Origin of the sequence: Bradyrhizobium quebecense, from assembly GCF_013373795.3 — a bacterium.
Classification (GTDB): Bacteria; Pseudomonadota; Alphaproteobacteria; order Rhizobiales; family Xanthobacteraceae; genus Bradyrhizobium; species Bradyrhizobium quebecense.
On sequence record NZ_CP088024.1, the window covers coordinates 57,672 to 115,141 of the forward strand.

The following is a 57,470-nucleotide window of genomic DNA, read 5'->3' on the forward strand; positions in this document are numbered from 1 at the left end:
ACGTTCGGTTCGACCGGAGCCGTCGTGGCCTCCGCCAGGGCTTGTTCTGGCGGCAATCGGCCCATGAACCTGGCATAGGCGAGCCAACAGGCGTCGATCGCGGCGAAGACATCCTCATAATCTTGGCGGACGATATCCGCATCGACGGGCGTGAGCTGATCGGCCTTGCCGTGGTGCGCCTTGTTGATCGCGTCCCGGAATGGCGCACCGGCCTTCAGGGCAGGCAGCTCGATCAGCTTGCGGAACGACTCTTCGTTGAACGGCCGCTCTCCTCTGTTTCGCGCGTTGGCGATCTTGAAGAGGAGATCATTCAGCGTCGGGTCTTTCAGGACCGCAGGATCGGACGCCAGCAGATCCCAAAGCTTAATCTCGATGCGTACGCGGACGGGATGAACGAATGCCCGCGCGAGCATGACATCATTCGGATCGGTCTTTTGCCAGTATTCGCCGCGCAGCCTCGCTTCATCGGCGACGGGCGCCAGACTGACGGTGCATTTCGACGTAGAGATCGCCGAAAACTCCCACACTTCGGTGCGCCGGCCGGGCGTGGTGGTATTGTGCGCTGAGACGAACGCCTCGATGGTGGGTATGAAGCCAAAGTCGTTGCTGACGATCAGCGGGCTCATGTCCGCCGCGATCAGATGCGGAATCGTCGCTGCCAGATTGGCGACGTTGCCCGGATCGAGCAGATCCTGCGGATCATCCATCAGGATCGTCGAAATCCCACCGGACCTCGTCCAGACCTGCTGCCATAGCGCAAGGACAAACGCCGACAGGTAAGCCCGCAAAGCCGAAGCGTTCATGACATGATGCGCCTCGACCAGATGCTTGCCTTGTGCCGCCAGGAACGTAAAGCCGTCGCTCTTGGCCGGGTCCAACCCCGCGTAGGCAGGTGCTTGCAGGAACTGCGCCTTGTACATGCGCTGCGACCAGGCCGTTGCCTGGGAGTCGAGATCTAGGATCAGACCGGCGACCTGATCGTGAACAAGGGATGGAAACCGCGTGAACGGCTCAACTGCCTTCGCCGCACGATCAAGCTTTTCGATCCGCTCACACGCGGCCTTCCACTTCTCACAGGTCAGCTTGAACTGGCCCAATTGGCGACGCACACCGGCGAATGCCGTCGCCGCCTCGAGGTAGGTGTTAAGGACGCTCAGTTGCCCGGCGACCGCGCGCTCATTGGCGGGGGCATGGGTTTCCGCCGCGAAACGCAACACGCTCGCCACGGCGGACCTCGCGAATTCCGTGTTCGCGGCCCGATACCTGGCGAGACGAATCGCACGCCGCACCTTCTGGATCGCGCCTCGCAGGCCTTCGGCGTCGGGAATCTGTTGGGGGATGGCCGTGCTCGGCAACGGCGCGCGGACGGGTGCGCTCGCCCAGGCCGTGCGGCACAGTTCGGCGACGCCGGGTGCCATCTTACGAAGGACCGGCGGAAAATCCGGTTGCTCGAAGACCTCCTTGGACAACGCTGCCTTATAGACCGTCGCAAGGTCATCCGGCACATCGTCAGATACAAAGGGCTGCAAACTCGCCGGCAACTGTCCGCGCAGCCCACGCATGGCGTCGCGCTCCCATTCGGCGCCGGTCTTCAACAGTGCTGAATCCGCTTTGCGGGCCTCCTCTAGCGCGTCGGCCACGGCCTGATCCAGCAGCGCGTCCCGGGGGATCGCCCCGGGTTGCGTGAGATCGCGATCGCAAACTGGACATGTCGAGAAAGGCTGCCCCGGATGAGCAGCCTCATGCCATCTAGCAACCAGGCCATAGAGGCGCAGCCGATCCGAACGACTGGCATCCGACAGGCGATCGACCAGGCTCTTGGCCTCGGCCTCGATGCCTTCGAGGACCTTTTCGGCACATTCCAAGTCCGTCTCATGCAGCTCGCCGAGGTTCGCGGCGAGTTGCATGGAGGGCAATCCCCTCAAGGCAGCGCCGCTGAAACAGTTTTGAGCCGCCGTCAGCGCGTCTCTGAACCGTTTAATCTCGATATCCGACGTCAGGGGCGGCAGGGCCCCCAGAATCAACGTCGCTTCCTCGGCCGCCTGGTCTTCGACCGCCTTGAGGCGCTTCTCGGCGTCCGTGAGGCCAGCCACCCATCCCTCGCGATCTCCGTCGGCGGGAACGACGACGCAATCGAGGTTCGGCAGATCCTTCCCGTCCTTCAGAAGGTCGTCGAGGGTTTGCTTCTGGGCGCCCGCCGTCGTTTCGCAAGCTTCCTTCTCTTGCTTGGCCAGCTTCGGATACTTCTCGGTCAGCCGATCGTGCAGACGCCCACTCCGCACGCCAAAATGCGCCAACGGCCGCAGGCCGGTCAGTGTCGACACGGCTTGGGACAGCGTGGTCTTGTCATCGAAGCGGGTCGCGGCGGCGATGCCGGGCATCAGGATGCCGACCTGAAGCGCCAGCTCGGATAGCCCCAATTTTTCTAGACCAATCACGCCGGTCTTGAATCCGTTTTTACCCTCCCGCTGGAGGTGGCGCTCAACCACGATCTCCCTCCCGTCGATCAACGAGCGAAACGAGAGCCGAACCCATGTGTCGACCTTCGGCACGCCATCGACCGCTGCCAGCTCCTGCTCGGTGGGAATTGGCACAATCACTGGGATGTCAAATCCGCTCTTTTCCGCCTCAGCGCCGGCGACTTGCACCGAAATGCACTCATGCAACGGTGCCGGCAGCCCCTGCGAACGGTATCCATACCCCGTCAGGCACCAGCAAACGGCGCTCACCAGGGAGGTCTTGCCCGCCCCGTTGAACCCCCGAAACAGTGTGGCCGGTGCCGCGAGCTCAAGCTCGAACGGCTTGGGGTCTGAACCTCCCTCGGCGCAATGACGATGCAGCCCCCGGAAGCGATGCGCCTCGATCTTGGTAAGTTGCCATTTCTGAAAATCCGTCGGCGCCTTGGCCGGTGCGGACAAGGCTTTAGGTACATTGTCAAGCGCGGCGAGGACGCGATCCACCTCCCCATCCTGAATGGCAGTGTCTTTATCCGGATTCCAGTACGCGCGACGGTCTTGATTGTAGAACGCGAGAACAGCGCGGCTATCACTCAACGGCAGGGAAAATGTCTCTCCGCCAGCAACGTGCAGAACCTCTCCCGCGATGAGGTGAGATACGACTTCATCGAGGGTCATGTCTGCAATATTATGTTCCATCTCCACTCCTAAAGTTATTTTTTGATCACAACTGGCGCCACTTTCATATCAGCGGCGGAAGGCGAGGACCCAGATCTTTTGTGCGGCACGACGCACGTTTACTGCAGACTTCCGCCAAGATGTGCAGCTCTCGTCCGTAGAAACACCGCAGCCAGACGGGATTACTGCGAAGCCGGCGAAGCGTTGATGGTGTCCTGTAGTTTCTGGATGCGAACAATGATCTCGTCGAACGATAGCGGTTTCTCATCGAACATCATCGGCGCCATATCGCGATAATCAGCGCGCAGATCCTTAAGCCGCGTCTCCAACGGCACAAGCTGCAACGTGCCTGGGCGCGCGGTGTCGTAGCTCGCCCAGGCGGAGCGGAAAAACACCGCCTTGTGGTTGGCGACCTGCTCGAGCAGCGCGAAGTCGGCGGCGGCCGCCCTTCCGCCTTCAGTGTCGAGCAGCATCGCGATGTCGTAATAGTGTCGGGAGAAATATTGCGGCGTCGGGGCGTCCTTCGGACGGTGCGCCTCGGCGTGCAGCGCCGTGGCCTTTTCCCGGAAGGTGCGCCGCACCGACAGCACAGTCACGGTGCAATCCGCTTCCTCGAAGAAGTCGGGAAACTCATCCGCTGCATACGGGCGGATGTTCTTCTCTTCGGTCGGCCATGGATCGCCGCGCGCGTCGAATTCCAGCTTCACCCTCGGCGTGATGTAGGCCATGCCTTCATACGCCTCCTTGGGCAGCGCGGTCGGGTAGTGGAAGTTCACGCTCTGCGGATCGCTCGGATCGATCTCCAAGGACCATTCGCCGTTTGTCGGCTCTGATGCCTCGCAGACAGTAAAGGCATGTGCCGGAGCCCGGCCGGCGTTCGCTAAGGGTCGCCCACCTCGGCCCAACAAAGACGATCCTGCTCGGCCTTGAGCGCATCGAGGGTCACGGGGACAGGGCTGAGGTCAACGTTGTACATTGGCAGCGGCCAATGCCGGTACAGCGTGTCGACATGGTCTTGCGTCGCCGATTCCTGCAGCAGGCCCTCGGCAATCAGACGCTCGAGGAGTTCGCGCGTCAGTCGCTCGGCATCCCACAGCGTCTCGCGCTCCTTGAATTCCACCCCCCCAGACTTGGGAGCTCGCTTGCAGCCCTGCGAGCGTGAACATGCCGCATGCAGCCATCGCCTCGATCACCGCCACGACCGCGGGCATCCTCCGTCCAAAGGGGTTTTGATGGCCGGCGGGTGCATTCCCAGCTGCATGTACACATCGGGCCCGGTAGCGGAAGCTTCTCCCTCGAGCGTCAAACGAGGGGCCGGATTGGCCATCAGCCGGCCAGCGGTTCGTCGCGCTCGAAAGGCTCATCATCACCTTCGACGGCGGTCGCGTCGGCGCCCAAGTCGACGGGAAAGCCGTCCGCCAACAGTATGTCCTTGCTGAGCAGCCCGGCGTCCTCGAGCAGCTCGATGTCAGGCAGATCGCGCAAGGATTCGAAGCTGAAGTGCGACAGGAAGGTTTTCGTGGTCACGTTGGTATACGGCGCGCCAGGGGTTGGGCTTCGCGGGCCGGCCGCGATGAAGCCGAGCGAGCGAAGGTGACCAATCACATCCCGACTGATCTCCTTGCCGAACACCCGGCCGAGCTCGCCTCGGGTGATCGGCTGGAAATAGGCGATGCACATCAGGACAAGCGCCTCGGACTGCGACAGCGGTTTTGGCGCGGTGGCGCCGAGCCCGATGGCGGCGCGGATCGCATCGGCGAATTCCTTTTTGGTCCGATGCTGCCAGCCGCCGGCCACAGTGACGAGCTCGTAGGGCCGGCCGCGCAGCTCCTCTCGGATGTCGTCGATGATCAGATCGAGGCTGCAGTCGCGACCGACGACGCGCGCGAGTGTCTCGCGCGTCACCGGCTCGGGTGAGGCGAAGATGACGGCCTCGACCCGGCCCATCCATTCGCGCCAGCGCAGCTCCGGCGGCAGGTCGGTCAGTTCAGTGTCCAGCTCCTCCTTCGCTCGCGCGCGCCGCCCCATGTCAAAGCCCGTAGAGGCGGAAGGCGGATCGGCCGGTCAGCTCGCGCACCGCGCCGAGCGACACCAGCCGCTCGAACAGCCGCCGCGTGCTGCGATCGCTCACCGTCTTGCCGGCGCCGGCAGGCTGGGCGTCTTCCATCAGCAGGATTCCCACCATCCTGTCGGCGTCGCGGCCGCGCAGTTTCGGTGCGGCCGCCAGCAGCCGATTGGCCCGCCGCACGAGGTCGGCGTAGAGGTCCGATGCGACGGCGGCGGCGCGTGCATAGGCCTCGGCGCAGGCCGTCGGCCATGCTTGGTCGCCGGCGCCCGCCCCGACGGCGGCGCGCAGATCGGCGCGCCGGATCTGGCCAGCGATCAGTGGCACAGCCATCGGCCATTTCATGCGATGGGCAAGCACGATGTCGGCAAGCCACAAGGCCAGCGGCTCGCTATGCGGGATCAAGCGCATGCTCGCTGCTGCAATTTCCGCGGCGGCTGCGACGGCGCTCCCCTGCCGAGCCGCGAGTTTTGTCGCCACGGTGACGACGCCTTCGAGCGCGTCGTCGCAGCGCAGCTCGAACCGAATGGACAGCGTGATCAGCCAGTCGTCCGGCACCAACGCGGCGCGCTCGCCGAGGTGGCGCCAGGCCTTGAGGATGCGACCGCCGGGTCCGGGGTCATCGGTCTCGCGGCGCAGATACCAATGGTCGCGTAGCGCCGCCTCGTCCTCGGTGCGCCCGCCGTGCCGGGCGAGCACGGCGGCGTTGGCCAGCGCAAGACGATCGCGCCAAAGGAAGCTGAGCGGGTGCTCGCTGCGGGCGATCGGGTCGATCGCGACGAGCGCCGCGCCGGAAAAAACGCTGCATCGTCAACGGATTGCCCGGAGGCCGCCTGCCGAACCCAGGTTGGAAAGGGCGGGAAGGTCGGTGGGGCTTCAGGGAGGGTTCGCGCGCGTGAGGGCATGACTGAGTCTTAACCGAGCGCGGCGCTTTCTACCATCAAAAACGGTGGAAACCGCCGGGCCTGTCAGTGGATAACAACGACCGATAATGTTGCCTTATCGGTCGTTTTGCTCTTTATAGAGGGCATGCCCGTTTTCAGCGCCCAGAACCCGGAACATCGCGCTCCGCAGAGCGCCGCACCGCCTGAGAGCCCGCGGGCGGAAGCCGATCTGTCGACCGCGGAGGTGTCGGCCGAGCCGCGCGGCGGCCTCCCCTCCCCGCTCCCGGCTGCGGAATCCGGCGTGCCGGCGCATCTCGAACGGCTCGCCGACCGGGCCCGCGACTATGTCGAGGCGGCGAGCTCGGCCAACACCCGCCGGGCCTATGCCGCCGACTGGACGCACTTTTCCGGCTGGTGCCGGCGCCAGGGCCTCGAGGTCTTTCCGCCCGCCCCGCAGACGGTCGGGCTCTACATCACCGCCTGCGCCTCCGGCGCCGCGACCGCCGACCGCAAGCCGAATTCGGTGTCCACGATCGAGCGCCGCCTCTCGGCCCTGACCTGGACCTACGCGCAGCGCGGCACGCCGCTCGACCGCAAGGACCGTCACATCGCCACCGTCCTGGCCGGCATTCGCAACATCCACGCCGCCCCGCCCCGACAGAAGGAAGCCGTTTTGCCGGAGGACGTCATCGCCATGCTGGAGACGCTCAATCGGGGCACGCTCCGCGGCCTGCGGGACCGCGCCATGCTGCTGCTGGGCTTCGCCGGCGGCCTGCGGCGCTCGGAAATCGTCGGCCTCGACCTCCACCGCGACGACACCGAGGACGGCCGTGGCTGGGTCGAAATCCTCGACCAAGGCCTGATTGTCACCCTGCGCGGCAAGACCGGCTGGCGCGAGATCGAGATCGGCCGCGGCTCGTCGGACTCGACCTGCCCAGTCGTCGCGCTACAGATCTGGCTGAAACTGGCCCGGATCGGCCACGGCCCGCTGTTTCGGCGGGTGCGCGGGCAAGGCAAGGACGTCGGGCCCGATCGCCTGACCGACCAGCAGGTCGCCCGACTGGTCAAACGCGCGGCGCTCGCCGCCGGGGTGCGCGCCGACCTGCCCGAAGGCGAACGAGAGACGAAGTTCGCTGGACATTCGCTGCGCGCCGGCCTCGCCTCCTCGGCCGAGGTCGACGAGCGCTATGTCCAGAAGCAGCTCGGCCACGCCTCCGCCGAGATGACACGCAAATACCAACGCCGGCGCGACCGCTTTCGGGTCAACCTCACCAAGGCCGCCGGCCTCTGACGCTGGAACGGCCCCTCCCCCCTGAGCCAGGAGCGTTGTGAGTTGTGGCGACGAGACGCCTCAGCCGTCCGGCGTGATCAGGTTTAATGACGGAAGATAGGTGCGGTAGCGGCCGACGTCGCGGGTCAGCAGCGGCAGACCGGCAACGGCGGCATGGGCGCCAATGAAGAAGTCGGGGAGCACGCCGGTGCGCGATCCGCCCGCTTTGCGATATTGCGCAAACACCTTGCCGGCCAGAAACAACCCATCGCGGGGGATCGGTGCGATGTCGAGACCGGCTTCGTCAATGAAGGCATCCAGATCCTCGATCCGGGCGTACCGGACCGCAAGCTCGGCATAGACGATATCGTTGATCAGCAGCGGTCCCTTGAGGCTCGCGGCCTCAAGCTGAGCCACCGACCAATCCGCCCAATTCGGATCATCGGTGACCAGGTCGAGCAGAACGTTGGTGTCGACGAGCGTCACCCTTCGCCACGCGTCAGCGCCATGATCGCGTCGGTATCAAGCCCTTTGCCGGCATGGCCACGCAGTCTGGCAAAGCGGCTCGCCGGCTGTTTTTTGTCGGCGCGCGCCAGCACCACGCTGCCATCGGCAGCGCGCCGGAAATCGACCTTGCTGCCCGGGACGATGCCGAGAAGGTCGCGGACCGACTTCGGGATGGTCACCTGTCCCTTGGCTGTGACTGTCGTGGTCATGGGCATACCGAGTGTAATACCAACTTTTATAAGAGTATTACCGCTAGCGGGGATCTTCAAGCGCGCGCCGATCGAAATTGTCGCGACCGCGCCGATGCTGGTCATCGGCTCATAGATGCCGGGCGGACCCACTCTTCTGTCCGAATTGGGACACCCGCAAAATCGAATTGGAACATTCAATAAAAACGCCGCCTGCTCGAAATATCTTGCAGGCGGCGCTTATCCAGCCCCGGGAGGATGATGCAAAATCCCGGCTCTCATTGGTGTGCACAACCTATGCCAAGGTTTTATGTCTCGGGGTGGGACGCTTGCGAGTTGGGGGTGGAATCCAAGGAAACCGCCCACTGAGGCGGCTGGTCTCTGACGCCGCGCCCTCGCCGCTTACGAATTCAAGCTCTGACGCCGCGCCAACTCCGGCGAAGCGCGCATGTTGCTCATCACCTCGCCCATCGCCATTCGGAGCTCATCCTGGGCGGCGTTCAATCCAACGTGGCCGGTATAGGCCGCCAGTGCCGCAAATTTCAGTGCGGCCAACATGGCCGCTTCGCTGCCCAGCTCCCGCGAGACGTGCTTGGCCGGATGCGTTTCCAGCACGGAAAGAGCCAACTGGGTGATAGCTTGCCCGAGCAAGTCGATCAGTCCGTCAAACGCGGCAAGCTCAAGATCATCTTCCGAGCGGCTCGGCCGCGGCACTGGCGGGGCGTTTCGAACGGCCAGCGTCACCTCGCCAACGACCTCGTCCACCAAACCAACGATCTCGCCGGCGCGCGCGTCGAGCTCGTCCCATGGGATGCAGCGCGTCCCGAGACCTTCCTGGGCGCGATGCTCCGCCGGCGTCCGTGCCGCGATGCGGGCGTTGATCGTGAGACCTGACCGATCATCGCCAAAGATCGTCATGATCCGCACCCGGGCCGGGCGATCGCTGAGGCCGCGTAACTTCTCGGCCCGTTCGAGCGCCGCCGCGATCGCGCCGCCGACTGAGGCTGCATCTCCGGTCAAATCGCCCTCTCCCATCTTTTGTTAACCCTAAGATTTGGTAGCCGAGTCGCCCGCAACGACGGAATCATTTCCAGCCTCGTTTCCGGTCATTTCGGCCGCCTGGCCAGCGAGGCGCGTAATTCGGCGCTAGCCTGGAAGGTGCCGGTTTGTCTGGGCTTCCCCAGATCGAAGCCAGCAGGACCGTCCGCGGTCGGTGGGGTTGGCTTCGGCCCGCCGAGCTTGGCGCGCAGCAAGGCCATGATCATCGGCCAGACGGAGAATTTCCCGTCTTTCGCACGGTCGGTCAGGCTTCGCAGATACCCGCCGGCGCTGCTGATCTGGTCGGCTTTCTGGTGGATCGCAGCGAGCGTGATCGCGGCCTGCTGCTCACCCAGCACCTCCCGTGCCTCGCGCCAGGCGCTGGGGCTGATCCCGAGCATCGGCCGGGCAACCTCCGCGGCGGCCAGCAAATCCTTCCAGTGCCGGATTTCGCCGCCTTTGATCAGCCAGCGCATGTTGGGGCAGGCATCCAGCACGATCCCCAAGGGTAGCTCACGCTTCGGCAACCTCCGCAGGTTAGGGGGAGCTGCGGCGTTGCCGCCCGCTCCCCCTTCCTTTGCTAGGCCTCTTTCAGATTCAGATGGAAGGTCTGGGTTTGAATTCTGTATGTGGCAACCAGAATGGGACTCATTGGCATCCGGATTCTGTGTTTTTGCGAAAGTTTCCAACAGCTCACGGATCTCGCTCCAGAGCGTTTCCATCTCGCCGCCCAGGCTTTCCAGGAGCTGCCGTGGCGCGGTTCGGGGGATCCGTCCGGCGATCTCCTGGTAGGCCTGCTGAAACCGCCTCCAATGTCCCGGCACGCCCTCGTTGATCCCGGCTTCGATCATCTTGACGATGTCCCGCCGCAAGATCGTGAGACGCTCCTTGGCAACGCGGAACGCCTTCTTCTCGGCCTGCACGGCAGCCGCGAGCGATTTGTACTCCTCGGCGCGAGCCACGATCGGGGCCAGGTCGAAGCCGTAGGCCTGCTCGATCTCGCCGCCCTGCCCCTTGCGCGCAAAGCGCTTGCCGTTCGGGCTGTCCCTGCGAATGATCAGGCCACAGTCGACCAGAACGGCGAGATGCCGGCGCAGCGTCGTCGGCGGCATCCCATTAGCGCGCGCCATCAACTGCTCGTTGGATGGCCAGACGATCAGCTCGCTGGTGGCCTCGAGGGCGATCTCGGGGTGGAATGACAACAGCGCATGCAGGATCGTCAGCGCCCGGTCGGTCGCGCCAAGAGCCTGGCGCGACTCCTTGATGTGCTGAAAGACGTGCCATTTGTGAACGATGGCCGCCTCTGGCTTTGCCTTCGCGGCCAGTTGGCTTGAAATCATGCCAAGCGTCATCGGCCGCCGCCCAAAGGGCGTCGTTGATAAGGGTGTCTGCATTCTCATTCACCTATCGCTAGGCAAAAGAAGTCCGCCCTCCAAAACGAGCGCATCGCTGCGTTCGTTGGACTTGACACTGATTCGAGGAAGTGGGATTCTCTCAGTCGCCAGACTTACAAGAGAAGGTCTTCCGGAATCCGTTTTGGGAGGCCTTTTTCTTTTGCGGGTTAGCCTCCAGTCTCCTGTGAAATCGCCTCTCTCCGGAAAGCCTCGTAGAGCCGATCGAGGTTCTCCGACAGATACTCGCCGAACGCGCGGGCGTCAGACGTCTTCGCCTTGAGCGCCAGCGTGAACTTCTTTCCCTCGGCTGAAATCTCGGCCGAGAGCGCGCTATCCTGGGGTGTCCAGTTTCGCTTGCTTGTCTGAGTTTGCTTGCGCGATGGCTTCGACTTGAGCTTGCGGACCAGAAACTCGAACCGCGCATCGCTCGAGAGCGCCGAAAAGGCGTCCTCCCGAATGGTTTCGAGAGCGCGCTCCTGGTTTGTCGGACTATCGAGCAGCAGCTTCAACTCATACCAGCGATCGCGGCCGACGCTCTTGGCTTGGCCGATGGCATCCAAGACGGGGGAGGGCAGCCCCGCGACCGACAGCATCTTTGAGAGCGTCGTCCGGTCAATCGAGAGCGCGCTCAGAATGGTGGCGTTGTCGTCGTCGTAGTGAAGGCGCACAACGTCGGCGGCGAAAAGGGCACGATCGATGAACGGAACGTCGGCACGAGCAGCGTTCTCCTGACCGAGCGCAAGCACGTGGTCTCGATCCTGGATGTCCTTAACGACGGCACGTACCTTTCGGCCGAGCGCCTGAGCGACTTTCCAACGGCGATGCCCGAAGACCACCATGTAGCGGCCCGCGGACTTCGGGTTGGGCCTGACCAGAATAGGGGAATCCTGGCCACGCTCGCGGATTCGTTCCAGCAGCTGGTTGAACTCGGCCTCATCGTCGGCACGACGATCGCGGACGAACGAAGCGTCGATAAACTCGGGCTCAAGCTCAACGACGGTTTCGCCCTCCACAAGCTTGTCGGCCCGAGCCGCAAGCTCATCGAGCGACTTGAGGAGTGAGCGCGACGCGCCCTTGGCCGCATAGTCGGACACCGGGCGGGACGGCCGCTTGTCGTCATCAATAACCTGCTTGTCGTCACTAATAATATTGGCGAAGGGGTTTTTACGAGCCATGACCAGGCCTCTCGTTTCGCCTTAGGGTCTTGAAGTCGCAGACATTTTCGGCGGTTTTGACTGCAGTCAACATCACAGGCGCCCCCATGCCCGGTGGATGAGCCCCTGAATCTCGAAATTCACCGCGTCCAGCGCTTCGATGGCGCGATCGTAGGTATCCCGATTGAAGCTGCCGCGCTCGACCTCATACAGCGTTTGCTTCGTCAGCCCCGCGTCCGAGATCGCGGTCGACTTCAGCATGGGATTCTTGAGAATCTCCTCGGCGAGCATCGACTGCATGAACCCGAGCATTTGGGTTTGCGGAACATCCATGGGCTCGTATCGAGTGATCAGATAGCGGAGCCAGTCGATTTTGACCGCCGCGCCTTTCTCCCGGATCGCCCTTACGAAGTTTCCCAGCATCAGCAGGAACTGGCTCATGGACATGAGGTCGAGCATCTGCGGATGCACGGTAATCAGAACAGACGTGGCAGCGGTCAGCGCCGTCAGCGTCAGGAAGCCGAGCTGGGGCGGGCAATCGATCACAGCGACGTCGAATCGATCCTCCACCTCCTCGAGCGCGCGGCCCAGACGTTCATAGAAACGCTTGCCTTCGTTCGAGCTTTGCATCGAAAGGGGGGTGTCGTATTCGTATTCCTGAAGCTCCAGGTTTGCCGGGATGATCTTGAGCAGGGGGAAATTCGTCGGCAGGATGACCTCGGCGACGGACCGACGCTTTTCGTCGTACCGGATGGCGTCATAGAGCGATGGATTTCGATCCAGCTCTGGCTGAAAGCCGTGAAGTGCCGACAGTGACGCCTGAGGATCGAGGTCGATCGCGAGCACACGATGCCCAGTCAGCGCCAAGTGCTGGCTGAGATGCGCGGCCGTCGTGGTCTTCCCTGATCCGCCCTTGAAATTGACGACAGCGATAACCTGGAGCTTCTCGCCCGGCTTGCGGGACGGCACGTATTTTTTAGCGTCGGACCGCCCGTTCTTGTCCAGGTAGTGCCGCAACTCCATCATCTGCTCGGCGGTATAGAAGCGCCGTCCCGCTGTGATAGTGGGCTCGGGGCCTTTCTTTTCGAGATGCAGCCGTTTGAGGTTGTTAGGGGTGACGCCGAGATAGTGCGCAACCTCCGACATCGGGAACAAGCGGAGCGTCTTCTTCGCGTCAGGTGGAAATTTCTCCAGCCGAAGCTGATCGAGCTTGCGCGAGATTTCGTCGCCTTGCGCGAGGATTTTCTCGTCAAACTCGAATTTTGGGAGCAGTCCCATACCAATCCGTCCTGCCTAGAAAATAGCGCCATAACGGCGAAACGTGCCGATCAGGCGCCAGTATGGGGGATTCGGCCCGTGTGGCAAGTAGTTTAAGGTTAACAACATCTTAACGGCTACCCTCAGCCGCGCCGAACCAGACGGTGATTCGTCAAGATTCGCTCAATCTTATCGCGGGCTTAGCTCGCGCGCCCAAAACGACGCGATCATGTTTCGTTCCCCCGCTAATCTTACAGGTCTAGGCATGCCCTTTGCCGCCGGATTAGAGACCAGAGTCGACGCCCGCGACGCGACTCGCTCGACTCAGAGCTCGCCGGCCCCCCGTTAATTCAATAGAGCGTACGAGCCGCCGCACCATGCTGACTTGCCTCCGTTCACACGAACGCGACGGAGGATTCGGCGAATGCGGGCAATTGCGATCGAGGCAAACGAACCTGGCGGATTAGGGTCTCTGCTCGATGAGATGCATCAGTTGCGCGCCCGGGTGTTTGCCGGCCGGCTCGGCTGGCCGGTGAGGATCGAGTATGGCCGCGAGCGCGACGAATACGACGCGCTCGACCCGACCTACGTTCTAGCCCAGACGGACCGCGGCGATGTTGCCGGCTGTGCGCGCCTACTTCCGACCACCGGTCCGACCATGCTGTCGTGGACCTTCCCGCAACTGGTTCCGGGCGGTCGGCTACAGGGCAGCCCCACCAGGGTCGAGAGCTCCCGCTTCTGCGTGGACACAAGAGGCGAGGGGCGGGGAGGCCGGTTCCTGCATGAAGCGACGCTGACGATGTTCGCGGGGATCATCGAGTGGTCGATATCGAACGGTTTCGACGAGATCGTCACCGCAATGGACGTGCGGTTCGAGCGCATCCTTCAACAGGCGGGCTGGCCGATGACACGCCTCGGCGAGGTGAAGCTCATTGGCGACACCATGAGCGTCGCCGGCATCCTGCCGGCCGACCAGGCCAGCTTCGACCGGGTCCGTCCACCTGGCTATCGATCCGACCTGCGCCGCCTTCGGCGCGTCGCTGCGTGAGCGAGGCGGCGATCGCCATGGCTGTACTTCGCTCGCATCCGCGGCTTGTCCGCAAACTCCAGGACGCCCTCGGCGACCACATCTGCTCGGCGCTCGATGATCCCGCCGTGGTCGAAGTGATGCTCAATCCGGACGGCCGGTTGTTCATTGAACGACTAGGCCAAGGGATGACAGTTGCCGGGAACATGCAGGCCTCGACCGCTGAGATTATTATCGGCAGCGTCGCGCATGCGCTGCAATCGGAGGCCGATGACGAGCGTCCGATCATTTCAGGGGAACTGCCGATCGGCGGGCATCGCTTCGAAGGCTTGCTGCCGCCCGTCGTCGGCGCCCCCACCTTCACGATCCGAAAGCGGGCTTCGCGCCTCTTCGACCTCGAGGACTACGTGAGGCAGGGCGTGATGACCGCCGACCAGCTTGTGGTCATCCGCAACGCCATCGCCTCGCGCCTGAACATCGTCGTGTCTGGCGGCACGGGCTCGGGTAAGACCACACTCGCCAATGCTGTGATCGCGGCGATCGTCGCGCAGGCGCCCGAACACCGCCTCGTCATTCTCGAAGACACCGCCGAGATCCAGTGCGCCGCCGAAAACGCCGTCTCGCTTCACACGAGCGACACGGTCGATATGGCGCGCCTGCTGAAGAGCACCATGCGGCTGCGCCCCGATCGCATCATCGTCGGCGAGGTCCGCGACGGCGCGGCACTCACGCTGCTCAAGGCCTGGAACACCGGCCATCCCGGGGGCATCACCACCATCCACGCCAACAGCGCCCTTTCCGCGCTGCGCCGTCTGGAGCAGCTCACGGCCGAAGCCAGTAAACAGCCCATGCGCGAGGTCATTGGCGAAGCGGTCGACCTGATCGTCTCGATCGAGCGGACCGATCGCGGCCGCCAGGTACGCGACGTGCTCCATGTCGAGAGCTTCTCGGCGGGCCAATACCAAACCCAATCCTATGCCCCGAAGGAGGAGCGCCATGTCGCTTAACCGCATGATCCTTGCAGGCGCCGGCGGCCTTCTGCTCGCACTCGTGATACTCGATCCCGCCTTCGCATCGACCAGTGGCGGTGGCAATCTGCCTTGGGAGAGCCCGCTACAGCAGATCCAGCAATCGATCACCGGTCCCGTGGCCGGCTTCATTGCACTTGCGGCCGTGGCGGTTGCCGGCGGCATGCTGATCTTCGGCGGCGAGCTCAACGATTTCGCGCGACGGCTCATGTATATCGTGCTCGTCGCCGGCATCCTCCTCGGCGCCACGCAGATCGTCGCCTTGTTCGGTTCGAGCGGCGCCTCGATCGGCGATGTAGCGCGCACGCCGCCAACCGCCGATAGGGCAGGGGACCACGGCCATGGCTGAGGTCGGCGCCCATCTCAGACGCAACCGCATTCATCGCGCGCTGTCGCGACCGAACCTTTTGTTCGGCGCCGACCGCGAGCTCGTGCTGCTGACCGGCCTTGCCGCGGTGATCCTGATCTTTGTCGTCCTCACCTGGTACGCGGCAATCCTCGGCGCTGTGATCTGGATCGTTGTCGTGGCGGCGCTGCGGATGATGGCGAAAGCGGACCCGATGATGCGGCGGGTCTATGCCCGCCACATCTCCTATTCTCCGTACTACCGGGCGACCTCGACGCCCTGGCGCCGCTACTAAAGGTCCGCTTCAATGGTCGCGCTGCGCTCTTTCCGTCGTTCCGGCCCGTCTTTCGCCGATCTCGTGCCCTACGCCGGGCTCGTCGCGAACGGAATCGTGCTCTTGAAGGATGGCTCGCTGATGGCGGGCTGGTATTTTGCAGGGCCGGACTCGGAGAGCTCCACGGACGCCGAGCGCAACGAGGTCTCGCGTCAGATCAACACGATCCTGGCACGCCTTGGCTCCGGCTGGATGATCCAGGTCGAGGCGGTGCGGATGCCGACCACGGATTATCCAGCGCGGCAGGATTGCTACTTCCCCGATCCGGTGACGCGCGCGATCGATGACGAACGCCGGAGCCGCTTCGAGCAGGAGAGCGGGCATTTCGAGAGCCGGCATGCGATCATCCTGACCTGGCGGCCGCCCGAGCGCCGGCGCGCGGGTCTTGCACGCTACATCTACTCCGATGTCGAAAGCCGCTCGGCCTCCTATGCTGACACCGCGATCGAGAGCTTCCGCACCTCGGTCCGCGAGGTCGAGCAATATCTTGCCAGCGTGCTGTCGATCCGGCGCATGGAAACCCGCGAGGTCGAGGAGCGCGAGGGCACGCGCATCGCACGCTACGATGAACTGTTCCAGTTCATCCGCTTCTGCATCACCGGCGAGAACCATCCGATTCGCTTGCCGGACATTCCGATGTATCTCGATTGGCTCGCGACCGGGGAGCTGCAGCATGGCTTGTCGCCCACGGTCGAGAACCGCTTTCTCGGCGTGGTGGCGATCGACGGCTTTCCGGCCGAGAGCTGGCCGGGAATCCTCAATTCCCTCGATCTGATGCCGCTGACCTATCGCTGGTCCTCGCGCTTCATGTTCCTCGACGACCAGGACGCGCGGCAAAAGCTCGAGCGCACCCGCAAGAAGTGGCAGCAGAAGGTCCGCCCCTTCATCGACCAGCTCTTCCAGACACAAAGCCGCTCGATCGACCAGGACGCGGCCGCCATGGTGGCGGAGACAGAGGATGCAATCGCGGAAGCGTCCTCACAGCTCGTCGCCTATGGCTATTACACGCCGGTCATCGTCCTGTTCGACGACAGCAGCACGCGTCTGCAGGAGAATACCGAGGCAGTCCGCCGCCTGATCCAGGCGGAGGGTTTTGGCGCGCGCATCGAAACGCTGAACGCGACCGAAGCCTTCCTCGGCTCGCTGCCGGGCAACTGGTACGCCAATATCCGCGAACCGCTCATCAATACGCGCAACCTCGCGGACCTGATCCCCCTCAATTCAGTGTGGTCCGGCAATCCGGTCGCACCGTGCCCGTTCTATCCGCTGGGCTCGCCGACCTTGATGCAGGTCGCGTCCGGCTCCACCCCCTTTCGGCTGAACCTGCATGTCGACGACGTCGGCCACACCTTGGTGTTCGGCCCGACGGGTTCCGGCAAGTCGACGCTGCTGGCGCTCATCGCGGCGCAGTTTCGGCGCTATGCCGGCGCGCAGATCTTCGCCTTCGACAAGGGCCGCTCGATGCTGCCGCTGACCCTGGCCGCTGGCGGCGATCATTACGAGATCGGCGGCGATGAGGTGGACGGCTCGGCGGCGCTGGCGTTTTGTCCGCTGTCGGACTTGTCGACGGATACCGATCGCGCCTGGGCAGCGGAATGGGTCGAGACGCTTGTCGCCGTGCAAGGCGTGACGATCACTCCGGATCATCGCAACGCGATTTCGCGGCAGATCGGCCTGATGGCCGAGGCGCGCGGCCACTCGCTGTCGGACTTCGTGTCCGGCGTGCAGATGCGCGAGATCAAGGACGCGCTGCACCACTACACCGTCGACGGTCCGATGGGCCAGCTGCTCGATGCCGAGAGGGACGGCCTACAGCTCGGATCGTTCCAGACCTTCGAAATCGAGCAGCTGATGAACATGGGTGAACGCAATCTCGTCCCGCTCCTCACCTATCTGTTCCGGCGCATCGAGAAGCGGCTGACCGGCGCGCCGAGCCTGATCATCCTCGACGAGGCCTGGCTGATGCTCGGCCATCCCGTCTTCCGCGACAAGATCCGCGAATGGCTGAAGGTGCTGCGCAAGGCCAATTGCGCCGTGTTGCTCGCCACCCAGTCGATCTCGGATGCCGAGCGCTCCGGCATCATTGATGTGCTGAAGGAGAGCTGCCCGACCAAGATCTGCTTGCCGAACGGCGCGGCGCGCGAGCCCGGCACGCGCGAGTTCTATGAGCGCATCGGCTTCAACGAGCGGCAGATCGAGATCGTCGCAACCGCAGTCCCCAAGCGCGAATACTACGTTGCCTCGCCCGAAGGCCGCCGTCTCTTCAACATGGCGCTCGGCCCCGTGGCACTCTCCTTCGTCGGCGCATCCGGCAAGGACGATTTGAAGCGCATTCTGGCGCTGAAGAAGTCCGGGGCTGATTGGCCCGTTCACTGGCTCAAGGAAAGGGGGATCGGCCATGCCGAGACGCTTCTCGCCTACTTGTAAGGCGCTCATCGTCGCAACGGGTATCGGATCGCTCGCCACGGCTCCGGCGTTCGCGGGAGCCGCGGCCGGTGGCGCGACTGAGTTCACGCAGCTGCTCAACAACGGACAGTTGATCCAGCTCACTGGTCAATCCGCGCAACAGATCAACAATCAGATCACGCAGATTTCGCAGCTGGCCCAGCAGATCCAGAACCAGCTCAGGATCTATCAGAACATGCTGCAGAACACGGCGCAGTTGCCGGCGCATGTCTGGGGGCAGGCCGAGAGCGACCTCAAGCAGCTGCAGAACATCGTCAACCAGGGCCAGGGCATGGCTTTCTCGATGGGCAACATCGACGACGTGCTCAAGCAGCGCTTCCAGAGCTATGCGCAGTTCAAGTCCAATCTGCCTGATGGCGCGAGCTTCGCCTCCACCTACCAGACCTGGTCGGCGACGAACCGCGACACGATTTCGAGCACGTTGCAGGCGGCAGGTCTCACCTCGCAGCAATTTGCAACCGAGAATTCGACGATGGCGCAGCTCCAGACAGCCTCCGAGAGCGCCGACGGACAGATGAAGGCCCTGCAGGTCGGCCATGAGATCGCAGCCCAAGAAGTCGGCCAGATGCAGAAGCTGCGCGGTCTCGTTGCGCAGCAGACCACAATGATGGCGACCTGGTTCCAATCGTCGGAGGCGGGCAAGGACTTCTCGCAGGCGCGTCGCGAGCAGTTCTTCAAGGCGACCGCACCAGCCACCTCCGGCGGCCAGACTATGGAGCCGCGCTGGTGAGACGGTCAGCGCTCATCATCGTCGTTATCGCGATCGGCACCTGCGCCGCAGGCGCGTGGCTGTTCTTCGCACCCCACGGCGCCGGCTCGTCCCAGGACGGCTCGCAGCGCGCAGGCGACTTTCTCAAACCGCCACAGAACTACAAGACATCCGGCGGTCAGCCGATGAAACCACGTTGGTAGGGAAGGGAGCAGGGGGTGCAGAAACTCAAACCGGGGCTCGTTATAATCGTTGCGATCGGGCTCGTCGTCGCTGCTCATCCCGCATTGGCGCAGCAGGACGGCAGCGTTCTTACGACATTGGAAAATTCGGTGACAACGGCCGCCAAGGGCTGGCAGACAACCGTCATGCAGGCGGCGAAGTCGCTGTTCTGGATCCTCGCGGGGATCGAGGTCGGGATTGCCGCGGTCTGGCTCGCCATTCAGACCGCAACTCACCGCCCAGGTCAACCAGAATGTCTACGACAGCGCGACCGGCCATCACCTGTTGATCCCGCAGGGCGCCAAGCTCCTCGGCCGTTACGACTCCAAGATCTCGTTCGGCCAAAGCCGCGTGCTCGTGGTCTGGACCGACATCATCTTCCCGAACGGCTCGACCCTGCAGATCGGCGGCATGGCGGGCACCGATGCCGAAGGCTATGGCGGCTTCAATGACGAGGTCGACAATCATTATTTCCAGGTGTTCGGCTCGGCGATCCTGATTGCCGCGATTGGCGCCGGCATCGACATGTCCGTGCCGGCAAGTTCGCCGTACGGATATCGAAGACACCCTCGGATGCCGCGCGCAACAGTTTTGCTGAGTCGTTCGGCCGCGTCGCCGAACAGACGATCAGCAAGAACATGAACGTCCAGCCGACACTCGAGATTCGACCGGGTATGTGTTCAACGTCCTCGTCGACCAAGACATGGTGTTTCCGGGGGCTTACAGGGGATAAGGTACCGAAGGAGCGTAACCGCCCGCCATCAGTCCTGCTTGCCATGAGCCTCTCCCCGATTCTGGTCGTGAGAGACTCCGCATGCACAGGCCTTTGACCGTGACCTCGTCCATTTCGTCGGCAATTGTATGATTGCCGTCCCCGGCAAGCCGATCAACACAGGTTCGCGCAAAGAAATGCGTTCCAACATCCTCGGCCAGGCAAAACAGCTCATAGATGTCGCTCTCGCGATCACCAATATGAACGCATCGTCCAGAGGCTGCGAGAAGATCGGTCGATGGCCGTAAATTCTCCAGCCAGCGGATGCTCGACGCTGGTCACCAGCAACTTGCCCTTCGACGAATGGACCGAGACCTTCGGGTCGCCGAACACGGCAGAGTACCCCTATTCTTGAACGGGTCGTGTCTCACGTCACGATCACTGACCCGCATCATTTCCTATTTGGGCACCGGCTTGAGGTGCTGAAGGAGCGGTCGGGACGCGGTCCCGCCTACGTTGTTGTCGCGCTGCCGGACGGACGGCGGCGGGGGGTTCGGATCGCGTCGACGGATCTTACCGAGACGTCGATCGCTTTCCGCCCGAACGCGGCCGACCTGCCGCGCATCAGTGTACGGACGCTGATCCCATTGATGCAACATTTGAGCGCGAGTCTGAGCCTTCTCGACGAGAAGGTGATTCGCGATGACCCACCGACCGCTCCCAGGTCGCGTTGCGTATCGACCCCTGCCAACGTTGGCAAATCCATCCGGCCGTCCGATGGCCGACATTCCGCGCCTCTGGCCGAATCTGTCGACCGCGACGCAAACCCAGATTGCTCAAACGATCGCCGCGCTGATGCGGCGAATGCAAGCGATCCCCGGCACGCCCGGAAGGGGACTGGGTCGTGCTGATCAGCTCGACCGTCGCTGACGAGCGGCTCACGACGGCTCACCGAGCCAAGTTGGCCTATGTCTACGTGCGGCAGTCATCCGTGAACCAGGTGCGCCAGCATCAGGAGAGCACCGAGCTGCAGTACCGCCTTGTCGATCGCGCCATCGGTCTGGGCTGGCCGCCCGAGCGCGTCCAGGTGATTGACGAGGATCTGGGCAAATCCGGTGCTGGCGGCGTGGACCGTCATGGTTTCCAGAAGCTCATTGCCGAGATCGGCCTTGGCAACGCCGGTCTCGTGGTGAGTCTCGACGCTTCGCGCTTGGCCCGCAATAACCGGGACTGGCATCAGCTTCTCGAACTGTGCTCGGTATTTGGCGTGCTGATTGCGGATGGCGAGCGGCTTTACGATCCGCGCGCCTATCACGACCGCCTGCTGTTGGGCCTGTCCGGCATCATGAGCGAGGCGGAGCTGCATCAGCTTCGGATGCGCCTTCACCAAGGGGAACGGCAGAAGGCGGCGCGGGGCGAACTGCGGCTGCCGCTGCCGGCCGGGCTCGCCTACGATCGAGCGGGCACAATTGTTCTCAATCCGGATGAGGAGGTGCGCGCCCGTCTTCATCTCGTGTTTGCTAAATTCCGGGAACTGCAAAGTGCGCGCCGTGTGATGCGCTACTTGGACAGGAATGGATTGTCCTTGCCGGTTCGGCCGCTGCTTGGACCTTCTCCACACGAGATCGTCTGGCGTGCGCCAGATAGCACACGCGTCCTTAATATCCTTCAGAATCCGGCCTATGCTGGGGCGTATGTTTATGGCCGCCGGCAAAAGGACCCGAGCCGATGCCGGCGGGGATCGCTGACGGGAACGGTCAAGGTAGCGATCGCGGATTGGGCGGTTTGCCTCCACGCCGCTCACCCAGGCTATATCAGCTGGGAGGAGTTCATGGCCAACCAGGGGCGATTGGCAGATAACGTCTGCCGCTATGAGGCAGGTCACTCTGGCGTACCGCGCAAGGGGGCAGCCCTGTTACAAGGAATTGCGGTCTGCGGTCGTTGTGGACGGCGCATGAGCATGCGCTACACGGGCCCGAATGCCGACTATCCGGTCTATTGCTGCCGCTCGGATCGGGACCAGCAAGGCAGTGCAATGTGCCAGGAAGTCCGGGCCTTGGCGGTTGACGCGCTGGTCGAGCGGATAGTCCTCGACGCCCTGGTGCCGGATCAGATTGAGATCGCACTCGCAGCCGCGGGCCAACTGGAGCAGGAGAGCCGTCAGCTCGAGCGCCAGTGGGCGCTTCGCGTGGAGCGCGCCCGCTACGAGGCCGAGCGCGCTCGGCGCCAGTATGACGCCGTAGAGCCCGAGAACCGTCTTGTGGCGCGCTCACTTGAGCGGGCTTGGGAAGAGAGGCTGCGTGTCGCAGAGGCGGTCGAGCAGGAGCATGCGCGTTGGCGCGGGCAAGAGCCGCTTCTGATTGGCCCGGCGGAATGCGCAGGGCTACAAGCGCTCGGCGAGAACCTGCCGCGGATTTGGAACGCGGCCACCACGTCGGCAGCCGATCGCAAGCGCATTCTGCGATTTGTGATCCGCGAAGTCGTTCTTGATCAGAAGCGGACCCGAGGTCAGGTGTGGCTCAAGATCGTCTGGCAGACCGGTGCAACCAGCGAGCATCACGTGCAACGGCGCGTTCAGACATACCGTGATTACATCGACATTGATCGGTTGCGGCAACGGATCGTCGAGTTGAATGCTGAACACAAAATGGATGCCGAGATCGCGGCAATACTCAATCAGGAAGGCTTCGTCGCGGCTCGAGGCTGCGCCTTCAAAGGCGAGAATGTCTGGCTGTTGCGTACCCGCTGGGGCATTCCCACCGTCAAAATCAACGGCGTGGACAAGAATCCGATGCGCTGGCCCGATGGAAGCTTCTCAATTCAGGGCGCAGCGGCTGAGCTTGGAGTGACCCCGCAGACGGTGTTCGATTATCTCGCGCGGGAATTGCTGGCAGGTCGTCAGTTAGCCAAAGGCCAGCCATGGCAGATCGAGCTCTCAGACGACCAAATCCGTCAGCTTCGCAATCGGGTACGACGCACCAAGCGTTCGAAGAAGGAGGCATCATGAAGTCATCGGCTCACCGAACACACTGGGCCATTCGCCGAACGCAAGATTGGTGGTGACAATGATGGAGGTGCGCTCGTAGAGCCGGCTGATGAGATGGAACAGGAGCTGACCGCCGGATTGCGCGAACGGCAGATAGCCCAGCTCGTCGAGAACGATGAAGTCCATGCGGGTCAGATGCTCGGCGAGCCGTCCCTGCCGACCGTTGCGGGTCTCGGTCTCGAGCCGGTTGACGAGGTCGACTACGTTGTAGAAGCGTCCTCTGGCGCCATCGCGGATGCAACTTCTGGCGATGGCAATGGCCAGGTGGGTTTTGCCTGTACCGGTGCCGCCAACCAGCACGACGTTGCGTTGTTGGGCGATGAAGCCGCCGCCAGCGAGATCATTGACGAGAGTCTGATTGATCGGCGTGCCGTCGAACTGGAAGTCGGCGATGTCCTTGGCGAGCGGCAGCTTGGCAATGGTGAGCTGGTATTTGATCGACCTGGCTTGCTTCTCGTTGATCTCGGCGTTGAGCAGGTCGCCGACAATGCGTTGAGGCTCGTGCTGGCGCTTGACGGCAGTTGCCATGATCTCGTCGAAGGCAGCCTTCATGCCGTAGAGCTTAAGTTCGCCCATGAGGTCGAAGATTTGGGTTCGTTCCATCAGATGGTCCTCCGGAGGTTGTCGTAGCGGGCACAATCGGCGATCGGTGCATGACGGAGCGTCAGTGCGGCCGGCGTCATGATGTTGGCCGGTGGGGCGGGTTCACGTTGACGGGCCAGGATATTGAGAACGACATCGGCGGAATGGACGCTGTGACTGAGCGCTTCGGCACAAGCCGCTTCCACCGCGGACAGACCGTCAGTCAGCACCGCGGTGAGGATGTCGACCATCTGCCGATTGCCATCGTCGGTGCTGGCCAGCTTGCGCCGGATCCGCTCGATCGCGGCCGGCAGCACCCAGTCTTTGAAGGGAGCACCGTTGCGCAAGGCGCCGGGTTTGCGGGCGAGCACCGGCACATAATGCCAGGGGTCGTAGACGGTATCGCCGCGGCCAAAGGATCGCGGGTGCTCGGCAACGATACGTCCATCCTGACGGATCACGATGCGATCGGCATAGGCTTGAACCTCGACCGGTCGTCCGACTGCACTGGCTGCGACCGAGTACTTGTTGTTGTCGAAGCGCACCAGGCAGGTCTTCGAGACCGATGCTGTCACCGCATGGAAGCCGTCGAAGCGGCCGGCATAGGGAACGAGTTTGGGGCGTTCGGCTTCGAACACGTCCCAGATCGTCTGATCGACCAGCTCCGGATGGCGATGAGCCTTGGCGTAGGCGATGCACTTGTCGAGCAGCCAGGCGTTTAACTCGTCGAGGTTTTTGAACCGCAGCCGCGGCGTGAAGAAGCGCTCCCGGACCAGCCCGACCTGGTTCTCGACCTGCCCCTTCTCCCAGCCCGACGCTGGCGTACAGGCGACCGGATCGACCAGATAGTGGCTGCACATCTGCAGGAAGCGGCGATTGTAGAGACGGCCTTTACCGACAAAGATCGTCTCCACCGCGGTCTTCATGTTGTCGTAGATGCCGCGGGTGCAGGTGCCTTTGAACAGGGCGAATGCCCGGTCGTGGGCGTCGAACACCATCTCCTGCGTCTCCCGCGGATAGGCCCGCACGAACAGCATGCGACTGTGACAGAGCCGAACATGAGCAGCCTTCACCATCACCGTGGTGCCGCTCAGCAGGACCACCTCGTGGCTCCAGTCGAACTGGTAGGCTTCGCCTGGTGCAAAGCTCAGCGGCACATAAGCCGACGCTGTCGAGGTGCCGCGTTCCTTGGTCCACCGTCGGGCGTATCGACGAACCGCATCATAGCCGCCGGCATAACCCAGGCCGCGGAGTTCCTCGAATAGCCGGATCAGCGTCAGCCGTTCCCGCGCCGCCTTGCTCTCATTCCCTGCCAGCAACCGATCAAGCTCGGCACTCCAGGCACCCATCTTCGGGAGCGGCTGCGTCTCGCGCTCGTACCGGAACTCCGTCGCTTGAGAACGAATGACCTTGCGAACCACCTTCCGCGATACGCCAAGTTCTCGGCAGATCGCCTTGATCGGACGACCATCAACAAAGTAGGCGCGACGGATCTTACCAATCGTCTCCACCACCAGCATCCCAACCTCGGCTTCCATGACTCGATGGAAGCCACTGTGGACCCTTATCCCGGGGTCCCGATTGGATGCCGATCACCCCGAAACGGGGGTCCTTATTCCATGCCGAAACACAGAAAGCTTGCCGATCCTCGAATGGCTCGGAATAAAAACGTCAAAATCACTGTGATGAACCACTAGCTGCCTTCGTCTGGCGATGACCGGATGAGCTGCTCGGGGGATGTCCCGGGTTCTGTTGAATTTCTGAAGAGGTCGGCGTTGCCCACCTTGAGCCGGTAGGCTCGGGGTGCTGATTCCACAAAGGAGAGCAACGCCATGACGAGAGATATCACACCGGCTGGTTGGCCGGCGACCGGGGCGGTGGACGAAGCGTTTGCGGAAGTGCGGGCGAGCTTCGATCGGTTCTGCCTTGCGGCAGGGATCGAGGCGCTCGGCACGATGATGGAGGCGGATGTTGTGGCGGCCTGCGGGCCGCGCCACGATCGCGACGCGGCGCGGCCGGCGCACCGTTGGGGCCGAACGCGGGGACGGATCGGCTTCCACGGCGGCAAGATCGAGGTCGAGCGCCCGCGGGTCCGGGGCGTGGATGGCGGCGAGGTCACGATCCCGAGCTGGGAAACGGCGGCGCAGGAGGATTGGCTCGGTCGCTGGGCGATGAACCTGATGCTGATCAATGTGTCGACGCGCCGGTTCGGCCGCGCCGTCCGGCTGCCCGAAGGTGACGTGCCGGTACCGCCCGGATCGGGGTTTCGAAGTCGGCGGCCTCGCGGAGGTTCGTAGCGCTGTCGGCGGCGCGGCTGGCTGACTTCATGGCTGCCGATCTGTCCGCGCTCGACCTTCTGGTGATCCAAATCGACGGGCTGCATCTCGGCGACGATCTCGTGCTGGTCGCCGCGATCGGAGTTGACGGCGAAGGCAACAAACATCCGCTGGCGCTGGTGGAAGGGGCGACCGAGAATGCCGCCACGGTTCAAGCCCTGCTGGACAACCTGGTCTCGCGCGGGCTCGACCCGACGGTGCCAACACTGTTCATCGCCGACGGCGCGAAGGCGTTGTCGAAGGCGATCCGCCGCACCTTCGGTTCGGCCGCTGCGATCCAGCGCTGCCAGATCCACAAGGCGCGCAACATCATGGAACGCCTGCCGAAAGAGCATCATGCGGCCACCCGTCGGGTGCTGCGCCAGGCCTGGGAGCTCGATGACGCCGACAAGGCTGAAAAATTGATCCGCAATCTCGCGCGTCGACTCGACCAGCAATGGCCCGGCGTAGCGGCCAGCATCCTCGAAGGCCTCGACGAAATCCTGACTGTCGTCCGGTTGAAGCTGCCGAAGGAGCTTCGTCGATCGCTCGCCTGCACCAACCTCGCCGAGAACATGATGGGCACCATTCGCCGCGTCACGCGCAACGTCAAACGCTGGCGGGATGCCGGTATGGCCTTGCGATGGGTCGCGGCCGGCATGATCGAGGCCAACAAGGGCTTCCGACCGCGACGGCGCGCCCGGCACAATTGCGAGCGCCAGGCCGCTCTGCCGAAATGATCATCGACACCTCGGCCATGGTGGCGATCCTCTACCGCGAACCTGAAGCGGAAGCCTTCGCCCGTCTCATTCACGATGCCGACGCCTGCCGCATCAGCGTGGCGAACCATGTCGGGCTGTCGATGGTGATCGAGAACCAGCTCGGCCCGGAAGGAATGCGGCAGGCCGAGGCCTTCTTCCGCCGAGCCGGCATCACGGTCGAGCCGGTGACGGTCGAGCACGGCGAACTTGCCCGACAGGCCTTCCTCGATTTCGGGAAAGGGCGGCACAGAGCCGGCCTGAACTATGACGATTACTTTTCCTACGCTCTGGCGAAGGCCACCGGCGAGCCGCTCTTGTTCAAGGGCAATGATTTCAGCCTGACAGACATCGCGGCAGCATAGTCTCCGCTGGATACGCAGAGTCCTACTGCATTCACGGAGCGCGCCCGCCGATGCCAGACAGATCAATACGGATGCCCGATTTGTGGGGATCGCCGGGCGCCGGCTCCTGCGGTGACGGTGATGGTGCCGCCGCAGCCGGCTGAGACGCCTCCTCCCGCTTCGGCTCCGGCGGCTTCGGTCCGCCAGGATCGGGAGCGGTAAACACCGCCGTCCCCTCAAATTGCCCGCGCGTCCAGGCCTCGACCGCGTCGTCGAACATCTGTGACATGACGCTATCGTCGGTCGGATTGCCATACCATTTCCAGACGATCCGCCAGACCTTGCCGAAGAGGGCCGTGCCAGCGCGGATGTTCTTGCAAGCGTCGAACAGATCCGGCGACATCTCCGACGGATCCTTCACGCCGAGACCGGCCGGATACTGCGTGATGCCGACGCGCACGACGGCTCGACCGATATGGCTGCGGGCGAGTTCGAGCGCCTCCTCCGGGGTTTTGACCGGCGGCAGCAGGATGATGCGATCGCCGCTGCGCACCATCACGGCAAGCGGATCGGGCGCTCCCGCGGCATGCAAGAATTTCTCGACGATGGCGGGTTTTAGGGTGGGATCGGCACATTTCTGGATGAGATCGGCATCAACGGCCATGGGCGAATTCCTGTTCAGAGGTTGAAGACGGTGACGCGGGGAAGACCGAACAGCCGGGCCCAAGCATCGGCCAGGGCAATGGCGGCCACTGGCCAAGCCTTCGTCGTCATGACGAGCAGGCCAGTTGCGGTCGCCGCAAGCCCCCACCATCCCCATCCGGGAAACAACACGCCGGCCGCCCTGATCGGATGCGCCCATCCGACGATGCCGAAGGGCGGAACCGCCATCAGCACGGCCGTGATCAGATAGCAGAACGCCTTCTGGCTTCCCGGCCGGGGACTCCATAGGACGGCATGGACCGCGACGAAGCAGACGGACGCTGCGCCCCACAGCAAAATGCCGGCCCAGACCGACGCACCGAAGAAGCTCGCAACGCCCTGGCGCAAGCCACGCGAAGCCGCCAGGAAATATCCCATCGCCACCGACGCGGCACGATCCTGCGACCACGCCCAGAGCGCTGGAAACAGCATCGCGAGCGGCAATGCGAGGACATCCCCGCTCCAACCGATCCAGCCGACGAGGAGCGCCGCGACGGCGAGAAGGAGCGCGCGCCGGCGATCAGGGATCGAAAGTGAGGACCGGCCGCGCCAGGCCGAGGAGACCGGCCTCCGGAACCGGCCCAAAATACCTCGAGTCATAGGAACCTGCGAAAGTGGAGTGAAGGAAGAAATTGCCGGGCGGAACGACGCCCCCCGCCCAAGGCGGAAGCGGTCGTCCCTGACCGTCGACGGGGCTGAGGCGCAATCGGGGCAGAAGCACGCCGTCGATCATGACCACGGCGCCGATGTCGATGCGCGCACCCGAGAGCGCACCGACAGTCTTGATGAGCGGCGCGGCGCCGCCGGAGCATGGCCCCCGCCGAAAGTATCCGCGCTCGAGGCCGAAGACGGAAACCGGCCCAGGCGGCGGACAGACGAACACGAGATCGCCGGCGACGACTTGCCGATCGATCGGCACGATCCGCCACAGCCCGAGCGGCTCGCTTGGCGTCAGGTTGAGGCGCAAGCCGCCGAGCCAGGCGATGCCGGCGATCGCAATCATCGCCACGCCGCCGGCCGCCATGATCGCGGATGCTCGCCGACGCTGAACACAGCCTTTCCTTCTGGTCGCGGCATCCGACCCTGACGGCTCCGATCGCCGCTCGGCGGTCGAGGTCATCACAGCGACAACCCCGGACGCCGCGCCTGCCGAAGGATGTCGGCTTCTTTCTGCGCCTCCGCGGTTCGCTGCTGAGCCGCGAGCTGCTGCGCGGTTCTCAGATCGGGCCAGGCGGCTTTGAGCTCCTCCTTCTGCGCGGCGTTCGTCCCGCCGGAAATCGCCTCGAAAACCTTGCCGTCGGCATCCTTGGCCGAGAGGCCGACGAGGGCGCGCTCGCCGAACCGCTCGGACACGGCACGCGCAAAACCTTCCAGCTCCGCCTCGATCATCTTGTCCTCGAGCGCGAACTCCAGGGCAGAGGGCAGGTCGTTCCGATCGATGGCGTCGCGGATGCGCTCGAGTGTCTGCTTCGCCGACGGCGACAGCGCCGGAATGTCGACAGCGACCTTCAGCCGAGCGGCGCGCTCCTCCGCCTCGTAACGATGTTCCGCCTCCGAGCGCAGCCGCAAGAACCGCTCAAGATCACGGGCGAGCGCCGGCACGTTGAGGTCCGCCCGCTGCCTGTCCTGCTTGTCGGCACGGCTGGCCAGAAGGCCGGTTTTGCCCTTCAGCGCACCGAAGCTGTCGGGCTTCTCCGCGAGTTTCGACAGGGTGGATTGCGCAGTCGCCTTGTCCTTCAGCATGCTGTCGATATCGACCTTGCGGAACGAGGCTTCGGGATCGGCGAAGACGAAGCGGAAGCGGGTCGAGATCTCCTCCCATTGCTTCTTCAAGGCGGGATCGGCGGCGAGCTTGTCCTCGACAACCTGGTCGATCGATTTGGCGAATGTGGTGATGCCGGCGACCATCGGCCTTGCCTCCTTTGTGCCGTTGGGAATCGTCTGTTTCCGAGCTGCGCCGAGGCCAAGCCGGGCGCCGAGCGCGAGGAGCCGCGCTCCGAGATCGGCGAGCCTCGAGCTCTGCCGGACGGTCCAACGAACCTTGTCGGCGACGAGGGTGCGGGCGACACGCATGAGATGGAGACCGCGCGCTTCGGCAAAGCGCAGCGCGGCGCGATAGGAAGGGCCGCGCTCATAATCGAGGGTGGTTTCTTTCGCCCGGCTCTGCGACAGGATCTTGGTGAGCCCGCCGGCCTTTCCGAAGGAAATCGCCCCGTAATAGAGAGCGACATTCTCGCGATGGCGGGTCAGCGCGACATAGGCAAGATGCCGGTCGAGCGAGAGCGTGGCGAGCACCTTCACCCGGTCGACGGTCGCGCCCTGGCTCTTGTGGATCGTGGTGGCATAACCATGGTCGACGTTCGCATAGAAGCGCTGGTCGACCTCGACGCGGCGCTGGCGTTCGCCCTCGCCGATTATCGCCGCGAACCAGCCCGACCGCGCCTCGATGACACGCGCGATCATGCCGTTCTTGACGCCGAGCGACCCCTCGTTCTTCAGGAAGACGATCTGGTCGCCGGCCGAGAACTTGCGCTGGCCGTCCTCAGTGCAGAACGCCTGACCATCCTCGACGAGGCCGCGCTCGATCAGCTTCGCCCGCGCCATGTTGTTGAGGGCGCGGACATCGCGCCGGAGATGGGCGAGGATCAGGATGGATTTCGCCGGATCGTAGTCGCGGTTCCAGTCCTCGATCAGCGCCGTGACGGCTTGCGCCTTGAACTTGCGCGCTTCCAGCTTGCCGTTCGCGCCATAGGCCTGCAGCGCCTCGGCAACGCGGCCCCGCGCGAGATCGAGCGAGGCATCGCGCATCCATTGCGCGCGCTGGCGATAGATGGTTTTGAGTTCGGCATAGCCGGTGCGCGCCACGATGGCGCGGAACGCAGCACCGGCCTCGATCGGTTGAAGCTGATCGGGGTCGCCGACGAGCACCAGTTTAGCGCCGGTCTTCACAACCGCTTCGACGAACAGCGCCATCTGCCGCGACGACACCATGCCGGCCTCGTCGAGGACAAAGATGGTCTTGTCGTCGAGTTGCTCGCGCCCGTTCGACCAGGCAAGCTCCCACGAGGCCAGCGTGCGCGAGGCGATGCCTGCTTCCTTCTCCAATCCCTCGGACGCCTTGCCGGCAAGCGCGCCGCCGACCACACGATAGCCGGCCGCTTCCCACACTTCGCGCGCCGCCTTCATCATGGTGGTCTTGCCGGCGCCGGCGCGCCCGACCACAGCCGCGATCCGCCCCTCACCGGCGACATGCGCGATCGCGACGCGCTGCTCTTCCGACAGACGGTCATGACGCTCGAAGGCCGCCGCCAGCACTTTCTCCCGGACGCCATGCGAGGATCGGCCGGCAAGCCAGACGGCGCGATGCGCCATCTCGGCTTCGAGCCTGATGAGCTCGCGCGTCGTGTATTTGGCGGGCTCGCGGATTCCGGTCTCAAGCGCGATGCGCTCGCCCTCCAGCCGCAGCACATCCGGGTTCTGGAGGATACGCGCCATCAGATGCTGGAAAGTTCCGGCATCGTCGACATAGCGGTGCACCACCCTGGCGATGTCACGCTCGGTGAAGACGCTCAGCTCGCGCGTGACGAGATCGAGCACGATCTCAGGACGCCGCAGCATCCGCTCACGGTTGTCGGCCTTTCGTTCTTCGTGGAGCGCGATACGCTCGAGCTTCGGGGACCAGCCCGCCTTCTTTCCTTTCCGGTCGATCGCCTTGGTCGACACGCCGATATGCGTCGTCGGGGCAAGATCGATGCCGCGCTCGGCATAGGAGCGGCCATCGACGCGGATCTCGAGGCCGGCGAGCGCCAGATGCTTGTTCTGAAGGTCGAGCCAGCCTTCGCGTTGCTCGAGGAACTCGGCCTTCTCTCCCGACCAAAGCCGGTAAACGATCTTGCCGAAATCGTTGCGCAGGGGTGCGCCATCATCACCGATGACCGGCACCTTCTTCGGCCCAAATCCGTTGTCGCCGAGAGGGCGAAGAGTGGTCATCAGATGGATGTGCGGATTGCCGGGCTCGTCATGGAAAACCCAGTCGGCGACCTGTCCGCGCGCGAGGACCTGGGTTGCGACGAACTCCCGCACCAGGGCGATGTTCTGGTCGACGGTGAGTTCGACCGGCAGGGCGATGATGAATTCCTTCGCGAGCTGCGCATCGGAGCGTTTCTCGAAAGCCTCGATTGCGTTCCAGAACGCCTCGGCGGCGCCGGCGACCGAGCGGTCGGCGATCAGCTCACGCGCCCATTGTGGGCCATCCGGCGGCAACAGGAATTCCTCATGCCGCAGGCCCCGCTTGGTGGAATAGTCGACGGTCCGCCCCTCCGCCTGATGCTCCATGCGCGCGCAGTGCCGGTACGCTGCCGACAGCACGGCGCTGCGGCCGGAACCGCGCGAAATGAGCTGGGGCGTGAAATGCGTGATGGCCAAGGCGGCGCGATCTCCCGGACGAGGGCGGAACACAGATGCTCGTCGGGGGCGGCGGCAGGGCCACGCCAGGGTGGGACACCCCGGCAGGCGGGAAAACAGGACGTCGCGGATGCGACGTATTACTGCGCCCTTGGACCGCTCTCATCGAGCGGCCGGGATGATCTCAAGCGGCGTCGGCTTTGCCGACTAGCTTTTTTATTAGTCGCTCGGGCCAGCGACTTCCGAAATCCTCCGCGCAGTCCCGCAACACTGCCCAGCACGGAGGCTCAACCGAAAATGAAGAAACCGTCGTCGAAGATCCGCGAAGAAATCACTCGCCTCCAGGAACAGTTGAAGGCCGCAGAGACACGCGAGGCCGAGCGGATCGGGCGCATCGCGCTCAGGGCCGGACTCGGTGAGATCGAGATCGAGGAAGGCGAGCTTCTGGCCACGTTCGAGGATCTCGCCGGCCGGTTTCGCGGGAAGGCAGGGAAGGCGACCGGAAGGAAGGGAGCCGAGGCCGGAGGCGATCCGAGCGCTCCTGCCGCGAAGGTCGCGTCTGGCGCGCATGCGAATGGCGCTGGCGAGGTATGAGCGCATGCGCCAGGCGTCATCCTCCGAGGCCCGCAAGAAGGACACGCGCGAGAAGATCGAGCTCGGTGGCCTGATCGCAAAGGCGGGGCTGCGCTACGAGAAGCGCGCGGTCCTGCTCGGCGCGCTGATCGAACTCGGTCGCCGGCTGAGAACCGACGAAGCCGAGCGAGCACGGCTTGCCGCGATCGGGGCGGAGGCGTTCGGCCGTGACGGCGAATAGGCTCCTTCTGCTGATCGTGCCGATGGCCCTGATGCTCGGCGCGATCTTCGGGTTGACCGGAATCGGGCATGGGCTTGCCGGCCTCGGCAAGACGGAGGCGCAGCGTCTCCTGTTCGCCCGCGCCGGGCTGGCGATGCCCTATATCGCGGCAGCAGGGATCGGCGTCATCTTCCTGTTCGCCACCGCCGGCTCCGCGAGTATCCGCGCGGCGGCGTGGAGCGTCGTCGCAGGATGCGTATCGGCGATTTCCATCGCCCTCGCGCGCGAAGCGATGCGCCTGTCCGGGGCTCCCGAGACCATCGTCCCTGGCCGATCAGCGGTGGCCCAGATCGACCCGGCGACCATGGTCGCAGCCAGCGTTGTGCTGATGGGCGGCATCTTCGCGCTCCGCGTCGCCGTGAAGGGCAATGCCGCCTTTGCGGCGCCAGACCCGAAGCGCGTTCGCGGCCGTCGCGCGCTGCACGGCGACGCGGACTGGATGTCGATGCCAGAAGCCGCACGGCTCTTCGGCAACGCTGGCGGCATCGTCGTCGGCGAGCGTTACCGCGTCGATAGGGACAGCGCGGCAGCTCAGCCGTTTCGCACCACGGATCGCCAGAGCTGGGGGTTCGGCGGCCGCCCGCCGCTGCTCTGTTTTGACGCCTCTTTCGGCTCGTCGCACGGCATTGTCTTCGCCGGTTCCGGCGGCTTCAAGACGACGTCGGTGACGGTTCCGACCGCACTCAAATGGGGCGGCGCGCTCGTGGTCCTCGACCCGTCCAACGAAGTCGCGCCAATGGTGATCGCCCATCGGCGCGCGGCGGGGCGCACCGTGCATGTGCTCGATCCACATGCGGGACAGCGAACCGCGCAAGGTCGTCCGCCAGAAGCAGCCCAGGAAGCAACGAACCTGCCGCGAACCGGCTTCAATGCTCTCGACTGGATCGGTCGTTTCGGCGGCACGAAGGAGGAAGACATCGCCGCCGTCGCCTCATGGATCATGAGCGACAGCGGCGGCGCCCGCGGTGTGCGCGACGATTTCTTCCGCGCCTCGGCGCTGCAGCTTCTGACCGCGCTGATCGCCGATGTCTGCCTGTCAGGGCAAACGGAAGACAAGAACCAGACGCTTCGCCAGGTCCGCGCCAATCTGTCCGAACCGGAGCCCAAGCTGCGCGCTCGTCTGCAGGCGATCTACGACAATTCGGAATCGGGCTTCGTGAAGGAGAACGTTGCCGTCTTCGTCAACATGACGCCGGAGACGTTCAGCGGCGTCTACGCCAACGCCGTCAAGGAAACCCACTGGCTTTCCTATCCGAACTATGCCGCGCTCGTGTCCGGCTCGACCTTCGTCAGCGACGATCTCGCCGGCGGCCAGACCGACGTGTTCATCAATCTCGACCTGAAGACGCTGGAGACCCATGCCGGACTCGCCCGCGTCATCATCGGCTCCTTCATGAACGCGATCTACAACCGCAACGGCGCGGTGACGGGACGGGCTTTGTTCCTGCTCGACGAGGTGGCACGCCTCGGCTTCATGCGCATCCTGGAGACCGCCCGCGACGCCGGCCGCAAATACGGCATCACGCTCCTCCTGTTGTTCCAGTCGATCGGTCAGATGCGCGAAACCTATGGCGGCCGCGACGCGGCAAGCAAATGGTTCGAGAGCGCGAGCTGGATCGCCTTCGCGGCCGTGAACGACCCGGAAACCGCCGACTACATCTCAAAGCGCTGCGGCATGACCACGGTCGAGATCGACCAGGTCAGCCGCTCCTCGCAGGCGTCCGGTTCGTCGCGGACGCGCTCGAAGCAGCTGGCCTCGCGGCCGCTGATCCAGCCGCACGAAGTGCTGCGCATGCGCGCCGACGAGCAGATCGTGTTCACCGCCGGCAACGCACCATTGCGGTGCGGCCGCGCCATCTGGTTCCGGCGCGACGATATGAAGGCTTGCGTCGGTCACAACCGATTCCAACCGGAAGAAAAAGCATGACGGCGCTGCGCTTTCTTGTTGTGGGAGCCAATGGCGATCATTGCGATCCTGGCGATCGCCATCGGTGTCCCCTCGCGGCATTCGCCGGATATGCCGGAGCGATACGAGACCACCACTTTGGTCATCCCGCCGCCTCTGCGGAGCGATACGCTGAGGGCCCGTTTCACGCTCTGCGACGGGCCGATCCGCGTGAACTGCGTCGTCGACGGGGACACATTCTGGTTCAGGGGTGATAAGATCAGGATCGCCGATATCGGCGCCCCGGAAATCTTCACGCCGCATTGCCGCGACGAGAGGCAGGCTGGCGAAATCGCCCGCGATCGGTTGCTGGTCCTACTAAACGCCGGCAGCTTCACGCTAGTCTCGGGCTGGCGCGACGCTCGTCGAGGAAGGTCTCGCCCGGCGCTGGAACGAGCCGCGACGCGATTGGTGCGCCCTCGATTGATCGCGGCAGCCCGCCGCACACGCTACGATCATCGGTTTTCTCGACCGTGCCACCTACCGCGGGAGGATCGTCACCGGAGGACGAAACCGCATCGCGGGTTCGGTGCGCTTGGCGCATAGAGCCGTCCGCTCGCCAGAGCTGCCCGCCCCCAAAAGCCACCCTTCGCAAAAATGAATCAATATGCCCCTGATCGATTCAAAAAACTCATTGGACGCGGATTCTCCGATGCGGGATTCTGTCGTCATGATCGCGCAGCCCTACCAGCTCTATATCGAACGCACCGACGCCTCGAAGAACATGGCCCGGTTCTACGCCATGGCCATCGAACCGACGCTCTTCGGCGACATCTGCCTGACACGCCGCTGGGGACGGATCGGCGCACAAGGTCAGATGATGAAGCACAGCTTCGCGCGCGAGGACGAAGCGGTCAGGCTGTTCCTCGACCTGCTGCGCCAGAAGCGCAATCGCGGATATCATCCGAAAGGAAAGAAGGCGGCGACGTAACCAGATCGCTGTCTGCGCAGACGCGGTAGGCTCCCACCGGTTGGGTGGCGGCACCCACGGAACAGAGCCTCCGCGAAAGCGAAGCCGGCTCAGTGAGCCGGCCGTTCATCGTGCGGATTATATTCGTGGATGATGTCGAGGCCGTTACCTTCGTCGATCTCGTCGCTGGGCATGACGCCGTATTCGCCGTCGACCTGGAAGAGCGTGACCGGGACCATCAGGGTGCGGGCAAGGTTGAAGGCGTGGTTTTTGTGCGAGGCTGAGATAGGACATTGTCTTGAGGCTCCATCCGGAGCGGGGGAATTCCCGCTCGATGGCTCCTCGAAGGACCGGCCCCGGTCGCGATCACCGCGCCGGCATAAGCCAAGCGGCGGCACGCTTCGCGTAGCCGACCCCGCGCGGGTTGATCGTGGAAGATCCGGGGGTGGACCAGGACGCCATCGCACCCGCTTCGAGGAGCGCTTCTCCGCGGACCGAATGGCGCGCGAGTATGAAAGCGCGTACCGCGGATTGATTTCTGCCGCCGCCGGGAACTCGGCTGCGGCGTTCGCGGCGCCAAACGCTGAACGTCGGCGCGAGACGAGGCCGGCCGACGAACTGCCAGCGTCTAACCGATTTTTCGCTGCCCCCTTGAAAATAGCTCCTGAACATCCACATAAAATCCCTACGCCATCCCGATGGATGGTGAAAATGGATGCTTTCATGGTCGACAATGTGCGCGAGCTGCGACCTCGGATCCCCGATACAGAGAAGATCACGATCAACCTTGGCTATGTCGATCTGGGTCAGGTCGATCTGATGGTGCAGGAAGGGTTCTATTCGAACCGCACGGATTTCATCCGGACGGCCATCCGCAACCAGCTCGAACGCCACGCGGACGTCGTGAAGCAGTCGACGGTCCGAAAGGGCTTGGACTTGGGCGTGCGGAACTACAGCCGCGAGGATCTCGAAGCGGCGCGGCGCGCCGGCGAGATGCTGCACATCAACGTGCTGGGTCTCGCGACCATCGCCCAGGACGTCACCCCCGAGCTGGCCGGCGCCACCATTGCTTCGGTCTCGGTGCTCGGTGCCCTTCACGCCACTCCCGCGGTCAAGGCCGCCCTCTCCGACAGAACAAGGTGAATGCGATGCTGAGCCAGAACTTGATTTCCGAGGCCACGCGCCTCACGCTTACGGGCCAACTGGTCGAGGCCACCGCGCTCCTGCAGCGCATGCTCCGCGGCGAGTCGCCAGAACCGTCCCATGCTCGTGTCTCGCCAGCTCGGCTCGAGCCGCCGACCATCGACGTGAAGGCCAGCATCGTCGAGGAGAAGGAAAGCCGACGAACCACCCGGGTTTCTCCCGCTCCTTTGCAAAGCTTCGATCGCTTGAAAGACTTCCCCGGACTCAACCTGCGTGGTCCGATGACCCGCGCTCCGCCTGCCACGACGGATATCGCGCCCCAAGGCACGAGATTCATCGCAGGCGCCTTCCGCAGCGCGAATGGAAGCCGGAATTACAAGCTGTTCGTCCCAAGCCGCTCCCAAGAAAAGCCGCTTCCTCTGGTCGTCATGCTTCACGGCTGCACCCAGTCGCCGGACGACTTCGCGGCCGGGACCCGGATGAATTTCCTGGCGGAAGAGCGAAATTGCTTCGTGGTCTATCCGGAGCAGCCCAGCGGAGCCAACCAGGCGAAATGCTGGAATTGGTTTCGCACGGGCGACCAGCACCGGGACGGCGGGGAGCCTTCGCTGATCGCGGGCATCACTCGCCAGGTCATGCGGGACTACCGTGCGCCACCGCACGATCCGATCGAAGGGCTGCCTGTCCAACAGAACGGCGCTCGCGATGGTTTCAAACTACTTGAGGCCGCGCAGAAAAGCTGGCGTCGTCTCGATGGCCACAACCAGTTGCCAAAACTCGTTCTCGGTGTGACATTCAACGACGGGATCGAGCTCATCGCCAAACCGACTGACCGTCAGCCCATAACCGCCGCCGCCTGACCGGCCGCGCCGTCACCAAAATTTGGCGATAGCTCGGCTCGGCCTCGACATCCGTTTCGTCGTCACCAGCCTCGATGTCGGCTCGGCCGAGTGGATCTACGACAGCCTGTATTGCGCGCGCGGCCAAGCCGAGAATCTGATCAAGCTGCATAAGACGCAGCTCGCCTCCGACCGCACCAGCTGCCGTTCGGCGCTCGCCAATCAAGTCCGCCTTGTTCTCCACACCGCCGCTTATTGGCTGATGCTGACCGTGCGCGACGCGATTCCCAAAGACCGGGAATTGGCCACAGCCAAGTTCGCGACGCTGCGTCTTCGTCTCTTGAAACTCGCTGCCCGTGTCGTCGAGACCACGAGCCGCATTCGCCTTGCGTTTGCCGCGGCATGTCCCGAAGCCGACCTGATCCGCGGCTTGCCAGGCGCGCTGCTGCCGCTCGGTCCTTGACCGGCGGGGCGTCCGCCCCCTGTGCGCCCAACCTACACCTCAAGCGCGTTGCAAAGTACCGGTCGTCAGGCGGTGAAAAGCCGAAGGCAATCCCGCGCGCCTCGTCAGAGCAAATGTGCGGCCACATCAATCGGACTAAAAAAACGCACTCTCACGAATAGGACGGGCTAGGTGGTGTGGACTCTAAGGATTCCCTTTTAGGCGCAAATCAGATTCAAGACTGCTTTTGGGGAGGCAGTCTTGGGTGTGATGGACCGTTTGGTATTGAGCGACGCGGCTTGGGAGCGGATGGCGCCGCTGATCATAGGTCGCCCCGACCAGAAGGGCTCCACTGGGCGCGACAATCGGATGTTCGTGGAAGGTGTACTTTGGATTGTTCGCACGGGCTCTCCCTGGCGTGATCTCCCGGAGGCGTTCGGGGAAGGTGCAGGAGATGCTTCGTCTCGACCCGTTCAGCGCCGCAGCCTTCGTGTTCCGATCGAAACGAGCGGACCGGATCAAAATTTTGGTCTGGGGTCGAACGGGCCTGGTGTTGGTGCACAAGCGTCTCGAAGGTTGCAAGTTCGTATGGCCAACGATTGCGGACGGCGTGATGCGGATATCGCCGGCGATGTTCGCGGCGTTGTTCGAGGGCCTGGATTGGAGGTTGGTCCGCCCGGAAGAAGCGCGGCGTCCACAGGTCGCTGGATAACTGCGGCAGAATGACTCGGAAGCTATTTTGAACGTGGCACGCGCGGCGACGATGTGCTCGAAATAGCGCATGAGCATCGCGGCACTACGCGACGAAAATGAACAACTGAAAGCGCTTTTGGCGCAAACGCAAGCGGCCTTGAGCGAGCATCAGGCGGCGCTGCCGACGTCGGACGAGGCGCGGCGTCGGTTGGAGGTCATTCTCGGCGAATTGCGACGCGAGAAGTTCGGCGCGACGTCCGAGAAGCTGCGGCCAGATCAGTATCACTTACCGCTGGAAGACGTGGAGATCGCGCAAGGCATCCTGGATGTGACGGCCGCATGATCGTCGCCGACGATTTTGCTGCGGCTCTGGTCGGGCTTGCGCCCTCCCGACGCCACAGCAAAATCGTAAAGCCCCGCGTTCAGCATAACCCGGCAGGAATCCACTTAATTTTCGCGGGGCCCGGTCCAAACAACCGGGACAAGCTCTGTCTCCCTCGTGATGGTGAGGCGGTGAAATGATCCGCGAAGCGGGGACCGCTTGAACCGAATCGCTAGGAACTGCCCCGCTCTTCAGGCACGATGGCACGTCCGCTGCGAAGTCGCAGTGGTTGATCGGGATCGAGATCCTCAGGTTCAGGCTCGCGACGGCGATGTCGCCTCGCGCGTTCTTCGGCCTCGCGCTGTTCACGGGCTGCGCGCTGGGCGCGAGTTTCGATGTTGGATGGCGGGAAGCGACGGCGCTGCCGTGGCCGCTCGAGCGAAATAGGCTGGCCGTCGCCGCCTTCGGGCTCGCGGCCGCGGCGCCGCCCAGTTTCGCGCTGGAGTTCAACACCACTCATATCTGATGGACCAGGGTCAGTGGCTTGTGCTTCGATTGCCCGAACATTGTCCACCGCATCTTCTTCGGCCTCGCGCTGTTCACGGGCCGCGCGCTGGGCGCGAGTTTCGATGTTGGATGGCGGGACGCGACGGCGCTGCCGTGGCCGCTCGAGCGAAATAGGCTGGCCGTCGCCGCCTTCGGGCTCGCGGCCGCGGCGCCGCCCAGTTTCGCGCTGGAATTCAACACCACTCGTATCTGACGGACCAGGGTCAGTGGCTTGTGCTTCGATACCCTGAACAATGGCCCCCGTATTTGCGCGGGCGACCACCTCCGCAGTGCTCGTGGACGCTTGGATTGCCTGGCCAACGCCCCGTACTGATTGAAGGGCTTCGGAGGTCCTGCCGTCGCGTTCAAGGTTCGGCGGTTCGGGCTGGCCTCTGGGACTAACCGGAATATCAGGCTCAGGTTCCGGTTGAATTGCGACGGCTTCTCTAACCCTCTGCCTGCGTCGGAATTCCGCATAAGTAATCGGACGCTCCATAATGCCTCGGTCGGCACGACGTGTCGCATCCAGTTCAATGCCATGATCATAGGCTGCATCAACCAATACGGCGCGCATATTATCGTAGTTGTGATGAGGATTGCGGCGCGAGATCTTCAACCAATGGCCTTCCTGTGCCCGTCGATTGACGACTACATGCAAGTGTGGATGCTGCCGATCGACATGGAATGTTGTCACGTAGTCAAATGAACCGCCATTATTACCTGAACCAAACATTCTTTCGGTCCATGCACGACCGGCAGCATGCGCACGGTTGGCATCGGTGCCGGGCGGGAAGCTGATGATGATATGAGTTGTCAGGTCCTGATTGCTGTCTGCGAGCGACTGACCGGCATGATAGTTGCCGGTCTGCTCGGCCCAACTTTGGGCAAACTGCTCGAGTCGGTCATATGGCAGCAAAACGCCTTGATGACGCTCGGAACGTAAAAGATCGACGGCTCCGTTGCGCGAAAGGTATTGCAGCTGATTTCGGATTTGCGAGGCGGTCCGAGCGCCGCCTCGAGGCACAATTCTTACTATTGCTTGCGGATGAGGCACTTTGGGTGCCTAATGATCGTGTTCACGAGTGCTATCACCCTGCATGAGCTCCTGTAGTCGCCTACGACCGTCTTCTCGCCGTCGCGATACGTTCAATATTGTGCGGAGCAGGGCGTCGAGCGCGGAAAATTCCTGACCAAAGTGCTGCCTGTGCGTCTCGAACCTTTCGATGTCGAAGGTCGCGTCACGGTTAGCAACTCGGCTTAATTCTCTGAGTGTTTGGGCAATGTTCCCGATGTGACAGGTGATCGCCCGAAGATCATCCCGGGTGTCGTCGCCAATCTCAATAAATCCGCCGATCCTGCGGACCGCAATTCGCAGTGCCATACTGTTGGTCAGCCCAAGCACACGCAACTGCTGCGAAAACGCATCGAATTCCGCCACGCGTAAGCGCACGCTGATTATTCTATAACCGCTCTGGGCTATGATAGCAGAACTCCCTCTATTACTTAAGCGCGTCATCGACCGAATTTGACACGTTGCCCCTCCATCATCTCTAGGGTTCTCATACGGTGAGAAGCGCCAAATGTAATACCGCCGGGCCCGAGTTGCTCGAAAGACTGGTTGCAATTGTAGCTAAGCATATCGAGACGTACTCGATGGTGCATTATGTTGACATTCGACATCTGATCCGGGATCAGATTATTTTGAACTGACGTGGCGCGCCTACACATCTCGCGTCACAAATCGTATCAAACTGTTTGAGCACGGGGACGATCGGATATGAAACTAATCACTTGCTGCTCATTTAAAGGAGGGGCCGGTAAAACCACAGCCTTGATGGGTCTGTGTTCGTCATTCGCAGACAAAAAGAATAGTGTCGCTCTTTTCGAAGCGGACGAAAATCGTCCGCTCTATAAATGGAAAGAAAATGCTTTGCGCAACGGCGCTTGGGATCCTAGGTGCGAAGTATTCGTTGCGGGTGAAGTTCCATTACTCGAGAAAGCATATACACAGGCGGAAGCTAGCGGCTTTCGGTATGCGCTTGCGTATACTCACGCCGGCTCGAGCGAACTCAATGATACTATCATTGCCAGCTCCGATTTCATTCTGGTGCCTACCATACTGACATCTGTAGATTTCAACGAAGCACTTACGACTTACCGATACGTAATCGAGCTTCTAATAGGAGAGGAACTTGACATCAAAACCGCCATTCTTCGCCAGCGAGTGCCGACTTGCAGGCTGACCACCTCTCAACAGGACGTGCAAGACATGCTGGCCCTCCTGCCGATGTTGGAGACCCCGATGTATGAGCGTGATGCCTTCGCTGCTATGAAAGAACGTGGTATGCTGCAGATCACGATGCAGAATATGTCACGCACTCCCGCAATGCGGCCTATGTTGCATATCGCCCAGTGCGCAATGAACGAACTGTCGCTCATCGGCGACTTCATCGAGAAGGCATTGGAGGATTGATGTGGCTTTCCGCAAGCTGACCAGTTCACGGCAGGCGGCGCGTCTCGTTTCGACGATTTTGGAAAACAGGAGTAGTGCGACTATCTCATCTCTGTCTGCAGCGATGACGCCACTTGAGCCAGCTGCCCCACCGATAGTGAACGCAAGGAGCCCTGCCCGCTCATCCTCCGAGGAGAGGACAAACATCCTTTCGCATCAGCGCGCCGAGCCAGATCCCAAGGTACAGGTGTTTCTGTCAGCTGCGCTTCCCGCTCCCGGTTTCTCTCCGGTTTTTGACAGCCTGTGTGGGCAGTGTCGCCCGGCGAAGGCTCTGCAGATGATTTTGGGGCGCGCGTTAGACGATTACCAGGTGATCCTGTTAAGCGCCTCATTGACCAAACTCGCGGCTGCTTATCCTGTTGAGGAGCCACTGTCGCTCGTTTCGACATCGCGGATGATGCCCCGACGGGCGATTGAGATCGCTCTCGCGCATTTTGATCCACTTGGGCTGGAAAGTGCGCGCGCCTTCGGCCGTAAACTGGCGAGCGCCGCGCTCGACATGTTCTTCGAGAACGAAAGGAACGGCATCCATCAGCATCGCTGATCGGCGCCTGATCGCGGTAATTGGGGGCGCTTCTCTGTTGATCTGAGGCCGGCAAACTGGATCATTTTTGGCGAGAGTTTTCGCTGCCGAATCCCATCGGCTGTCGGACGCCCAGAAGGCGTTCATCTCGAAGCTGGGCCATGCGGGGTTGCCGTGGCGGAGATCTGCCGCAAGACCGGGATCAGACAGGCGACCTATTTCAACTGGAAGTCGATCTATGGCCGGCCCCCGATCTGCAAGTGCATTTAAGGTGTTGAACCGTATCCCTCCATTGAGGTCCATTGAGGGCGGCCTTGTTTGACGAAGGCGATCGCTGCAGGTCCTAGGGGTAACCCTAGGAGAAGCGCTATGACGATTTCGAGGGCGGAGGTGATCACATCGGTCGAGGCGGCGCCGGTGGTCGCAAGACGAGAAGGAACGGCTTGTTGCGGCGTCGCTCGAGCCGGGCGCCAATGTTTCAGTGGCTCGCGTGGCCGGGCTTCATGTGAGCCAGCTGCTCAGGTGGCGCAAGGAGCTTTGCAGGCACGGCGAAGCGAGCAAAGATCGATCTCGATGATGCCATGGCTCTTGCGTCGCCGTGCCGCAATGCCGCGGCGATGACGCCCATGTCGGCGCTGGCCTATGTATCGGCATCGGCGGGGTGCGGGTCGATCGTGCGGTCGCGCTGCAAATCCTTGAGGCCGTCTCCGATCGGGCTGTTGAAGCAGCGATATTGGCGTCCGACCAGGTTGAGCGCTCAAGACAAGAGATCATCACGGCCGTCGAACGGGAGCTTGAAGTCGTACGCTACGAAGCGTCTCTTGCTGCACGCCGATACGAGCTTGTGGATCCGGCCAAGCGCCACGTTGCCCGCGAACTCGAGGCGCGCTGGAATGGCGCATTGGAGCGGGTTGCCGAGCTTGAAGGTCGTATAAAGGAGCTGCGCACCGCATCGGCGGAAAGTCCCAAGATCGACCGCGCCCTGCTTCTGCAACTTGCGCATGATCTTCCGCGGGTTTGGAATGCACCGTCCACGGACACGCGCACCAAGCAGCGGCTGGTTCACATTGTGGTCCGAGAGATTGTTTGCGATCTCGATAGGAACACCAATGAGGCGGTTCTGCTCATCCACTGGACCGGCGGCCGGCACACGGAGGTTCGCGTTGCTCGCGTTAAGACGGGCCGATATCCGGGCGACATGGCACCGACTGCCGTTGACGCACTTCGTAAACTCGCTGGTCATTGGCCTGATCGAGAGCTCGCCGTGTCGCTCAATCGGATGCGCTGCAAGACCGGCGACGGCGAGACCTGGACGACTATTCGCGTGCGGGAAATGCGCGAACGCCTGGGCTTGCCGGAATACGACCCCGCATCGTCCGACGGCAAAATGATCAGCCTTGCGAAGGCTGCGGCACACTTTGGAATTTGCGTCGGATCAGCAAAGAGCTTGGTGCTGAAGGACATCTTGCCGGCCACACAAGCAATCAAGGGCTCGCAATGGTTCGTTCCTGTCGACGCGCTGAGCTCGGAAACAGTACGTATAGCGGTGCAGCGCGTGATCGAGCGTCGGCCGAGAAACTACATTGATTATCAATATGATAGAATGATCCGCCTACCCGGTATCTGACAAAGGGACGTACAATGAAACGAGCTGTCGCGACCTGATCAAGATCATCTGGCATGGTGTGCTGCAGAGCATGAAGGAGGTGAATAACCGAATTTAATGCGTACAGCTTTATGAGAGATGGAGGATGGCCCTCCTGCATCGTAAGCGCGAATTTCTCCGCACCTTTTGCTTTTGAGAGTCCTGATGCATGAGGTGTCCACCAAAATAGGTGGACACCTTGTGATGAGCGACGATGATCAGAAACTGCGGGTCAGGCTTGTCGGCCGGAACGGTCGCCGACGCTACGAGGCGGCATCGAAAGAGCGTCTTGTCGCGGCCTGCCTTGAGCCTGGGGTTTCGGTATCGAGGCTTGCACTCGAACATGGGGTCAACGCGAACCTCCTTCGGAAGTGGATCAAGAAGCACAGCGCGACCAGGTCGCTGCCGCCGTCCTCACGCCCGGCGTTCATCCCGGTTCAGCTTGAGGGGAAGTCCGAGCGGGACCTGTCGCGAAAAGACAGCGTGGCGACGGTTGATTTGCCGGCTTACGATGAAGTGCGTGGTTCGGAACCCAAAGGGACTCCAGCTTTTTGTTCTCCGGCCAAAGTGAGCGTGTCGCTGCCGAATGGCGTGAAGCTCGCGCTGGAATGCGGCGATGTGGATGCATTGACGGCGATCATCGGAGCGCTGGGCGATGTTTAGACTGGGCGATGACCTGCAGGTCTATCTGCACCGTGAGCCGATCGACTTCCGGGCTGGCATCAACAGCCTTGCGGTCCTGGTCCAGGAGACGATGGCGCTCGATCCATTCACTCCGGCGGTTTTTGCGTTCTGCAATCGCCGTTGCGACCGGATGAAGCTTCTGTTCTTCGATCGGTCCGGCTTTGTACTGGTCCTGAAGCGGCTGACCGAAGACAGGTTCCGATGGCCGCGCCGCCAGGAGGCGATCGTCACGCTGACGACGGAGCAATTGCACTGGATCCTTGACGGCATCGATATCGATGCGATGGTCCGCCATCCGGTGCGGCAATATCAGGTTGCCGGCTGAGCTCTCGAGTTGAGCGGTTGACGCGTCGGTACGGTTCAGATTCAAGAATTCGATGAATCGAACCGGCGATCCGAGTGTTGAAGTGCTGTTGGCACGCATTGCTGCGCTGCAGGCGGAGAACCATCAACTCGCCGACCGCGTCGCCAAGCTCGAGGAAGAACTGGCGCTGGCACGCCTGCATCGTTTTGCGCCGCGCAGCGAAAAGCATGTTGATCGTCTCTTCAATGAAGCCGAGCAGGCCTCCGATGAGGAGGACGCCGGCAGTGAAACGAACAATATCGCCGAACTTCCGGACACGGGCTTGCCACCCGTCGAAAACACAATGGGAAAGAAGCGCGGCCGCAAGCCGCTGCCGGGGAACCTACCTCGTGAGCGCGTCGAGTATGACCTGTCCGACGATCAGAAGGCGTGTCCTTGCTGCCGTGGCCAGATGCATCGCATGGGCGAGGCTGTCACCGAGCAACTTCATATCGAGGTGAAGGCGAAGGCTTTACAGAATGTGCGCTTCAAATATGCGTGCCGCCATTGCGATCGCACCGGGATCCACGCCCCTGTCGTGACCGCGCCGATGCCGCCGCAACCATTGCCGGGCAGCGTTGCCACGCCCTCGACGCTGGCCTTCGCGCTGGTTCACAAATATGTCGATGGCACGCCGCTCTACCGCCTGGCGCAGGCCTTCGAACGTGCAGGTGTTCCTGTCAGCCGCGGCGCTTTGGGCCACTGGGTGATTGGCTCGAGCGAGAAGCATCTGCATCGCATCTACGACGCCCTGAAGCTGCGGCTCAGATTACAACCTCTCATCCATGGCGACGAGACAACGGTTCAGGTCCTCAAGGAGAAGGACAAACGGGCCACCAGCACATCGTACATGTGGGCTTATCGCAGCGGCAAGGGCAGCCACGAGCCGATCGTTCTTCTGGATTATCAGCCGGGCCGCGGCCAAATCCACCCGCAAGCCTTCCTCGGCGATTACCGTGGCATTGTAATGAGTGACGGCTATACCGCATGGCGCACGCTGGAAGGGGCCACCCACATTGGATGCATGGCCCAGAGCTATCGCCAAATTTTGGTGACGGCGCGGCCGGTCAGGCGGCGGCGGTTATGGGCTGACGGTCAGTCGGTTTGGCGATGACCTCGATCCCGTCGTTGAATGTCACACCGAGAACGAGTTTTGGCAACTGGTTGTGGCCATCGAGACGACGCCAGCTTTTCTGCGCGGCCTCAAGCAGTTTGAAGACCATCGCGAGCGCCGTTCTGTTGGACAGGCAGCCCTTCGATCGGATCGTGCGGTGGCGCACGGTAGCGAAGGTGCTTTCAATGGGATTGGTGGTCCGCAGGTGTTTCCAGTGTTCGGCCGGGAAGTCGTAGAACGCCAGTAGCGTGTCCCGATCCTTGCTCTGGCAGTCGGCCGCCTTCTCGTATTTGGGCGTGTAGCTCTCGATGAAGGCGTCGAACGCCAGCTCGGCGGCGGCCTTGGTTTCGGCCATCCAGATCTCCTGCAACGCGCGTTTGGCTTTAGGCTGCTGGCTCTTCGGCAACTTGGCGATCACGTTGGCGGTCTTGTGTACCCAGCAGCGCTGCTCGCGCGTTTTCGGCCAGACCTCGCCGGCGGCCTTCCAGAACCCGAGCACGCCGTCGGCGATGGTGAGCCGCGGCGGCACGCCGAGCCCGCGCCGCTTCAGGTCGAGCAGCAGATCGCGCCAGTCCTGCGCGCTCTCGCGGGCGCCATCGGTGAAGCCGACCAGTTCCTTGCGGCCTTCCGGCGTCGCGCCGATCAGCACCAGGATGCACTGCTTTTCGTCTTCGAGGCGTGCTTGGAGATGGATGCCATCGGCCCAGATGTAGACGTAGCGCTTCGCCGACAGATCGCGCCTCTGCCACGCGGTGTGTTCGTCAAGCCAACCGTCCTTCAGACGGCCGATGGCGGATGCCGACAACCCGGCAGCATCCTTGCCGAGCAGCGCCGCCAGAGCCTCGGAGAAGTCGCCGGTGGAGATACCCTTCAGGTAAGGGATCGGCAGCAGCGTCTCGATCGATTTCGAGCGGCGCATGTAGGGCGGCAGGATCGACGGAGAGAACCGGATGCGGTCGGGATCGGTAGCCTCCGCCTCGCGATCGCGTACACGCGGCTGGCGGACGCCGACCGGACCGATACCGGTCATCACCTCGCGTTCCGGCAGGTGACCGTGGCGCACGAGCGCTGGTGGCCGTCCGCAGTCCTCAAATCGGCATGCTTGCCGAGAAAGTCCGCGACCTCGGCCTCGACCGCCTGGGCCAACAGAGCACGCGCCCCATTGCGCAAGATTTCGGTGAGTTGATCGTCGACGTTTCCTGGCTGAATCAACTTGATGATGTTATCTTTGGACACGGCATATCGCTCCTTCGGTGGAGAAGTGGAGGCGTCAAGCACCCCCACGATATGCCGCCTTCCCGATTCCCGCCGTCACCAACTTTCAGCGATAGCTCACATATTTCGCGCCAAGCGCACTCATTCGATTCGCTCTACATCGCCTGCGAGAGGGCCACTGAGTGGAAGCGTAGCATTCACGGCATCTAAGTGCTGGATGGCCCGCTATTTCGACCATATGCGCCAGTGTGTGGGTCGCACAGCGACGTGTTCTCCGGTCTTGGTCTTAATCCAGCCGCCGAAGATCCGGCGGCAAGGAAACACCAGCCGGTGAATGGTATTACCCTCAATGACGGCAATCTCCAGATCCCGATCAAAGGGCGCCGCTTCGATCCGTTCCCACGGCATCTTGTCAGTAGATGCTGTAGGGTGTTTATCGCCGTGAATAGACAATTGGGGCAACCTTCTGAACAGCATGGATTAGTTCGCTTGGTCGGTGCGGGAACAGGTTGAGCCAAATATTGGCCGAGCGGCGCGTGATCCGCTCGCTAACTGAATTACGAGGATTAACGCTGCGATACAGCTTCCCGGCTACGATCGAGAAGATCCCGCCCTGCTCAAGACAATGCCGGCTAGTATCGGCCGCTGTCTTGCAGAAATCAGACTGAACTGCTGCCTGCGAAGTCGTGCCAGCGGCGCCACAAGTGTTCCCGTGGTCGTTCATGTCGAACATCCTTCATTGGTGAGAAGACTCCTATCCCAAGAGGGCGAGCGTGAGATGGATGGCCTCAACGCGTCCTTGCGAGCCTGGCGGGTGTGTCGAAGCAAAAATACGACGCCCCCGGCTTCGCTTGATGCCATGCCGATCGATCGAGCTGCGCTCGGCCCCAATCATTGCGCCGGTCCGCCGGTCGACGAAGTGGACGCCATCACAAGCAGCGCAGGTTATTGGGGCAGGTCGTCGAGCTCGGAGGCGTCATCCGGCAGCAGTCCTTGAACCCGGTCGCCGGTATTTGGACACGAAAAGATGATGGGCCGCCGAGTCCTTCTGTCTGCCATATCTCTGACCTCGACCAGAACGTCTTTCCTATCGCTAAGCCGCCGCCGCAGTATTGATGCAGGTCAAAAAAGCCGATGCACGTCGAGAATGGCCAGCGGAGAGTGAAATGGACCCGCGGAGCGGGGCCGCTTGAGCCGGTTTGTTAGTTGGAAACTGACCGCTCCTGATTACTTCCTATCACGCTGCCAGAGACACTGTCTGCTGTTGTTGCTGTGATGGGGTGGACGCCCCCTCGACGGCATCGATGTGCCAAAGTGAAGGGTGTTGAACAGCCATCACGAGAGAGGAAGCGTCCGTGAACGAAGTTAGCACGATTGGACTAGATTTAGCGAAGTATGTCTTTCAAGCCCATGGAGCCGATGCCACCGGAAAGGTCGTTTTTCGCAAACAGCTGCGCCGGAATAAGCTGCTGGCATTCTTTGCCGAGCAGCCGGCTTGCCTCGTGGCGATGGAAGCCTGCTCGGGCGCGCATTACTGGGCTCGTGAGATTGGCAAGCTCGGCCATGAAGTGCGGCTGATCCCACCGGCTTACGTGAAGCCCTTCGTCAAGCGGCAGAAGAACGACATGGCCGATGCAGAGGCGATCTGTGAAGCAGCGCAGAGGCCGACCATGCGTTTCGTTCCCGTCAAGAGTGAAGAGCAGCAAGCGAGCGCGGTGGTGTTTCGGACCCGCGACTTGCTGATCCGGCAGCGGACCCAGGCGATCAATGCTTTGCGTGGTCATCTCGCCGAATACGGGGTGATCATGGCAAAGGGAACGGCCCATGTCGGAGAGCTTGTCGAGCGCGCAATGGATCCAAAAACAAATGTGCCCGAAGCGGCACGGTTCGTACTCGACATATTGATCAAGACGATGGTGACGCTGGAAATGCAGATCAAGAAACTCGACAGCGAGATCACCCATCGCGCCCGAAAAGAAAAAGATGCCCGCCGTTTAATGACAATCCCAGGCGTAGGACCAATGACGGCGACGGCGTTGCTTGCCCTTGCGCCTGCCGCCGGAAGCTTCCGGTGCGGACGCGACTTCGCCGCATGGCTGGGGTTGACCCCGTTGCAGCGCTCCACGGGCGGCAAACAGAAGCTGGGTGCGACGTCGAAAATGGGGGAGCGAACGTTGCGACGGTTACTTATCATCGGCGCGACTGCGGTCGTGCAGCAGGCACGGCGGCGAGGCACTTCACCGTCATCGTGGCTCGGGCGCATGATTGCCCGCAAGCCACCTATGCTGGTAGCCACCGCTCTTGCAAACAAGATGGCCCGCGTCGTCTGGGCTCTGATGGCCAACGGTGGGGTCTATAAAGCTCCGGTTGTGGCGGCATAGCCGTCCGGTCAGTGGTCGTCGAGATGTAGGAAGGTCAAACGGACGGTATGGCGCAACAGTCGAGAGACGGGGTTGGGAAAACCAGTACATGCCCAAGTGCTATCTAAGCACGCCGCTGTGATTTGGACCTGATCCGCGAACTCCCATACGGGCCCGCGACAAATGACGGTCGCATTAGGTGGTGTGGACACTTACCGCATCCAAAGGACGATGGCTGCGAGAGTGACGACGGCTAGGTAATTTCGGGCGGTCTTTTCGAAGCGGGTTGCGACGCGGCGGAACTGCTTGAGCTTTGAGAAGCAGCATTCGACGAGGTGACGCTGGGCATAGAGGTGCTTGTCCAGCGGGTATTTGAGTGCGCGTGATGGGTTGTTGGGGATGACGGCGAGCGCGCCCTTGGCGGCGATGGCTTGGCGCAAATGATCGGCGTCATAGGCCGTATCGGCCATGACGACCTCGGCAGGTAGTCCCTCGATCAATGCGGCAGCTTGCGGTGCATCGCCCTTCTGGCCTGCGGTCAGCGCGAACCGTACGGGACATCCAAGCCACGAACGGCCATATGTATCTTGGTGCTCAGGCCACCGCGCGAGCGGCCGATCGCCTGATCTTCAGACCCCCTTTTTTGGCCCCGGCGGCGTGCTGATGCGCCCGGACGATGGTGGAATCGACGATCAAATATTCGAAGTCCGGATCATCGGACATCGCCTCGAAGATCCGCCACCAGACGCCCTTGATGCTCCATCGACTGAAGCGCCGGAACACGCTGTTCCAATCCCCGAACGCCTCCGGGAGATCACGCCAGGGAGAGCCCGTGCGAACAATCCAAAGTACACCTTCCACGAACATCCGATTGTCGCGCCAAGTGGAGCCCTTCTGGTCGGGGCGACCTATGATCAGCGGCGCCATCCGCTCCCAAGCCGCGTCGCTCAATACCAAACGGTCCATCACACCCAAGACTGCCTCCCCAAAAACAGTCTTGAATCTGATTTGCGCCTAAAAGGGAATCCTTAGAGTCCACACCACCTAACGGCCGGACAGATGTCAGCCCCCGACTACAACGCAGCGCTTGACGAAAGATTCTTCTTGCATCCCCGGGGGCGTCCACAGATGGGCATGTGGGCAACGCGTCAGCGTTGTCCACCATTCCACAGCCTTCGCGGCCTGCATCCGTTCGCGCCAGACCGCCATCGGCGTGCGATAGCCGAGCGCCTGATGAAGGCGACGATCGTTATAGAAGGCGATCAGCTCGCGATCCCTGCCTTGGCCTCACGGCCGTCGGCATAGCCCTTGAGATAGATGTCCTCATGCTTGAGCGACCGCCACAGCCGCTCGATGAAGACGTTGTCCATCCAACGACCGCGGCCATCCATGGAGATCTTGATCCCTGCGCCCGCCAACGCGCCGGTGAAGGCCGCGCTGGTGAACTGGCTGCCTTGGTCGGTATTGAAAATCTCCGGCCTGCCGTACTTCGCCAGCGCCCCTTCCAGAGCCGCCACGCAGAACGAGACGTCGATCGTGTTCGATAACCGCCACGCCAGAACCGCACGGCTCGCCCAGTCGATGATGGCGACGAGATAAAGAAAAGCCACGGCCGATGGGCAGATACGTGATGTCGGCGGCCCACACCTGGTTCGGCCGGTCGATCGTCATGTTGCGCAACAGATAAGGATAGATCTTGTGGCCCGGCGCCGGCTTCGTCGTGTTCGGCTTCGGTCCCAGCGCCGCGATGCCCATCTTGCGCATCAACCGCTGCACGCGCTTGCGATTGACCTGAAGCCCCTCAGCCTTCAGCATTGCGGTCATTCGCCGCGAGCCCAGGAACGGCCAGGCGATGAACAGCTCGTCGATCCGCCGCATCAGGGCAAGGTCGTTGTCGTTGGCCGGCCGGGGCGGCCGGTAGACCCCGGAGCGCGCGATGCCAAGCAACAGGCATTGCCGACGGATCGACAGCACGCCGCCTGATCACCTCATCACCGAAAATCCCGCATAGCTCCCGTCACGATTGCAAGTTTGTGCTATCAAAAGAGCGTTAGCGGGCCTCACAAAGCGGAGGCGCCGCTCTCTCTTCAGAGCCGACCCCGAGAAAGCAGCTCGTCCGATATAACCACATTACAAGTGTAGCGCGATTGGACGTTGACGTTCCAGGATTTGAGAGTTTGAATGCAGACGACTATGCTCCGATGGACGATCCGAAACTATTTATGAATTCTCGTGAACGCCGGCTTATGGCGTTGCTAAGAGCTGTTAAGGCCCGAGACGAAAGCAAACGAAGAACAATCGCAGCTGAGTGTCCAAATTCTTGAAGGATCGCTTACATGGCCGGTGATGATCACATGCACGACGTCGTTGATCCCGATGTTTCTAAACGATTGGCCGCTCTTCTCAGGGCAAGCGGGCGCAACACCGCAGCCAGACTTGCCTCGAACGACGACCTGTTGATTGCGGTCAAGGACACCACACTCAAAGAAAACGGCATCCCCATAGAGCCGCTGAATTCGGACGGTTCCGCAGATCCCGCAGAGAAAAACGTATACACGTTTTCTGCCGGAGCGAACTTTCAGGCTCTCGCCAAATTGGGCAACAAAACCGCCAAGCAGATGGACGGGGAGCTTGTCTACATCAGGTACGAAGGCAACTACTATACCAAGAATGGACTTTGGAATGCGATTAAGGCTCCCGACGGCCCAAAAACCACGGTAGAATAAAAAATGTGGAGTTCAGGAAAATCACGACGTCACTTGGGCTTACAGCGGAGCGTGATAACGACCTTTTCCAAGTCGGCGAAACAAAAAGGAAGGATAATGACGGAAAGATAGTGCTTAAGGACGGGAAACCCGAATTGGTTCCGACTTTTAAACTTGATGGCGAAGCGCAGCTTTACAAGACTCCGGCCGGGTACAGGCCACGGGAGGTTGCCCATAAACATCCGCATACTAGCGGCGAGCAGGCTCCGGACATCTTGCTTCGAATGAAGAACGGGCGCTTCAAGGGGGGGCGCGCCTCCCGGACGATGGTTATGATAAGAGTACGGTTTGGGAATTAGAGGCGGATCTTGGCGGCGACGTATGGCTGAAGTCAAAACTTCACGGCTACCAAACTATCGACTTCATCGAGCGCACGCTTGGACCCAATCAAGCCACCCAACGCTTACGGGACTATGTCGGCGAAAGCCGCGCGTATAACCAGGATATCCGGACTCAGTTCTGGATTTGGCAATCGTCCCATACGAAGAGAACGTAAAGTTGACGCCATTCGCCCGATCGGAGAATCCATCAACAAAGCATAACAAGTCGCGCGGGCGGATTTAAAGGCATCTGACGGGGAACGCTCCAACTTGGCACGATGATTTTCGTGGGCGAGGTCCAACTCTGACCCCGCCTAGAAGAGCTGGCAGGTCAGATCTTCGGTCGTCTGAGGGGCCCGAAACGAAAAACAGGATTGGAATGAACATCATGACCGAATGGACGCAAGGTGATGTACTGGCGCGGTATACAGCACTGACAACAGTAGCCCATCTCACGCGGCTACAGGTCAAACCATCAGATCCGGCACAGTTGATTCGCCTCTTCGAGGCCCTCGATGCAAAGTCCCGGGCAGTCGACTATACTGCCGAATGCATAGCCCACGAGCTTTATAAGGTCGAGCCTCCGATCTTCACTCCCGAACTTCAGGCGCGTTTCGAGGCGGTCGGCGAGATCGTCGACCGACATGTCCATCCCGGTCCGACCAAAATTGACCAGCGCCGAACTTTGATCGAGAGGGTCGAGGCTTACGCACCCGCCTCACCGCGTGACGAGAGCTACGCTGATCCCAACGATAATACGGCGATCGCGAACTCACTCAACGTGAGGCTGTCCGGGTCCGAAATCACCTCTTACCTCCGAAACCGAGAGATCGGACTGCGCGAGAAACCGCCGGAAGCGACGCTCCAGGTCGATCGGCCATTCGATGGCGACGAGGCCCGGCGCCTGGCTAATACGCTCGGTGCGCTATACCAGGAAGTAGATCGAAGGCTTGCAGTTGCTGCAAACATCTTCTCCGAGTCCGAGCATACTCGCGTCAACGACTTCCTTCCCAATCAGATCGACAGAGAGCTCGAACGAGCGTTCCAAACCTTGGATAGCAAGCCACCGGATCCGACACTGGCGCGGATCGACCAAAGGATGCAGGCTACAGCGGAACGAATACGGGAGATGTCGGACGACTCGTTCTCCTCACCGCCCGAGAACGCGCCGACGACTTCTGTGACGACTACTCCCCGGCAGATTTCGTCGCGCCGGCGCAAGCATGAGGAGATCTCCTCGAGCGATGGGGCACCCCAGATGGGCCCGGCGGGACATGACCGGAGGCCCAGCGAACGTGCGCAGTCTTCGAGGGCCGGCACCGTATCGATGCCTCGTGGCGAGGCGGCCGACGCTCGAGAAGAAGATGTCGTTTTCGATCGGCAAGTCGCTAACCTTCGTGAGCGGGATCGCCCGCGGCGGCAGGGACCGGACCAAGACATCGCATCGGTGGCACCTAATGATCCTCGCTCCGAGCCGATCAATCAGCGCTCGCTACGTGAGCGTCAGAGGAACCGTGGCAGAGGACTAGACTACTGAAGACTTTTCGAGCGCTGCGGCGCGACCGGAAAGCAGGTTATCGAAAATTCTTCGATTTAACTGTCGACGGATATGGTCAAAGGTCTGAGCCGCTGAGGCGTTCTTGCCGGGACGTGGGCCGAGCCATGCGTCGCCCCATTTCGATCGCGAAGACGCCCCTGCACCCGGCGTATCAGTCTATAACGCCCAAGGCACCTCGCGCATCCAGACGCCTGCTAGTCTTACTGCGTCACAAATTTCGATAGCTACTTTGACTTGAGACTGCCCTGATGCAACAAGGGCATCGAGATAGTGGTACGCATCCGGCGGGCGCCGTCTTGTCTGACACGCTGTAATTCGCCAAGCGTGTGACCTTAAGTCTAGCTTTAAGGTCATCAGGCGATGCGGGTCGAGGTTTTGGGCGGGCTGGAGCGTCGGCGGCGTTGGTCGCAGGATGACAAGGCACGGATTGTCGGGGAGACGTTGGCGCCGGGCGCAAAGGTGACAGCGGTTGCACGTCGCAACGGAGTAGCGGCCAGCCTGGTGTTCACCTGGCGTCGTCAAGCGCGGACATCCGAGCAGGTCGCACCGTCTTTTGCGCCGGTGCAGATCGCCGCCACGGAGGCGGAGGAAACTCCGAAGCTCTTACCTGCGGGTGATAGCCGAGGGCGGTCTGTAGTGGCCGCGCGTATTGGATTGATCGAGATCGACCTCGGTAACCGGCGACGGATCCGAGTGGATTCGCACGTCGATCCAGAAGCGCTGGCGCGGGTCCTCGAGGTACTTGAGCGCCGATGATTGCCATACCGGGTAATGTGCGGGTGTGGCTTGCGACCGGCCACACCGATATGCGCCGCGGCTTCCCGAGCCTCGCGCGTCTGGTCCAGGAGAGTTTGAAGCGTGATCCGCATGCCGGTGATCTCTATGTTTTTAGAGGCCGCCGCGGCCAACACTCGACATTCTGCATACAGTCTTCGAAGCGCGAAGATTGCGTATCCGTGGCATCCGCTTTTTGGGCGGACGCTTCAGGTGGCACCGTTCCGACGCGGCAAGGAGCTGAAATGCATCTACACAGAGGAGCGGCGTGGGTTTAGCCGCGAAGTTCCCAATTGGATGCTCGACGAAAGCTACTGCGCCGGCATGGCGCTAGGACCGCCGCAGGTCAGTATTGAGGGGCTGAACGAATTTTCTGCTGTTCTGAAGCTTCTGGGCGCGACTCAGGCGTCGGGCGCACAATCCCGTCCTTCTTTGAAGAGGGAGAAAGGACGTGCGGAGAAAAAGCCAATATCGCGAGCCGATGCAACTGGGTCTGGATCTGCGTCTTCGGATTCCCCAGAACCCGCTGGGCGCCAATCCCAAAGGTCTGATCGAGGCGCTCGCCGATCTGTTGCTGGAAGCGGCTGGCGTCGAACCCGCTCAGATGTCGGGAGGTGACCATGAGTGTCAAGATCACACGTGATCACCTCGACCGCGCCGCCGTCGTCTATGTTCGCCAATCGACAATGTCCCAAGTTATGGGGAATCTCGAAAGCCAGCGGCGGCAATATGACCTGGCGCAGGCCGCGGAAACCGCCGGATTTAAGTCGGTGGCGGTAATTGACGATGATCTTGGCCGCTCAGGCTCTGGCAGCACTCAACGGCCCGGATTTGAGCGGCTTGTGGCGATGGTTTGTTCGGGTAACGTCGGTGCCGTTTATTGCATTGAGGCGTCGCGGCTGGCGCGCAATGGACGCGACTGGCATCACTTGATCGACCTATGCGCCCTCGCGGGCGCGTTGGTCATTGATCCCGACGGCGCCTATGATCCGCGGCTTGTCAACGACCGCCTGCTTCTCGGACTGAAGGGAACGATGTCGGAGTATGAGCTGAGCCTGCTTCGCCAACGTGGAATCGCCGCTCGGGACTCTAAGAGTCTGACTCAAAATTGCATTTCTGTTTTTATGGCTGCGATGCGCCTTGTCATGAGTTGGACGGAGGCGAGGAAGAGCCAGGCAGTTGCGCTTTCGATGGTTCGCTCGAAGTCCTTGGCCAATCTGCGGTTGCGGCCGAGCCAGGCGAAGGTTCGTTCGACCACCCAGCGGCGCGGAAGCACCTCGAAGCCCTGTGCGGCATCGGAGCGCTTGATGATCTCGACAGTCCACCGGCCGATCTTTACCAGCACCGCCTTGAGCTTTTCGCCGGCATAGCCGCCATCGGCAAAAATATGGCGCAGCCAGGGGAAGCGGTAGCGAATGCTGCACAGGACATCCGGCGCGCCATCGCGATCCTGGACGTCGGCAGCGTGAACGATCGCTCCGACCAGGAGCCCTTGGGTGTCGGTGACGATGTGCCGCTTTCGACCCTTGATCTTCTTTCCCGCGTCGTAGCCGCGAGGGCCGCCACTTTCCGTGGTCTTGACCGATTGGCTGTCGATCACGCCGGCCGTCGGCGAGGCCTCCCGGCCGATCGCCTCGCGCGCCAGCATCAGGAGTGCGTGGTTGATCGATTGCCACAATCCGCTGTCGCGCCATTGGTAGAAATAGTACTGCACCGTGGTCATTGGTGGAAACAGAGTGGGCGGCAGCATGCGCCACGGCAACCCGCCGCGCAGCAGATAGAGCACTGCCTCGACGATGTCGCGATAGCTCCATTTCGGGCGCCGCCCGCGCTTGGCCCGCACAGGAAGCAACCTCTCCAGCACGCCCCATTCCGCATCCGTCAAGTCGCTTGGCAAACGCAGCTCCTCTCGGGCAAACTGTGCCCGGGTGATATCAGTCCACATTCTCGATCCCTTTGATGCTTCGCAACACCAATGGAACCAGAACTCGCTGATATCACTCAACTTATTTTTCGGTCGGACACTAAGGCCAAGCGCGGCGAGTACCGCTTCATGCTTCCACCTGGATTTTGTTGGA

Annotated in this window: 49 protein-coding genes and 15 pseudogenes (1 of these 64 only partly in view); 40 read left to right on the top strand and 24 right to left on the bottom strand. The window is 62.2% G+C overall.

Annotation, left to right across the window (positions count from 1 at the left end):
* From HU230_RS42545 to HU230_RS42565, 5 genes are all read right to left on the bottom strand, one after another.
* Positions 1-3,155, bottom strand: the 5' portion of a protein-coding gene (locus tag HU230_RS42545; protein WP_224944440.1) for an ATP-binding protein. The gene continues 793 nt to the left of window position 1, outside the view; 3,155 of the gene's 3,948 nt are visible here — the first part of the coding sequence; the start codon lies at positions 3,153-3,155; its stop codon lies beyond the left edge, outside the window.
* Positions 3,156-3,316: 161 nt separating this feature from the next.
* Positions 3,317-4,042, bottom strand: coding sequence for a nucleotidyl transferase AbiEii/AbiGii toxin family protein (locus tag HU230_RS42550; RefSeq protein WP_338077501.1), 726 nt, complete (start codon positions 4,040-4,042; stop codon positions 3,317-3,319).
* Positions 4,015-4,254 (bottom strand): hypothetical protein, encoded by a 240-nt coding sequence (locus HU230_RS42555; protein ID WP_224944444.1) that lies wholly within the window; start codon positions 4,252-4,254, stop codon positions 4,015-4,017. Before HU230_RS42555 ends, HU230_RS42550 begins: the two co-directional genes overlap by 28 nt.
* A gap of 206 nt (positions 4,255-4,460) precedes the next feature.
* Entirely contained in the window at positions 4,461-5,162 is a 702-nt protein-coding gene (gene scpB, locus HU230_RS42560) for an SMC-Scp complex subunit ScpB (protein ID WP_224944446.1), read from the bottom strand.
* Position 5,163: 1 nt separating this feature from the next.
* Complete coding sequence (locus tag HU230_RS42565; RefSeq protein ID WP_224944504.1) at positions 5,164-5,973, bottom strand: DUF1403 family protein; 810 nt, start codon at positions 5,971-5,973, stop codon at positions 5,164-5,166.
* A 255-nt stretch (positions 5,974-6,228) separates the two neighbouring features.
* Between HU230_RS42565 and HU230_RS42570 the strand changes: the two genes are divergently transcribed.
* Entirely contained in the window at positions 6,229-7,374 is a 1,146-nt protein-coding gene (locus tag HU230_RS42570) for a site-specific integrase (RefSeq protein ID WP_224944449.1), read from the top strand.
* 60 nt (positions 7,375-7,434) lie between these two features.
* Here the strand turns inward: HU230_RS42570 and HU230_RS42575 are convergent, their stop codons facing one another.
* From HU230_RS42575 to repA, 6 genes are all read right to left on the bottom strand, one after another.
* Complete coding sequence (locus HU230_RS42575) at positions 7,435-7,839, bottom strand: type II toxin-antitoxin system VapC family toxin (RefSeq protein WP_166107491.1); 405 nt, start codon at positions 7,837-7,839, stop codon at positions 7,435-7,437.
* Positions 7,836-8,069 (bottom strand): AbrB/MazE/SpoVT family DNA-binding domain-containing protein, encoded by a 234-nt coding sequence (locus HU230_RS42580; RefSeq protein WP_166107493.1) that lies wholly within the window; start codon positions 8,067-8,069, stop codon positions 7,836-7,838. Before HU230_RS42580 ends, HU230_RS42575 begins: the two co-directional genes overlap by 4 nt.
* Positions 8,070-8,450: 381 nt before the next feature.
* On the bottom strand, positions 8,451-9,068 hold the full coding sequence (locus HU230_RS42585; RefSeq protein ID WP_224944452.1) for a hypothetical protein: 618 nt from the start codon (positions 9,066-9,068) through the stop codon (positions 8,451-8,453).
* Positions 9,069-9,154: 86 nt separating this feature from the next.
* A complete protein-coding gene (gene repC / locus HU230_RS42590) occupies positions 9,155-10,480 on the bottom strand; it encodes a plasmid replication protein RepC (RefSeq protein WP_224944455.1) in 1,326 nt (441 codons plus the stop codon).
* A gap of 167 nt (positions 10,481-10,647) precedes the next feature.
* Positions 10,648-11,655, bottom strand: coding sequence for a plasmid partitioning protein RepB (gene repB, locus HU230_RS42595; RefSeq protein ID WP_224944463.1), 1,008 nt, complete (start codon positions 11,653-11,655; stop codon positions 10,648-10,650).
* Positions 11,656-11,727: 72 nt separating this feature from the next.
* Positions 11,728-12,912 (bottom strand): plasmid partitioning protein RepA, encoded by a 1,185-nt coding sequence (repA, locus tag HU230_RS42600; protein WP_224944464.1) that lies wholly within the window; start codon positions 12,910-12,912, stop codon positions 11,728-11,730.
* A gap of 403 nt (positions 12,913-13,315) precedes the next feature.
* On the opposite strand from repA, the gene traI reads away from it, so the two are divergent.
* The 11 genes and pseudogenes from traI to HU230_RS42665 all read left to right on the top strand — a co-directional run bounded on the left by traI (position 13,316) and on the right by HU230_RS42665 (position 22,742).
* The gene (gene traI, locus HU230_RS42605; protein WP_224944465.1) at positions 13,316-13,939 is read left to right on the top strand and encodes an acyl-homoserine-lactone synthase; all 624 of its coding nucleotides are present in this window, start codon (positions 13,316-13,318) and stop codon (positions 13,937-13,939) included.
* Positions 13,940-13,956: 17 nt separating this feature from the next.
* Positions 13,957-14,925, top strand: a complete 969-nt coding sequence (gene trbB, locus HU230_RS42610; protein WP_166107500.1) for a P-type conjugative transfer ATPase TrbB — start codon at positions 13,957-13,959, stop codon at positions 14,923-14,925.
* Positions 14,915-15,295, top strand: a complete 381-nt coding sequence (locus HU230_RS42615) for a TrbC/VirB2 family protein (protein WP_166107502.1) — start codon at positions 14,915-14,917, stop codon at positions 15,293-15,295. The genes trbB and HU230_RS42615 overlap by 11 nt, the downstream gene beginning before the upstream one ends.
* Complete coding sequence (locus tag HU230_RS42620) at positions 15,288-15,587, top strand: conjugal transfer protein TrbD (RefSeq protein WP_166107504.1); 300 nt, start codon at positions 15,288-15,290, stop codon at positions 15,585-15,587. Before HU230_RS42615 ends, HU230_RS42620 begins: the two co-directional genes overlap by 8 nt.
* Before the next feature lie 12 nt (positions 15,588-15,599).
* On the top strand, positions 15,600-18,053 hold the full coding sequence (locus tag HU230_RS42625) for a conjugal transfer protein TrbE (protein ID WP_224944466.1): 2,454 nt from the start codon (positions 15,600-15,602) through the stop codon (positions 18,051-18,053).
* Positions 18,025-18,822, top strand: a complete 798-nt coding sequence (trbJ, locus tag HU230_RS42630) for a P-type conjugative transfer protein TrbJ (RefSeq protein WP_224944467.1) — start codon at positions 18,025-18,027, stop codon at positions 18,820-18,822. The genes HU230_RS42625 and trbJ overlap by 29 nt, the downstream gene beginning before the upstream one ends.
* Entirely contained in the window at positions 18,819-19,004 is a 186-nt protein-coding gene (gene trbK / locus HU230_RS42635) for an entry exclusion protein TrbK (protein ID WP_166107510.1), read from the top strand. Before trbJ ends, trbK begins: the two co-directional genes overlap by 4 nt.
* Before the next feature lie 15 nt (positions 19,005-19,019).
* Positions 19,020-19,256 (top strand): annotated as a pseudogene (locus HU230_RS42640) (P-type conjugative transfer protein TrbL); the annotation flags it as partial.
* Positions 19,252-19,756: pseudogene (locus HU230_RS42645) on the top strand (TrbI/VirB10 family protein); the annotation flags it as partial. The pseudogenes HU230_RS42640 and HU230_RS42645, both read left to right, overlap by 5 nt.
* A gap of 756 nt (positions 19,757-20,512) precedes the next feature.
* A complete protein-coding gene (locus HU230_RS42660) occupies positions 20,513-20,665 on the top strand; it encodes a hypothetical protein (RefSeq protein ID WP_224497196.1) in 153 nt (50 codons plus the stop codon).
* Entirely contained in the window at positions 20,640-22,742 is a 2,103-nt protein-coding gene (locus HU230_RS42665) for a recombinase family protein (protein ID WP_176529005.1), read from the top strand. Before HU230_RS42660 ends, HU230_RS42665 begins: the two co-directional genes overlap by 26 nt.
* A 15-nt stretch (positions 22,743-22,757) precedes the next feature.
* On the opposite strand, the pseudogene istB reads toward HU230_RS42665, so the two are convergent.
* Positions 22,758-23,384, bottom strand: a pseudogene (gene istB, locus HU230_RS42670) (IS21-like element helper ATPase IstB); the annotation flags it as partial.
* Positions 23,384-24,883, bottom strand: a complete 1,500-nt coding sequence (istA, locus tag HU230_RS42675) for an IS21 family transposase (RefSeq protein WP_166309211.1) — start codon at positions 24,881-24,883, stop codon at positions 23,384-23,386. The pseudogene istB and the gene istA, both read right to left, overlap by 1 nt.
* A 312-nt stretch (positions 24,884-25,195) precedes the next feature.
* On the opposite strand from istA, the pseudogene HU230_RS42680 reads away from it, so the two are divergent.
* Positions 25,196-26,418, top strand: a pseudogene (locus HU230_RS42680) (IS256 family transposase).
* The gene (locus HU230_RS42685; protein WP_166107305.1) at positions 26,415-26,801 is read left to right on the top strand and encodes a type II toxin-antitoxin system VapC family toxin; all 387 of its coding nucleotides are present in this window, start codon (positions 26,415-26,417) and stop codon (positions 26,799-26,801) included. Before HU230_RS42680 ends, HU230_RS42685 begins: the two are co-directional and overlap by 4 nt.
* 31 nt (positions 26,802-26,832) lie before the next feature.
* Here the strand turns inward: HU230_RS42685 and HU230_RS42690 are convergent, their stop codons facing one another.
* From HU230_RS42690 to traA, 4 genes are all read right to left on the bottom strand, one after another.
* Complete coding sequence (locus HU230_RS42690) at positions 26,833-27,444, bottom strand: TraH family protein (RefSeq protein ID WP_166107082.1); 612 nt, start codon at positions 27,442-27,444, stop codon at positions 26,833-26,835.
* Between the two features lie 14 nt (positions 27,445-27,458).
* Positions 27,459-27,926: a nitrilase-related carbon-nitrogen hydrolase gene (locus HU230_RS42695; protein ID WP_321576698.1), complete on the bottom strand. Its 468-nt coding sequence runs from the start codon at positions 27,924-27,926 to the stop codon at positions 27,459-27,461.
* Between the two features lie 76 nt (positions 27,927-28,002).
* Complete coding sequence (gene traF / locus HU230_RS42700; protein ID WP_234633915.1) at positions 28,003-28,506, bottom strand: conjugative transfer signal peptidase TraF; 504 nt, start codon at positions 28,504-28,506, stop codon at positions 28,003-28,005.
* 95 nt (positions 28,507-28,601) lie between these two features.
* Entirely contained in the window at positions 28,602-31,907 is a 3,306-nt protein-coding gene (gene traA, locus HU230_RS42705; protein WP_176535431.1) for a Ti-type conjugative transfer relaxase TraA, read from the bottom strand.
* Between the two features lie 276 nt (positions 31,908-32,183).
* On the opposite strand from traA, the gene traC reads away from it, so the two are divergent.
* The 13 genes and pseudogenes from traC to HU230_RS42770 form a co-directional block, all read left to right on the top strand.
* Positions 32,184-32,480 (top strand): conjugal transfer protein TraC, encoded by a 297-nt coding sequence (gene traC / locus HU230_RS42710; protein ID WP_166107075.1) that lies wholly within the window; start codon positions 32,184-32,186, stop codon positions 32,478-32,480.
* Between the two features lie 4 nt (positions 32,481-32,484).
* On the top strand, positions 32,485-32,700 hold the full coding sequence (gene traD, locus HU230_RS42715) for a type IV conjugative transfer system coupling protein TraD (protein WP_035681106.1): 216 nt from the start codon (positions 32,485-32,487) through the stop codon (positions 32,698-32,700).
* Entirely contained in the window at positions 32,687-34,666 is a 1,980-nt protein-coding gene (gene traG / locus HU230_RS42720) for a Ti-type conjugative transfer system protein TraG (RefSeq protein ID WP_224944468.1), read from the top strand. Before traD ends, traG begins: the two co-directional genes overlap by 14 nt.
* 30 nt (positions 34,667-34,696) lie before the next feature.
* Positions 34,697-35,230, top strand: a complete 534-nt coding sequence (locus HU230_RS42725) for a thermonuclease family protein (protein WP_224944469.1) — start codon at positions 34,697-34,699, stop codon at positions 35,228-35,230.
* 61 nt (positions 35,231-35,291) lie between these two features.
* Positions 35,292-35,615 carry a WGR domain-containing protein gene (locus HU230_RS42730; RefSeq protein WP_175618595.1) on the top strand — a complete coding sequence of 108 codons (324 nt, stop codon included), beginning with the start codon at positions 35,292-35,294 and terminating at the stop codon, positions 35,613-35,615.
* Between the two features lie 125 nt (positions 35,616-35,740).
* Complete coding sequence (locus HU230_RS42735) at positions 35,741-35,878, top strand: hypothetical protein (protein WP_166107071.1); 138 nt, start codon at positions 35,741-35,743, stop codon at positions 35,876-35,878.
* 439 nt (positions 35,879-36,317) lie between these two features.
* Positions 36,318-36,737 (top strand): CopG family transcriptional regulator, encoded by a 420-nt coding sequence (locus HU230_RS42740; protein WP_029084654.1) that lies wholly within the window; start codon positions 36,318-36,320, stop codon positions 36,735-36,737.
* A gap of 5 nt (positions 36,738-36,742) precedes the next feature.
* Positions 36,743-37,396, top strand: a pseudogene (locus HU230_RS42745) (CE1 family esterase); the annotation flags it as partial.
* A pseudogene (locus tag HU230_RS42750) lies at positions 37,383-37,597 on the top strand (IS256 family transposase); the annotation flags it as partial. The pseudogenes HU230_RS42745 and HU230_RS42750, both read left to right, overlap by 14 nt.
* Before the next feature lie 34 nt (positions 37,598-37,631).
* Positions 37,632-38,039: pseudogene (locus HU230_RS42755) on the top strand (transposase); the annotation flags it as partial.
* A gap of 249 nt (positions 38,040-38,288) precedes the next feature.
* A pseudogene (locus HU230_RS42760) lies at positions 38,289-38,462 on the top strand (transposase); the annotation flags it as partial.
* Between the two features lie 10 nt (positions 38,463-38,472).
* A complete protein-coding gene (gene tnpB, locus HU230_RS42765) occupies positions 38,473-38,730 on the top strand; it encodes an IS66 family insertion sequence element accessory protein TnpB (RefSeq protein ID WP_224944470.1) in 258 nt (85 codons plus the stop codon).
* A gap of 69 nt (positions 38,731-38,799) precedes the next feature.
* Positions 38,800-39,039, top strand: a pseudogene (locus HU230_RS42770) (transposase domain-containing protein); the annotation flags it as partial.
* Between the two features lie 226 nt (positions 39,040-39,265).
* Here HU230_RS42770 and HU230_RS42775 read toward each other — a convergent pair.
* Together HU230_RS42775 and HU230_RS42780 are read right to left on the bottom strand one after the other, a co-directional pair.
* Positions 39,266-40,633 (bottom strand): relaxase/mobilization nuclease domain-containing protein, encoded by a 1,368-nt coding sequence (locus HU230_RS42775; RefSeq protein ID WP_224944475.1) that lies wholly within the window; start codon positions 40,631-40,633, stop codon positions 39,266-39,268.
* Between the two features lie 9 nt (positions 40,634-40,642).
* On the bottom strand, positions 40,643-41,017 hold the full coding sequence (locus HU230_RS42780) for a DNA mobilization endonuclease VirD1/MobC family subunit (RefSeq protein WP_234633918.1): 375 nt from the start codon (positions 41,015-41,017) through the stop codon (positions 40,643-40,645).
* Between the two features lie 339 nt (positions 41,018-41,356).
* Here HU230_RS42780 and HU230_RS42785 point away from each other — a divergent pair, with 339 nt between their 5' ends.
* The 7 genes and pseudogenes from HU230_RS42785 to tnpC form a co-directional block, all read left to right on the top strand.
* Positions 41,357-42,052: a conjugal transfer ATPase VirC1 gene (locus HU230_RS42785; protein WP_224944478.1), complete on the top strand. Its 696-nt coding sequence runs from the start codon at positions 41,357-41,359 to the stop codon at positions 42,050-42,052.
* Position 42,053: 1 nt separating this feature from the next.
* Positions 42,054-42,635, top strand: a complete 582-nt coding sequence (locus tag HU230_RS42790; RefSeq protein WP_224944480.1) for a VirC2 family conjugal transfer protein — start codon at positions 42,054-42,056, stop codon at positions 42,633-42,635.
* 394 nt (positions 42,636-43,029) lie between these two features.
* A pseudogene (locus HU230_RS42800) lies at positions 43,030-43,191 on the top strand (transposase); the annotation flags it as partial.
* Between the two features lie 84 nt (positions 43,192-43,275).
* Positions 43,276-44,241 (top strand): hypothetical protein, encoded by a 966-nt coding sequence (locus tag HU230_RS42805; RefSeq protein ID WP_224944482.1) that lies wholly within the window; start codon positions 43,276-43,278, stop codon positions 44,239-44,241.
* A 222-nt stretch (positions 44,242-44,463) separates the two neighbouring features.
* Positions 44,464-44,922, top strand: a complete 459-nt coding sequence (tnpA, locus tag HU230_RS42810; RefSeq protein ID WP_166073826.1) for an IS66-like element accessory protein TnpA — start codon at positions 44,464-44,466, stop codon at positions 44,920-44,922.
* Positions 44,915-45,268 carry an IS66 family insertion sequence element accessory protein TnpB gene (gene tnpB, locus HU230_RS42815; protein WP_166073804.1) on the top strand — a complete coding sequence of 118 codons (354 nt, stop codon included), beginning with the start codon at positions 44,915-44,917 and terminating at the stop codon, positions 45,266-45,268. Before tnpA (HU230_RS42810) ends, tnpB (HU230_RS42815) begins: the two co-directional genes overlap by 8 nt.
* A 52-nt stretch (positions 45,269-45,320) precedes the next feature.
* Positions 45,321-46,337 (top strand): annotated as a pseudogene (tnpC, locus tag HU230_RS42820) (IS66 family transposase); the annotation flags it as partial.
* Between the two features lie 16 nt (positions 46,338-46,353).
* On the opposite strand, the pseudogene HU230_RS42825 reads toward tnpC, so the two are convergent.
* A pseudogene (locus tag HU230_RS42825) lies at positions 46,354-47,636 on the bottom strand (IS256 family transposase).
* Positions 47,637-48,970: 1,334 nt separating this feature from the next.
* Between HU230_RS42825 and HU230_RS42835 the strand changes: the two are divergent.
* A complete protein-coding gene (locus HU230_RS42835) occupies positions 48,971-49,996 on the top strand; it encodes an IS110 family RNA-guided transposase (protein WP_224944484.1) in 1,026 nt (341 codons plus the stop codon).
* A gap of 191 nt (positions 49,997-50,187) precedes the next feature.
* Here HU230_RS42835 and HU230_RS42840 read toward each other — a convergent pair.
* Positions 50,188-50,950, bottom strand: a pseudogene (locus HU230_RS42840) (IS5 family transposase).
* Positions 50,951-51,172: 222 nt separating this feature from the next.
* Positions 51,173-51,946, bottom strand: a pseudogene (locus HU230_RS42845) (IS3 family transposase); the annotation flags it as partial.
* A gap of 365 nt (positions 51,947-52,311) precedes the next feature.
* Here HU230_RS42845 and HU230_RS42850 point away from each other — a divergent pair.
* The 4 genes from HU230_RS42850 (at position 52,312) to tnpB (HU230_RS42865) (ending at position 55,670) form a co-directional block, all read left to right on the top strand.
* Positions 52,312-52,701 (top strand): hypothetical protein, encoded by a 390-nt coding sequence (locus tag HU230_RS42850; RefSeq protein WP_224944485.1) that lies wholly within the window; start codon positions 52,312-52,314, stop codon positions 52,699-52,701.
* A gap of 738 nt (positions 52,702-53,439) precedes the next feature.
* The gene (locus tag HU230_RS42855) at positions 53,440-54,597 is read left to right on the top strand and encodes a hypothetical protein (RefSeq protein WP_224944487.1); all 1,158 of its coding nucleotides are present in this window, start codon (positions 53,440-53,442) and stop codon (positions 54,595-54,597) included.
* 381 nt (positions 54,598-54,978) lie between these two features.
* Positions 54,979-55,374 carry an IS66-like element accessory protein TnpA gene (gene tnpA / locus HU230_RS42860; protein ID WP_224944490.1) on the top strand — a complete coding sequence of 132 codons (396 nt, stop codon included), beginning with the start codon at positions 54,979-54,981 and terminating at the stop codon, positions 55,372-55,374.
* Positions 55,375-55,424: 50 nt separating this feature from the next.
* Complete coding sequence (gene tnpB / locus HU230_RS42865) at positions 55,425-55,670, top strand: transposase (RefSeq protein WP_234633923.1); 246 nt, start codon at positions 55,425-55,427, stop codon at positions 55,668-55,670.
* A 68-nt stretch (positions 55,671-55,738) separates the two neighbouring features.
* On the opposite strand, the gene HU230_RS42870 is transcribed toward tnpB (HU230_RS42865), so the two are convergent.
* A complete protein-coding gene (locus tag HU230_RS42870) occupies positions 55,739-56,029 on the bottom strand; it encodes a hypothetical protein (protein WP_224944495.1) in 291 nt (96 codons plus the stop codon).
* Between HU230_RS42870 and HU230_RS42875 the strand changes: the two are divergent.
* A pseudogene (locus HU230_RS42875) lies at positions 56,013-56,489 on the top strand (recombinase family protein); the annotation flags it as partial. The gene HU230_RS42870 and the pseudogene HU230_RS42875 sit on opposite strands and share 17 nt — an antisense overlap.
* A gap of 5 nt (positions 56,490-56,494) precedes the next feature.
* On the opposite strand, the gene HU230_RS42880 reads toward HU230_RS42875, so the two are convergent.
* Positions 56,495-57,337 (bottom strand): IS5 family transposase, encoded by an 843-nt coding sequence (locus HU230_RS42880; protein ID WP_176535347.1) that lies wholly within the window; start codon positions 57,335-57,337, stop codon positions 56,495-56,497.
* Between the last annotated feature and the right edge of the window lie 133 nt (positions 57,338-57,470).

Excerpts from the sequence above, each read along its gene's own strand:
- scpB (WP_224944446.1), bottom strand. The coding sequence starts at position 5,162 with ATGGGGCGGCGCGCGCGAGCGAAGGAGGAGCTGGACACTGAACTGACC.
- HU230_RS42570 (WP_224944449.1), top strand. The coding sequence starts at position 6,229 with ATGCCCGTTTTCAGCGCCCAGAACCCGGAACATCGCGCTCCGCAGAGC.
- HU230_RS42580 (WP_166107493.1), bottom strand. The coding sequence starts at position 8,069 with ATGACCACGACAGTCACAGCCAAGGGACAGGTGACCATCCCGAAGTCG.
- repC (WP_224944455.1), bottom strand. The coding sequence starts at position 10,480 with ATGCAGACACCCTTATCAACGACGCCCTTTGGGCGGCGGCCGATGACG.
- repB (WP_224944463.1), bottom strand. The coding sequence starts at position 11,655 with ATGGCTCGTAAAAACCCCTTCGCCAATATTATTAGTGACGACAAGCAG.
- repA (WP_224944464.1), bottom strand. The coding sequence starts at position 12,912 with ATGGGACTGCTCCCAAAATTCGAGTTTGACGAGAAAATCCTCGCGCAA.
- traI (WP_224944465.1), top strand. The coding sequence starts at position 13,316 with ATGCGGGCAATTGCGATCGAGGCAAACGAACCTGGCGGATTAGGGTCT.
- trbB (WP_166107500.1), top strand. The coding sequence starts at position 13,957 with ATGGCTGTACTTCGCTCGCATCCGCGGCTTGTCCGCAAACTCCAGGAC.
- HU230_RS42615 (WP_166107502.1), top strand. The coding sequence starts at position 14,915 with ATGTCGCTTAACCGCATGATCCTTGCAGGCGCCGGCGGCCTTCTGCTC.
- HU230_RS42620 (WP_166107504.1), top strand. The coding sequence starts at position 15,288 with ATGGCTGAGGTCGGCGCCCATCTCAGACGCAACCGCATTCATCGCGCG.
- HU230_RS42625 (WP_224944466.1), top strand. The coding sequence starts at position 15,600 with ATGGTCGCGCTGCGCTCTTTCCGTCGTTCCGGCCCGTCTTTCGCCGAT.
- trbJ (WP_224944467.1), top strand. The coding sequence starts at position 18,025 with ATGCCGAGACGCTTCTCGCCTACTTGTAAGGCGCTCATCGTCGCAACG.
- HU230_RS42660 (WP_224497196.1), top strand. The coding sequence starts at position 20,513 with ATGGCCGACATTCCGCGCCTCTGGCCGAATCTGTCGACCGCGACGCAA.
- istA (WP_166309211.1), bottom strand. The coding sequence starts at position 24,883 with ATGCTGGTGGTGGAGACGATTGGTAAGATCCGTCGCGCCTACTTTGTT.
- HU230_RS42685 (WP_166107305.1), top strand. The coding sequence starts at position 26,415 with ATGATCATCGACACCTCGGCCATGGTGGCGATCCTCTACCGCGAACCT.
- HU230_RS42690 (WP_166107082.1), bottom strand. The coding sequence starts at position 27,444 with ATGGCCGTTGATGCCGATCTCATCCAGAAATGTGCCGATCCCACCCTA.
- traF (WP_234633915.1), bottom strand. The coding sequence starts at position 28,506 with ATGGCGGCCGGCGGCGTGGCGATGATTGCGATCGCCGGCATCGCCTGG.
- traC (WP_166107075.1), top strand. The coding sequence starts at position 32,184 with ATGAAGAAACCGTCGTCGAAGATCCGCGAAGAAATCACTCGCCTCCAG.
- traD (WP_035681106.1), top strand. The coding sequence starts at position 32,485 with ATGCGCCAGGCGTCATCCTCCGAGGCCCGCAAGAAGGACACGCGCGAG.
- HU230_RS42725 (WP_224944469.1), top strand. The coding sequence starts at position 34,697 with ATGGCGATCATTGCGATCCTGGCGATCGCCATCGGTGTCCCCTCGCGG.
- HU230_RS42730 (WP_175618595.1), top strand. The coding sequence starts at position 35,292 with ATGCCCCTGATCGATTCAAAAAACTCATTGGACGCGGATTCTCCGATG.
- HU230_RS42740 (WP_029084654.1), top strand. The coding sequence starts at position 36,318 with ATGGTCGACAATGTGCGCGAGCTGCGACCTCGGATCCCCGATACAGAG.
- tnpB (WP_224944470.1), top strand. The coding sequence starts at position 38,473 with ATGCTTCGTCTCGACCCGTTCAGCGCCGCAGCCTTCGTGTTCCGATCG.
- HU230_RS42785 (WP_224944478.1), top strand. The coding sequence starts at position 41,357 with ATGAAACTAATCACTTGCTGCTCATTTAAAGGAGGGGCCGGTAAAACC.
- tnpA (WP_166073826.1), top strand. The coding sequence starts at position 44,464 with ATGAGCGACGATGATCAGAAACTGCGGGTCAGGCTTGTCGGCCGGAAC.
- tnpB (WP_166073804.1), top strand. The coding sequence starts at position 44,915 with ATGTTTAGACTGGGCGATGACCTGCAGGTCTATCTGCACCGTGAGCCG.
- HU230_RS42850 (WP_224944485.1), top strand. The coding sequence starts at position 52,312 with ATGGCCGGTGATGATCACATGCACGACGTCGTTGATCCCGATGTTTCT.
- HU230_RS42855 (WP_224944487.1), top strand. The coding sequence starts at position 53,440 with ATGAACATCATGACCGAATGGACGCAAGGTGATGTACTGGCGCGGTAT.
- tnpA (WP_224944490.1), top strand. The coding sequence starts at position 54,979 with ATGCGGGTCGAGGTTTTGGGCGGGCTGGAGCGTCGGCGGCGTTGGTCG.
- tnpB (WP_234633923.1), top strand. The coding sequence starts at position 55,425 with ATGCGCCGCGGCTTCCCGAGCCTCGCGCGTCTGGTCCAGGAGAGTTTG.
- HU230_RS42880 (WP_176535347.1), bottom strand. The coding sequence starts at position 57,337 with ATGTGGACTGATATCACCCGGGCACAGTTTGCCCGAGAGGAGCTGCGT.